The sequence below is a fragment of the Rhodococcus sp. P4_C10 genome (assembly GCF_056402135.1).
On the sequence record NZ_JBFUHZ010000008.1, the window covers coordinates 55972 to 111596 of the forward strand.

Below are 55625 nucleotides of genomic sequence, written 5' to 3' on the forward strand. Positions count from 1 at the left end.
GCGACGAGCCGCTGCTGAGCCTGGACCTGGCCAACCAGCACCGGGTGTCCGACCTGATCAACCAGCGCCGACTCGAGCACGACACCGCCGTGCTCTTCGTGACCCACGAGATCAACCCGATCCTGCCCCTCGTCGACCGGGTGCTGTACCTGGTGGACGGCCGGTTCCGGATCGGCACCGCCGCCGAGGTGATGACCTCCGAGGTGCTCTCGGAGCTGTACCAGACCGACGTCGAGGTGCTGCACGTGCGCGGGCGACTGGTCGTCGTCGGCACGGGCGACGCCATCGACGCGCTCGGCAGTGCGGGCGGCGAGGGCATCCACCACGAGGACCACGAATGAACGAGAAGCTCTCCGAGGCCCTGTCGATGATGTTCGACTGGCAGGCCACCCTCGACCTGCTGCACTACGACTTCGTGCAGCAGGCGTTGCTCGCCGCCGCGATCCTCGGGTTGCTCGCCGGCGCGATCGGCCCGCTGATCATCAGCCGGCAGATGTCGTTCGCGGTGCACGGCACCAGCGAGCTGTCGCTGACCGGTGCCTCCGCGGCGCTGCTGGCCGGCCTCAGCGTGGGTCTCGGCGCCATCGTCGGCTCGGTGGTCGCGGCCGTGCTGTTCGGCCTGCTCGGCGCCAAGGCCCGCGAACGCGACTCGGTGATCGGCGTCATCATGTCGTTCGGCCTCGGCCTGTCCGTGCTGTTCATGTGGCTCTACCCCGGCCGCACCGGCACCAGCTTCTCGCTGCTCGTCGGGCAGATCGTCGGCGTCGGGAACAGCGGCCTGCAACTGCTGCTGGTGTGCGCGGTCCTGGTGCTCGCGGTGCTGCTGGTGGTGTACCGGCCGCTGCTGTTCGCCAGCACCGACCCGGACGTCGCGCGGGCCCGTGGCGTGCCGATCCGGGCACTGTCCATCGTGTTCGCGGTGCTGGTCGGCGTGGCCGCCGCGCTCGGCGTGCAGATCGTCGGCGCGCTGCTGGTGCTCTCGCTGCTCATCACCCCCGCGGCCGCGGCCGCGCGGATCACCTCGAACCCGCTGCGGACCACGCTGCTGTCCATCCTGTTCGCCGAGCTCGCGGCCGTCGGTGGCATCCTGCTCTCGCTGGCGCCCGGCGTCCCGGTGTCCACCTTCGTCACCACCATCTCGTTCGTGATCTACCTGATCTGCCGCGTGGTGGGCGCGCGGCAGGGCCGGGCCGTGAGGCGGGTCACGGTCGCTGCATAGGATTGGCCTCCGATCGTTCGCGATGGGAGAGCCATGACTGCTGCGCGTTGGGAATTCTGGATCGACCGTGGGGGCACGTTCACCGACATAGTCGGACGCCGACCCGACGGCAGCCTGGTCACGCACAAGCTGCTGTCGGAGAACCCAGCACGGTACTCCGACGCCGCCGTCGCCGGCATCCGCGCGCTGCTCGGGTCGAGTGCGGAAGGGGCCGTCACGGCGGATCGGGTGGAGCAGGTCCGGATGGGCACCACGGTGGCGACCAACGCTCTGCTCGAGCGCACCGGGGCACGCACGGCCCTCGTCATCACGAAGGGCTTCGGTGACGCGCTGCGGATCGGCTACCAGAACCGACCGCGAATCTTCGACCGGCACATCGAGCTGCCGGAGCTGTTGTACGAGCGCGTGATCGAGGTCGACGAACGCGTCATGGCCGATGGAACCGTGCTGCGCACCCCGGATCTCGACCAACTGGCCGGCGAGCTCCGGCGAGCGCAGGACGACGGGATCGGCGCGGTGGCGGTGGTGTGCATGCACAGTCACCTGTACCCCGAGCACGAGGCGGCGATCGGCGAGCTCGCGGCGGAGATCGGGTTCGCCCAGATCTCGCTGTCCAGCGTGGCCAGTCCACTGATGAAGCTGGTGCCACGCGGGGACACCGCAGTCGTCGATGCCTACCTCTCGCCGGTGCTGCGCCGCTACGTCGACCTGGTGACCGGGCAACTGCCCGGCGTGCGACTGATGTTCATGCAGTCCAACGGCGGGCTCGCCGAGGCGGGCCACTTCCGGGGCAAGGATGCGATCCTCTCGGGTCCGGCGGGCGGCATCGTCGGCATGGTGCGGATGTCGCAGTTGGCCGGCTTCGACAAGGTGATCGGGTTCGACATGGGTGGCACCTCGACAGACGTGTCGCATTTTGCAGGCGAGTACGAGCGCGTGTTCGACACCCAGGTCGCCGGGGTCCGCCTGCGGGCACCGATGCTGGACATCCACACCGTCGCCGCCGGCGGTGGCTCGATCCTGCACTTCGACGGCAGCCGGTACCGCGTCGGTCCGGACTCGGCGGGCGCCGACCCCGGGCCCTCCTGCTACCGCGGCGGCGGACCGCTGACCGTCACCGACGCCAACGTGATGCTCGGCCGTATCCAACCCGAGCACTTCCCCAGGGTGTTCGGCCCCGGGGGCGACCAGACACTGGACGGCGACATCGTCCGCAGCCGGTTCGCCGAGCTGGCCGCCGACATTCGTGCGCGCACCGGCGACGACCGCTCCCCCGAACAGGTCGCCGAGGGATTCCTGCGCATCGCGGTCGCGAACATGGCCAACGCGGTCAAGCACATCTCCGTGCAGAAGGGGCACGACGTCACCGAGTACGCGCTGACCACCTTCGGCGGTGCCGGTGGCCAGCACGCGTGCGCGGTGGCCGACTCGCTGGGTATCCACACCGTGCTGGTCCCACCCATGGCCGGCGTGCTGTCGGCGCTGGGCATGGGCCTGGCCGACACCACGGTCATGCGGGAGCAGTCGGTGGTCACACCGCTGGGGCCGGACTCCCTGCCGCGGATACTCGACGTCGCCGAAGCCCTGGAATCGGCGGCCGCCGCCGAACTCCTGGACGAGGGGATGTCGCCGGATCGGATCCGGCTGACCCGGCGGGCCCACCTGCGCTACGACGGCACGGACACCACCGTGCCCGTCGACCTGACCGAGCCCGAGACCATGACCGCGGAGTTCGAGAGGGTGCACCTGCGGACGTACTCGTTCCTGATGGACCGCCCGCTCATCGTCGACGCGGTGGCCGTCGAGGCGACCGGGCTGACCGACCAACCGGACCTGTCCGACGTGGCGGCGGCGACCGCTCCCGCCGCGGACGAGGCCGCCGACACCGTTCGTATGTACGCCGCCGGAACCTGGCACGCGGCGCCACTGCACGAGCGGGCACGGATGCGGCCCGGGGACGCGGTCACCGGACCGGCGATAATCGCCGAGACGAACTCGACCACCGTGGTGGACCCCGGCTGGCGCGGCACGCTCACCGAGGCCGGGCACCTGCTGCTCGAGCGGGTGGTCGCGCCCACCGAGGCAGCGATCGGCACGCAGGCCGATCCGGTGATGCTGGAGATCTTCAACAACCTGTTCATGTCGATCGCCGAACAGATGGGCACTGCCCTGGAGTCGACGGCGCAGTCGGTGAACATCAAGGAACGGCTGGACTTCTCGTGCGCGCTGTTCGATCCGGACGGCAACCTCATCGCCAACGCCCCGCACATCCCGGTCCACCTCGGATCGATGGGCAGTAGCGTCAAGGAGGTCATCGCGCGACGCCGGGACCGGATGCGGCGCGGCGACGTCTACGCCGTCAACGACCCGTACCACGGCGGCACCCACCTCCCCGACATCACCGTCATCACCCCGGTTTTCGACGAGTCGGGCGCAGAGATCCTGTTCTACGTCGCCTCCCGCGGGCACCACGCCGAGATCGGCGGGATCTCCCCGGGGTCGATGCCGGCCACCAGCCACGAGATCGACGAGGAAGGGGTGCTGTTCGACAACTGGCTGCTCGCCCGCGACGGCCGCCTCCGGGAAGCCGAGACGCTGGAGCTGCTGACCGGCGCGCGGTACCCGTCTCGGAATCCCGACACCAACCTCGCCGACCTTCGCGCCCAGATCGCCGCGAATGCAAAGGGAGTCGAGGAGGTCGCGAGAATGATCGACCACTTCGGCCTCGATGTGGTGGAGGCCTACATGCGCCACGTGCAGGACAACGCCGAGGAAGCGGTGCGCCTGGTCGTGGACACCCTCGCCGAGGGCTCCTATCGGTACGAGACGGATGCCGGCGCGGTGATCGCGGTACGGGTGAGCGTGGATCGGCAGAGCCGCTCGGCGACCATCGATTTCACCGGTAGCTCGCCACAACTCGAGTCGAACTTCAACGCGCCGTCGTCGGTCGCGACGGCCGCCGTGCTCTACGTGTTCCGCACTCTCGTCGCCGACGAGATCCCGCTCAACGACGGCTGCCTGAGGCCCCTGCACATCGTCATCCCCGAGGGGTCCATGCTCGCGCCGAGCCATCCGGCTGCCGTGGTCGCCGGCAACGTGGAGACCTCGCAGGCCGTGACCGGTGCACTGTACGGCGCGCTCGGAGTGCAGGCAGAGGGTTCCGGGACGATGAACAACGTCACCTTCGGCAACGACCGGCACCAGTACTACGAGACCCTCGGCTCCGGGTCCGGTGCGGGCGACGGATTCGACGGGGCGTCGGTGGTGCAGACCCACATGACGAACTCCCGACTGACCGACCCCGAGGTGCTCGAGTGGCGGCTTCCGGTGATCCTGGAGGACTTCGCGATTCGGCGCGGCAGCGGTGGGGACGGGCGCTGGCGCGGCGGCGACGGCGCGGTCCGCCGACTCCGATTCCTGGAGCCGATGCTGGTGAGCACGCTGTCGGGGCATCGCCGAGTGCCGCCGTACGGCATGGCCGGGGGCTCGCCCGGCGGGCTGGGCAGCAACCGGGTCGAACGCGCCGACGGCACCGTGGTCCCGATGGCCGCCTGCGACTCGGTCGATGTCGAGCCGGGCGACGTCCTGGTCGTCGAGACGCCGGGCGGCGGCGGGTACGGGGCGCGCCGGCACTGACCAGATCGCATCCGACGCGGCGTACGCGCCGATCACGACCAGCACCAGCAGCACGGCGACGACCGTCCACAGCAGGACCGCCCGGCCGCGGTCGAAGTTGTGCTGCTCACGCATCGACCGCGTGTTGACCGACCGGACGCGAATCGTCCGTTGGCTGACCGAAACCCGACCGGTCGCAGCCGCCCCGACGCGACAACCGCGCCGGTCCGGATCCCGGCCCGCTACGACGGCCCCGACCTCGCCGAGGTCGGTGAGCTGGCCGGGCTGGGCACCGGCGGCGGCGTGGCCGCGCACACCGGCCGCGACTGGACAGTCGCCTTCGCCGGGCTCGCTCCCGGATTTCGGCTACCCGCCGACGGCGACCCCGGCTGCGGGTCCGGCGTCGAGCGGTCCCCGGCATTGCGTTCCGGCCGCGGGCTACCGGAGCGACGCCGACCGCCACGCCGTCGGCGCCGCGACCGCGGCAACGGCGGCGAACGTCCCGAACAACAGCTGCGCCGACCCCGCCGACCCGCCGCCGAGGTTCACCAGCAGCCCGGCCAGTGCGGCCCCGAATGCGTTGGCCACCAACTGGACCGTGTTGATCGCCGCGGCCGCCTTGCCGCCCTCACCCGGGTCGTCGACGCTGCCCATCACGAAGGTCGCCAGGTGCGGCCAGGCGGCGCCGATGCCGGCCCCCGCCAGCACCAGTGCCGCGACCCACGTCGCGATCACCGTCCCGGACGCGTCCTCCCGCTGGGCAAGTGCCGCGACGAAGAAGCCGAGCGCCACCATCGCGGGCCCCGAGACGACCACCGCCCGGACCACCCGGGGCCGGGCCGCGCCGGCACTGGAGATCTCGCCGATCGTCCAGCCCACGGCCAGCGCCGCGCCCAGGAAGCCCGCGGCGACCGGCGTCAGCCCGCCGAGCCGCTGACCGAACAGCGGCACGAACGTCTCCGCCGTGGACGCGATCGCCAGCAGCGCGATGGTCAGGTAGGTCCACCGGAGCGGGTTGCCCGCGGCGAAGGTGACGGCGGGCAGCACCCTCGTCGACGACCTCCGCTCGCACAGCACGAAGACCGCCAGCAGCGCCAGTCCGGCCAGGACGCCGACGGCCGCGACGCCGGCCCGGGTGGCCAGGCTCGCCACGCTCACCACGAGCGCCGCGGTCGAGAGCAGCACCATCGACCGGACCGGCACCGCCTCCACCGCGGTGTCGGTGGGGCGGTCGCCGGGGATGTACCGGGGCACCACCGCGCCGAGCGCTGCCGCGAGCACGGCCAACGTCACGAACGCCAGACGCCACGCGCCGAACTGCGCGAACAGCCCGCCGATGGCCGGCCCGACGAAGGTCCCGATCCCCCACATCCCCGACACCAGCGCGGATGCGCGGGCCCACAGCCCGGCGGGCAGCACCGATCGGATCAGCGCGTAGGCGAGCCCGCTGAGCAGTCCGCCGCCGAAGCCCTGCAGGGCGCGCCCGGCCAGCAGCACGAACATGTCCGGCGCCGCCGCGCACACCAGCGTGCCCGCCGTGAACAGGCCGATGGCGCTCAGGTACGCCCCGCGCGAGCCCACCCCGGCCAGCAGCCGGCTCACCAAGACCGCGGAGACCACCGAGGCGACCAGGAAAATGGTTGTGGCCCACGCGAAGTACCGCTCGCCGCCGATCTCGTCGACCGCGGACGGCAGCAGGCTGGCGGTGAGATAGATGTTCACCGCGTACAGCGCGACGCCGCCGGCGAGCACCACCATCGGACCGAGATGGGCCGGGCCGAGCAGTTGCCGCCAGCCGCGGTCGGGAGGGGTGGACTGTGTCTCGGTCGGCTGCATGACCGCTACGCTAAAACCTCCAGTGCACTCGAGGTCAATTCGGAGGGTCCCGTGCCGACAGGAGGCCCAGTGCCCGCCGACGCCGGCTCGACGCCGGTTCCGGTTCCGCGACGCCCCGCTGCGACGGAACTGCTCGGGGTGGGCGAGATCGCCCGGCGCAGTGGACTGGCCGTGAGCGCGCTGCACTACTACGAGTCGGTGGGTCTGCTCTCCCCCGAACGCACCGCCGGGAACCAGCGCCGCTACCCGCGCAGCGTGCTGCGGCGGATCGCGTTCATCCGGATGGCGAACCGGGTCGGGATCCCGCTGGCCGACGTCGCGGCGGCGCTCGCCACCCTCCCGGACGGGCGGACCCCGACGAAGCGGGACTGGGAGCGGCTGTCGGGGCAGTGGCGCGCCGAGCTCGACGAACGGATCCACCGGCTCCAGCAGTTGCGCGACGACTTCACAGGCTGCATCGGCTGCGGCTGCCTCTCGCTCAACTCCTGCTGGATGCTCAACCCCGGCGACCGGCTCGGCGAGCAGGGTCCGGGGCCGCAACGCCTCTGACGCCCGCTCAGCCGCCGAGGGCGAACGCGACAAGGAACCCGACCGCGGTGGACAGGCCGACCCACCAGCCGCCCTCCCGGTACGCCTCCGGCATCAGCGAGTCCGCGAGCACGGCGATGGTCGCGCCGCCGGCGAAGGCCTGGATCACCGCGATTTGACGGCTGCCGATGTTGTCCGCGGCGGCGTTCGCGGCGATCACCACCAGCACCAGCACCACGGCGGTCACCGCCCACAGCAGCAGCGTCCGGCGCGGGTCGAACCGCGGTTGGGTGCGCATCGACGCGGCGCCGGCGACCGCCTCCGGGACGTTGCCCACCGCGACCGCCACCAGCAGCACCATCCCGCCGCCGCCGCTCAGCGAGACGCCGAGGGCGGTGTTCTCCGGGATGCCGTCGAGCAGGGTGCCGAGCATCAGCGCCCAGCCCAGGGCCGCCGGACCCAACTTGTTCTCGATCAGGTGGTCGGCCACCACGTAGACCAGCGCGCCACCGAGCAGTGCGGTCCCGGCCACCAGCACGCCCTCGGAGTCGAACGCCGGCTGGAACAGTTCGGTGGAGACCGCAGCGACCATCGTCCCGGCGCCGAACGCCATCAGTGCGGCGAGCAGCGGCCGCGGCAGGTCGTACCGCAGACCGATCAGGGCACCGAGGAACAGCGGCACGGCCGTGCCGAGCCCGTACAACGCGGCGGTCAGCATCCGCCGATCGTAGTGGGGCTCGCGGCGCCGGTGAGGGAGACTCTCAGGTGTGGCATGGCTCGAGGTGATCCGGACCGGGGCGCTCGCCACGGCAGCCGCGCCACCGACACCCTCGCCGGGCTCGGGCCGCCGCCGGTGCGGGTCGGCGACCGACTGCCCGTCGGCGACGCCGCCGCGGACTGGCCGGCCGAGGAGATCATCCCGCCGCCGCCCGTCCGTTCGGGGCCGACCCTGCTGCGGTTGCGCCTCGGGCCACGGTCGGACTGGTTCGCCGAGTCCGCTGTCGACACGCTGCTCGGACAGACCTGGGCGGTGTCCCCCGAGACCAACCGGGTGGGCGCGCGACTGCGCGGTGCGGCGCCGCTGCCGCGCCTCGGCGACACGGAACTGCCGAGCGAGGGCATGGTGCGTGGAGCTCTGCGGGTTCCGGCCGGCGGGCAGCCGGTGCTGTTCCTGGCGGACCACCCGGTGACCGGGGGCTATCCGGTGATCGCGGTGGTGGTGGACGCGGACCTCGGTGCGGCCGGGCAGCTGGTCCGGCGACGTGGTGCGCTTCGCCCTCTGACGGGCGGCTGCCCTGGTCGACCACAGCGAGCCCTTTCGGCCCAGCGGGACCGAAAGGACTCACAGATGCGTCAGCGCCTCCGCTGGCGGGCGATGTCGGAGAGCACCACGCCCGCGGCGACGGACGCGTTGAGCGACTCCACCGGTCCGGCCATCGGGATGCTCAGGATCGTGTCGCAGGTCTCGCGGACCAGGCGCGAGAGGCCCTTGCCCTCCGAGCCGACCACGATCACGACCGGGCCGGTGCCGTCGTACTCGTCGAGGGTGGTGTCGCCGCCCGCGTCGAGCCCGACCACCTGCACGCCCTTGGCCGCCCAGTCCTTGAGGGTCCGGGTGAGGTTGGTCGCCTGCGCGATCGGCAGCCGCGCCGCGGCACCGGCACTGGTCCGCCACGCGACCGCGGTGACGCTGGCGCTGCGGCGCTGCGGGATCACCACGCCGTGCCCACCGAACGCCGCCACCGAACGCACCACGGCGCCGAGGTTGCGCGGGTCGGTGATGTTGTCCAGCGCGACCAGCAGAGGGCGCTCCTGGTGCTTGCGTGCCTCGGCGATCAGGTCGTCGGGGTGCGCGTAGCGGTACGGCGGCACCTGCAGGGCGACGCCCTGGTGCAGCCCGTTGGCGCTCATCCGGTCCAGGTCGCCCCGGGGGACCTCGAGGATGGAGATGCCGGCCTCGGCCGCCAACTGCACGGACTCCTTGAGCCGGTCGTCGCTGTCGGTGCCGACCGCGACGTACAGGGCGGTCGCCGGGACACCCGCCCGCAGGCACTCGACGACGGGGTTGCGGCCCAGCACGTTCTCGGGACCGGCGTCGCCCTTGCGGGGCGAGCCGCCGCGACCGCGGGGTGCGCTGCCGCCGGTGCGGCCCGCGTCGGCGGCCTTGGCCGCGGCCCGGGCCCGCTTGGCAGCGGGATGCTTGGTGCGCTCGACCGCCGGCGGGGTAGCCCCGCGGCCGGCGAGGCCGCGACGGCCGCCTCCACCGGAGCCGACTACCTGGCCCTTCTTGGTGCCGGACTTGCGGACTGCGCCGCGCCTGCTCGAATTGCCAGCCATCACTGCCCTGCTTCGTTGTGGTTCGTCTTCACGGCCCACTCGGGGCCGTTCGGTGTGTCGGTGACCTCTACGCCCGCCATGGCGAGCCGGTCCCGGATCTCGTCAGCCGCTGCCCAGTCCTTGTCGGCCTTGGCCCGCTGACGCGCCTCGAGATTCGCGCGGACCAGAACGTCCAGCGCGTCGTGCAGGGCGGAGCCGTCGGCCGTCTCCGAGACCCAGTGCGGGTCGAGCGGGTCCACCCCGAGTATGCCCATCATGGCGCGTACCTGCCCGGCGATCGCGACCGCCGCGTCCAGGTCGCCCGCTGCCAGCGCACGGTTGCCCTCGCGCTGGCGGCCGTGGATCTCGGCGAGCGCCTTGGGCACCCCGAGGTCGTCGTCGAGCGCGGCCGCGAACTCCGCGGTCCACTTGCCGACCGGGATCTCGCCGGCCCGCTCCTGCGTCTTGAGCACGAACGCCTCGATGCCGCGGTAGGTCTCCGCAGCGACGTCGAGCGCATGATCCGAGTACTCGAGCATCGAGCGGTAGTGCGCCCCGCCGAGGTAGAACCGCAGCTCCTGCGGCCGGACCCGTTTGAGGACGTTGGGCACGGACAGCACGTTGCCGAGGGACTTCGACATCTTCTCGCCGCCCATGGTCACCCAGCCGTTGTGCAGCCAGTACCGCGCGAAGCCGTCGCCCACGGCCCGGCTCTGCGCGAGCTCGTTCTCGTGGTGCGGGAACACCAGGTCCAGGCCGCCGCAGTGGATGTCGAACTCCGCGCCCAGGTAGGCCTCCGCCATCGCCGAGCACTCCAGGTGCCAGCCCGGACGGCCGCGGCCCCACGGGGTGGGCCACGACGGCTCGCCCGGCTTCTCGGCCTTCCACAGCGTGAAGTCGCGCGGGTCGCGCTTGCCCTCGGCGGCGCTCTCGCCCTGGTGCACGTCGTCGAGCTTGTGCCCGGACAGCGCGCCGTAGGCGGGGTAGCTCCGCACGTCGAAGTAGACGTCGCCGGCGGCGGCGTAGGCGTGCCCGGCGTCGATCAGCCGTGCCATCAGCTCGACCATCTGCGTGACGTGGCCGGTCGCGCGGGGCTCCGCCGACGGGGCCATCACCCCGAGCTGCTCGTACGCCCGGTCGAAGGAGCGCTCGTAGGTGGCGGCCCACTCCCACCAGGGTCGACCCGCCTCGGCGGCCTTGTTCAGGATCTTGTCGTCGATGTCGGTGACGTTCCGGACGAACGCGACGTCGTAGTCGTGCGCGAGCAGCCAGCGCCGCAGCACGTCGAACGCCACACCACTGCGCACGTGACCGATGTGCGGGTCACCCTGGACCGTCGCGCCGCACAGATAGATCGACGCGTGTCCGGGGGCCAGCGGCGTGAACTCACGCAGGGCCCGCGCTTCGGTGTCGAATAGGCGCAGAGTCACGACGTGCGATCTTACCGGTCCGGGGCCACGTCACGTACCAGCGCGGTCGCGACCGCCGCGATGCCCTCCCCGCGCCCGGTCAGGCCCAGCCCGTCGGTGGTGGTCGCGGAGACCGAGACCGGCGCCCCGAGCACCCCGGAGAGCACCGCCTGCGCCTCCGCGCGACGGGGACCGATCTTGGGCCGGTTGCCGATCACCTGCACCGCGGCATTGCCGACGACCAGACCCTGCGCCTCGAGCAGTTGCCGCACCTCACCGAGCAGCAGCACACCGCTCGCGCCGTCCCACTCGGGGCGCCCGGTGCCGAACACCGAGCCCAGGTCGCCGAGTCCGGAGGCGGACAACAGGGCATCGCACAGCGCGTGCGCGGCGACGTCGCCGTCCGAGTGCCCGGCGCAGCCGTCCTCGTCCTCGAAGAGCAGTCCCGCCACCCAGCAGGGCCTGCCCTTTTCGATCGGATGGACATCCGTACCGATTCCAACTCGCACGCGCCACGCTCCCTGTCGGTCGAGGTTCCAGTCGGTCCAAGCTTCTAGCAGGACCCCAGCTTCTGGTGGGAGCCACGCTGGCGGATCGCAGGCTCCTCGCTCAGCGCCCTGGCCAGGGCCAGGTCCAGGGCGGTGGTGATCTTGAAGGCCAGCGGGTCGCCCGCGACGGTGTGGACTGGGCCGCCGATGCGTTCGACCAGGCCGGCGTCGTCGGTGGCGACGGACTCGGCGGCGGCGTAGGCGCGGCGCAGCAGGTCCGCCGAGAAGCCCTGCGGTGTCTGCACCGCCCGCAACTCGGACCGTTCCGGGGTGCCGGTGACCACGCCGAGCGGGTCCACCGTCTTGACGGTGTCCGCCACCGGGACCACCGGGACGACCGCCGAGCGGCCGGCCCGCAACGCCGCGACGACCCGGGCGATCAGTTCGGGCGGGGTCAACGCGCGCGCCGCGTCGTGCACCAACAGCAGGTCGGCGTCGGGCGCCGCGGCGATGCCCGCGCGCACCGAGTCGGTGCGCTCGGCGCCGCCCGCGACCACGTCGACACCGTCGGGCAGTTCACCGCGGACCTCGGGGACCCGGTCCGCGGGCACGATCACCACGACCCGGTCCACGACGCCGGACGCCAGCAGGCCGTCCACGGCCAGCCGGAGCAGCGTCTCGCCACCCAGCGTCACGAACGCCTTGGGCATTCCCGCGCCGAGCCGAACACCCTGTCCGGCCGCCGGAACCAACGCAACAACCCGGTCGACGTTGTTCACGTCAACCGGGTTGGTCACGATACTCACTGTGTGCGACGTCGCTGTCAGGACGCCGCTGCAAGAACCTCGTCGAGAATGATGTCGGCCTTCTCCTCGTCCGTACCCTCGGCGAGCGCGAGCTCACCGACAAGGATCTGACGGGCCTTGGCGAGCATTCGCTTCTCACCTGCGGAGAGGCCGCGGTCCTGCTCGCGACGCCACAGGTCGCGCACCACCTCGGCGACCTTGTTCACGTCACCGGACGCGAGCTTCTCCAGGTTGGCCTTGTAACGGCGCGACCAGTTGGTCGGCTCCTCGGTGTGCGGCGCCCGGAGCACCTGAAACACCTTGTCCAGACCCTCCTGCCCCACAACATCACGAACGCCGACGTACTCGGCGTTGTCTGCTGGGACCCGAACGGTGAGGTCGCCCTGAGCGACCTTCAGAACGAGATACTCCTTCTGTTCACCCTTGATGGTGCGAGTTTCGATCGCCTCGATCAGCGCCGCTCCGTGGTGGGGGTATACGACGGTTTCTCCGACCTTAAAAATCATCTGTCCCGTGCCCCTTTCGATCTTCCCAGTTTATCACGGGTTGTCTCGGCAACGATTCCAACTGCGCTGGTCAGGGGCACAGTCCGCCTTCCGGAGGGGTTGACAGGGTGGCCCGGACGTGCAGCAAGAAGCCCTAAACCGACCAATTGGCCTCGGCTTTCGCCTCGTCGCGACGCGCCGGAAACCACCAAACCGACACCCCGCGGCGATAGCTCGCGATCTGACTACTACTCTGCCTAGTGGAGTTACGACCCGACGCCGTGGAGGACAACCCGTGACAGCCCTGAATGCGTCGACTCGCCGAGTCGCCACCGCAGTTGCCCTTGCCGCAGCCGCAGCCATCTCGCTGTCCGCCTGCAGCGCCGGCCAGATCACCCAGACCGCAACGCAGGTCGCCGCCGTGAACGGCAACTACGCGAACCAGGGCGACATCGCCCTGCGCAACGTGCACGTCCTGTTCCCGGACAGCGAGGAGTACAGCCTCGAGCCGGGCGGCACCGCAGCCCTGGCGTTCATCGCGGTGAACGAGAGCGAGTCCGAGCCGGAGCGACTCACCCGGATCAGCACCGACTACGCCAAGTCGGTCACCATCGCCGGCGAGGTCGGCGGCCGCGTGATCGACCCGCAGACCTCGCTCGGCGCCGGCGTCCGTGCCGCCACGGTCCTCGACAACCCGGAAGACCCGACGCAGCTGATCCTGGTGACGCTCGACGACCTCAGCGAGGGCGTGCGTCCCGGCCTGACCATCCCGGTCACCTTCACCTTCGCGAAGGCCGGCGACATCACCGTCCAAGTTCCGGTCGACGCCGGCCCGCGCACCGAGCGGCACGAGTCCGAGAAGTCCGGCAACGAAGGCGCCGCGCACCTGGACAGCGGCGGACACTGATCGCCCCCGCGGTCCGCTGACCTGCACTTCGAGAACGGCCCCCGACGTCTTCACGTCGGGGGCCGTTCTCGTCGCACCGGCTGTCGGACCCGCCACCTAGGCTGCCCTCGTGGCCAAACCCAAATCGAGTTTCCGGTGCTCGTCCTGTCAGCACACGATGCCCAAGTGGGTCGGTCGCTGCCCGGACTGCGGCGCCTGGGGATCCGTCGAGGAGGCCCCCGCCCTCGCGGCCGCCGTGACCGGCCGGCCCGGCGCCACCTCGGCCCGTGGCGGCGCCGCGCTGGTCCCCAGCTCCCCCGCGATGCCCATCTCCGAGATCAGCGGCACCTCCAGCCTGGCCAAGCCGACCGGCGTGTCGGAGCTCGACCGGGTGCTCGGCGGCGGCCTGGTGCCCGGCTCCGTGGTGCTGCTCGCCGGCGAACCCGGCGTCGGCAAGTCGACGCTGCTGCTCGAGGTGGTGCACCGCTGGGCCCGACGCGACCCGCAGGACCGCGCGCTGTACGTGACCGGCGAGGAGTCGGCCGGCCAGGTGCGGCTGCGGGCCGACCGCACCGGCGCCGTGCACGAGCGGGTCTTCCTGGCCGCGGAATCCGACCTGGCAACGGTGTTCGGGCACGTCGAGCAGGTGCGTCCCACACTGCTGATCGTCGACTCCGTGCAGACCATGCTGGCCGCCGACGTCGAGGGCGTCACCGGCGGCGTCACCCAGGTCCGCGCCATCACCAGCGCCCTGACCTCACTCGCCAAGACCACCGGCATCCCGGTGCTGCTGATCGGCCACGTCACCAAGGACGGCGCGGTCGCCGGGCCCCGATCCCTCGAACACCTGGTGGACGTGGTGCTGCACTTCGAGGGCGACAAGCACTCCACGCTGCGGATGGTGCGCGGGGTCAAGAACCGTTTCGGCGCCGCGGACGAGGTGGGCTGCTTCGAACTGCGCGAGGACGGCATCGAGTGCGTCAGCGACCCGTCCGGCCTGTTCCTGCACCACCGCGACGACGCCGTGGCGGGCACCGCGGTCACCGTCACGATGGACGGCAAACGCCCGTTGCTGGGCGAGGTCCAGGCCCTCGTCGCGCACACCACAAACCCGTCGCCGCGCCGCGCGGTCAGCGGCATGGACTCCGCTCGGGTCGCGATGGTGCTCGCGGTCCTCGAACGACGGTTCGGGATCAAGGTGTCCGACAAGGAGGTGTACGCGGCCACCGTCGGCGGGATGCGGGTGACCGAACCGTCCGCGGACCTGGCCCTGGCACTCTCCGTGGCGTCGGCCTTCCGGGACGTGGCGCTGCCGGCGGGGCTGGTGGTGCTCGGAGAGGTCGGGCTGGCGGGCGAGGTGCGGCGGGTGACCGGCGTCGGCCGGCGGCTCGCCGAGGCGAAGCGGCTCGGCTTCACCCACGCGGTGGTGCCCCTCGACTCCGGCGACGCGCCGCCCGGGTTCCGGTCGGTCGAGGTGGGGAACCTCGGCGAGGCCCTGCGGGTGCTGGACGGTCTCCCGCCCGCCGCACCGGCCCGGGTCAAGCGGTCGCTGCGGCCGGTCCCCTGAACCCGGTCTCCCACACGGAGTTCCAGGCCCAGGGGCCGGCGGGCTCCCTACAGCGAGGAGGTGCCGAACGGCGAGACGGGCACGCCGTCGACGAAGTCCGCCATCGGCGCGAAGTGCTCGGGCTTGATCGTCAGGAACAGCCCGCGGGAGGTCGCCACCACGGTGTCGCCCGCGGTGGGGCCCTCCACGATGCGGGCCTCCGCGCTGGTGTAGACCTTGCGCCGGACCATGCCGTCGATCCGGGCCCGGAACTCGAGCACCGAGCCCAACGGGATCGGGCGGGCGAAGTCGATCTCGAGGTGCCCGGTCACCACCGGTCCGCCGAGGACCATGCAGGCCATGCCCTGCACCTCGTCGAAGGCCACCGACAGGATGCCGCCGTGGATGACGCCGGGTCCGCCCTGGTATCGCTGCGCCACCGTCAGCCGCCCGCTGACCTCGAGGCCTTCGCCGGCGGTGAAGGTCATCGCCATCCCGGCGGGCTGGTCGTCACCGCAGCCGAAGCACTTCGACCAGTGCTGCGGCAGCGCCCCACCGGGCGCGGGAAAGAAGTCGGGACGGGGCGGAAGCGTCAGATCATCAGGCAAGGTCCAGGTACTGCTCATAGATAGGTAATCTAATCGCGGGAAATGCGTGGGGGGCTACCGGCCTCCTGCGATTCAGCACGGTGCCATGAGGTATCGCGAGGCGAAGGGGGACGGCGATGGAGGACACCGCGCCCACGGCCGCGCTCCGCGAGACGATCTCCCGGCTGGCGCCGGGAACCGAACTCCGAGACGGCCTCGAACGCATTCTGCGCGGCCGCACCGGCGCCCTCATCGTGCTCGGCTACGACGACGAGATCGAGGACCTCTGCGACGGCGGGTTCGAGCTCGACGTCGAGTTCGCCCCGACCAGGCTGCGGGAACTGTCCAAGATGGACGGCGCCGTCGTGCTCTCCTCCGACGGGACCCGGATCGTCCGGGCGAACGTGCAGCTGGTTCCCGATCCCAAGATTCCCACCGTCGAGTCCGGCACCCGGCACCGCGCCGCGGAGCGGACCGCCATCCAGACCGGCTGCCCGGTGGTCTCGGTCAGCCAGTCGATGAGCATCGTCAGCGTCTACGTCGACGGCATCCGGCACGTCCTGGACGGCTCGGCGACCATCCTCTCTCGCGCCAACCAGGCGGTCGCCACGCTCGAGCGGTACAAGTCGCGGCTGACGGAGGTCACCAACGCCCTCTCCGTGGTCGAGATCGAGGACTTCGTCACCCTGCGCGACGCGCTGACCGTCGTGCAGCGGCTGGAGATGGTCCGCCGGGTGTCGGTGGAGATCGAGCGCGACGTCCTCGAACTCGGCACCGACGGACGCCAGCTGGCGCTGCAGCTCGAGGAACTGGTCGGCGACAACGACGTGGCGCGTCAGCTGGTGGTCCGGGACTACGTCGCCGGGCCGGGGCAGGCGCCGACCGATGCCGTCGAACGCGTCCTGACGTCGCTGGACAAGCTCACGGACGCGGACCTGCTGGACCTGACCACCCTGGCCCGCGCCTTCGGCTACCCGGCGACCATCGAGTCGCTGGATGCGCCGATGAGCCCGCGCGGGTACCGGGTGCTGGCCCGGGTGCCCCGGCTGCAGTTCCACCAGGTGCACCGGCTGGTCGGCGCGTTCGGCACGCTCCAGGGCCTGCTCGCCGCGACCGCGGCCGACCTGCAGGCGGTGGAGGGCATCGGCGGCCTGTGGGCCCGGCACATCCGGGAGGGCCTCTCCAGGCTCGCCGAGACGTCGATCGCCGGGCCGTTCGACTAGGTGATGTTGAACGGCTCCGGGGTGCTGCGCAGCGCGCCGAGCTGACCGACCACCGTGTAGGCGCCGGGACCGACGGGGTTGCGGGCCGCCGCGCAGCCCGGCTCCGAGGTGGCGCCGGACCACTTGATGGTGAACGCGGCCTGCTCGCCGGGCTTGAGGGTGCGCACGTCCGGAGTGTTGTTGGGGAAGCAGTCGGTGTTCGACCACAGCCGGTGCTGGCCGTCGAGGCTGTAGACCATCACCTGCTGCATGCCGGCGCCCAGGTCGCGTTCGCACGACTCGTTGCCGATGTTGGTGATGACGATCCCGAACGCCGGGTCCTGACCCGCCGGGTAGTTCGCCTCGTCCGAGCTGGCCTTGATCGCCAGCGACTTGTCCGCGCACTGACCGGGCGGCAGAGCTCCGGCGACCGCGGCCGCGGAGGCCGCAGCCGACCCGGAGACCGCCGATCCCGACGCCTGACCACCCGAGTCGGCGTCGGCGGCGTCGGGCTCGGTCGTGGAGCTGGACGCCGCGGCGGACGCCGACGACGAGGCGGCCAGGGCCGAACTCGACGCCACGGCTTCCGCGGACGGGTCCTCGTCCCCGCCGCTCACGGCGGAGATGATCCACACCAACAGCAGCAGCACGACCACCGAAACACCGATCGCAAGCATGCGGCGGCGCCAGTAGATCTCAGGGGGCAGCGGCCCGGACGGTTCCAACACAGACACCAAGGTATTCGCCCGGGCCCCGGAGGTGGTCGAGCAGGGTCGGCGTGTCGCTCGCCGCCGCCCCTTCGGTCGGTCAGGCGGGGGTGACGTTCTCCCCGATCTCACCCACCACGCCACGCACCTTCACGCCGCCGTTGGCCAGTGTGTAGGTGACACCGACGATGGCGCAGGTGCCCTTCTCGACCTTCTCGGCGATGATCCGGGATCGCTGCATGAGCAGGTCACCGGTCTCCACCACGTGCCGGCCCTCGAGCTCGTCGACCGTGCTCAGGCCCTCGTTGCGGCCCATCAGGATGGACGGCGCGACCCGCTCGATGATGCTGCGGATGAAGCCGGCGGGCACCGCGCCGCGGTCCAGTGCGTCGATGGTCGCCGAGACGGCGCCGCAGTTGTCGTGGCCGAGGACCACGATCAGCGGGACGTCGAGGATCTCGACCGCGTACTCGATGGACCCGAGCACCGAGCTGTCGATGACATGACCCGCGGTGCGGACGACGAACATGTCGCCGAGCCCCTGGTCGAAGATGATCTCCGCGGCCACGCGGGAATCACCGCATCCGAAGAGCACGGCGGTGGGGTGCTGTCCGGAGACGAGTTTGGCCCTGTCGGCGACGCCCTGGCTGGGGTGCAGCGAGGTGCCTTCCACGAAGCGGTCGTTACCCTGCTTCAGTGCCTTCCAGGCGGAAATGGGGTTCGAATTGGGCATGGATGCATTGTGCACCCGGTGCCTGTGGCCGCTTTCGCCCGACCTGGTACAACCGCGAACGAGGGACATGACAATCCGGTGAATTCATCCGCACTGATCAGCTGGTTCGAACGCGAGGCGCGCGATCTGCCCTGGCGACGCGAGGGCGTCACGGCGTGGCAGATCCTGATGAGCGAGATCATGCTGCAGCAGACGCCGGTGGTCCGGGTGGCTCCGGTGTGGGAGCAGTGGGTGGCCCGCTGGCCGGTGCCGTCGGCGATGGCCGCGTCCAGCCAGGGTGAGGTGCTGCGGGCCTGGGGCAAGCTCGGCTACCCGCGCCGCGCGCTACGACTGCACGAGTGCGCCCGCGTGCTCGCGACCGAACACGGCGACGCGGTCCCGACCGACGTCGACGTGCTGCTCGGACTGCCGGGTATCGGCGCGTACACCGCCCGGGCCGTGGCCTGCTTCGCCTACGGACAGCGAGTTCCGGTGGTGGACACCAACGTTCGGCGCGTCATCGCGAGATCGGTACACGGACAGGCGGAGCAGGGAAACCCGTCCACCACCCGCGACCTCGCCGATGCGGCGCAACTGCTGCCGCGCACCAGGACTCGGGCCACGGTCTTCTCGGCCGCGCTGATGGAGCTCGGCGCCACGATCTGCACGGCCCGGACCCCGGACTGCGCGCGCTGCCCCCTCGACGACTGCGCCTGGGTGCTGGCGGGCCGGCCCGAACACACCGGGCCGCCACGCAAGGTGCAGAAGTTCGTGGGCACCGATCGTCAGGTGCGCGGGCGCCTGATGGACGTGCTGCGCGAGAGCCACGGACCGGTGGAACGCGCACGGCTGGACCTGGCCTGGCTCACCGATACCGGCCAGCGCGACCGGGCACTGCACTCCCTGCTCGTGGACGGACTCGTCGAGCAGACCGAGGACGGGCTGTTCGCGCTGGCCGGCGAGGGCTGACGCACACGGCATCTCGCCGCGCCCGGCCGCCGTAACTAGTCGTCGAGGCCGAGCTCGACGGCCCGAGTGAGAGCGGCGCCGAGGACGTCGGCGTCGAGTACCAGGGTCCGCAGGGCCGTCGCGGCGACGAGCAGGGCGTCGAGATCGTCGCCGTAGACGCTGACCATGCCGGCCTCCGGGTCGAACCCGACCGCGTCGAGCGCCGACGGGGCCTGGTCGGTGAGCACGGCGCGAAGCGCGCCGGTGAAGTCGTATCCGGAACCCTCGATCCCGTGAGCCTCCAGCGCCGACCGGTGCTGGTGGTACTCCGGGCCCCCGGGCGAATAGATGATGCTGGAACTGCGGCCGCCGGTCACGAGGCGAATCGGTTCGAGGGCGTCGAAGTCGTCAGAGGTTGCCATGCCGAGACCGTACCGAGGTCGACCGACATGGCCGCGTTCTAGTCGCGAAGTTCGGCGAGGAACTTCTCGACCGCCGCCCGGTACTCCGCCGGGCGGTCGTCGTGGACGAGGTGACCCGCACCCTCGATCAGCTCATAGCTGGTTTCGGACCGCCTCGCCGTGGCGGCCATCTCGCGCATCTGCCCGGCGGGGGTGATGGTGAACTCGCCCTCCAACAGCAGCGCGGGCGCGCGGACCGAGGCCCACTGCGTCCAGAAGTCGCGGGTGCCCCACTCCTCGGAGATCTCCCGCCAGACCGGGACCTCGCCGTGCAGGTACCAGCCGTCGCTGCGCTGCTCGAACGAGTCCATGAAGTACTGCGCCGCAACGGGTCCGAAGAAGTCGACCATGTGCTCGGCGTCCCGGAACGGCTGCGGCCAGGAGCCGATCAGTGCGGCCCAGTCGTCCGCGGTGCGGCCCTGGAAGTCGGGCGCCATGTCCTCGACCACCAGCGCCCGCACCCGCTCCGGGTACGCGGCCGCGAAGCACCAGCCGTGCAACCCACCCATCGAGTGCCCGATCACGACCATGGGTTCGGCGATCGACGCCGTCGCCTCGGCCAGGTCCGCCACGAAGGCCTCGGTGCTCAGCGTGGCGGGCGCGGGCCGCCCGTGACCGGCCGCGCCGAAGGTGTGGACGTGCCCGAACTCGCGCAACCACGGCACCTGCCGGCGCCAGGTGCGGGCGCTGCCCATCAGCCCGTGGAGCAACAGGATTGGCACACCGGATCCACCCTCGTCATGAAGCACGGGTCCCAAGGTATCGGAGTACGCTCGCCGCCATGTCTGTGGTGAAGATCAATGCAATCGAGGTCCCCGAGGGCGCCGGCCCCGAGCTGGAGAAGCGCTTCGCGGGCCGCGCCCACGCGGTGGAGAACTCCCCCGGATTCCTCGGCTTCCAACTGCTGCGCCCCGTCAAGGGCGACGACCGCTACTTCGTGGTCACCCAGTGGGACTCCGAGGAGTCGTTCCAGGCCTGGGCGCAGGGTCCCGCGCGGGCCGCGCATGCCGGCGAGCGCGCCAAGCCGGTCGCGACGGGCGCCTCACTGCTCGAGTTCGAGGTGGTCCTCGACGTGGCCGCCAAGGGCGTCTGACCGTCCGGAGCGGGCCTGCCGGGCGCCCGACCTGCACGGGCGCCGCGCCATCCCCGATTCCGATACCCTCGGCCGCAAGGGTTTACCAACCGTTGACACAAGCTTGAGGAGTTTCGTGGGATTCTGGGATCAGCTCAAGTCGAAGACGCAGGAACTGAACGGGCAGTTGCAGACGAAGACCGCCCAGTTCAAGAACAAGGAGTTCGCGAACGGTTCGATGGCGATGTGCGCGCTGATCGCGGCCGCCGACGGCCGCATCGATCCGGCCGAGCGCCAGAAGACCGCCGCGTTGATCATGGGCAACGAGTCGCTCAAGGTGTTCACGCCTGACGAGCTGCGCGAGAAGTTCGACTGGTACTGCGACAAGCTGCAGGGCGACTTCGACTTCGGCAAGGTCGAGGCGACCGCGACGATCGGCAAGCTCAAGCCGAAGCCGGAGCAGGCCCGCGCGGTCATCCAGATCGGCATCATCATCGGCGGCGCGGACGGCAACTTCGACGAGCACGAGAAGGCCACCGTCAAGGAAGCGTGCTTCGCGGTGGGCATCGACCCCGCCGAGTTCGACCTCTAGATTCCGCCCGTCGACAACGGAGGCGGCGTCGAGGTCGGCCTGACTTCCGCTGATGTACTGGACCAGACGGTTGACCGTGACGTCCCGGCCCGTGCTCTCCAGCATCGCGATGGCGCAGATCCGGGCACCGTCGACGGCCGAGTCCAGCCGAACCTCCACCTCGGGACCGCTGGTCGGGTACATGGTCACGACGCCGTCCACCGCCGCCCAGTTCGCGGCGCCCTGGTAGATCATCGCGAAGATCAGGACGCGCTTGAACATCTCGGGGCGGTCGAGGTTGACGTGCATGTTCTCGCCGCCACTGACCGAACCGGTCCGGTCGTCCCCGTCGAGCTGGACGAAGGGGGCCGTGTTCAGCGCGCCGAAGCTGTTCCCGAGCGCCTGGATGACGCCCTTCGAGCCGTCCGCCAGCTCGTACAGGCAGCCGAGGTCGAGGTCGATGCCGCCGGGGCCGGCGAGCTTCGCGAAGAAGCCCTTCTTCTTCGGCTGCTCCTGCGACCAGTTCAGGTTCACCCGCATGGCGCCCTGACGCTCGCCGGACTTGGTCAGGCTGACGCTCGGCGCGCTCTTGGTCAGGGTGATCTTGCTCAGGTTGACACCGCCACCCTGGACGGCGGCCGTGGGCTCGCCCGCCGGGGGCGTACCGGGGCGACGGGTGTAGTCGATTGCCATGTCGTGTCCTTTTCGAGTGGGTGTGACTATCCGACGGCGACGGTGCGGGGCTCCTCGACGAGCGCGTCGCCGTCGCCGTCGCCTGCCTTGCGGTTCCTGATGACGCTGGAGATGAACGCGGCACCGATCAGCGCGATGCCGACCAGGCCGGTGATCAGCTCGTTGACGTGCACACCGATCGAGACCAGCAGGATCACCGCGAGCGCGCCGATCGCCCAGTGCGCGCCGTGCTCGAGGTAGACGTAGTCCGAGAGCGTGCCCTTGCGGACCAGGAACACGGTGATCGACCGGACGAACATGGCGCCGACGAAGCCCAGGCCCAGCGCGATGATGATCGGGTCGGAGGTGATCGCGAAGGCGCCGATGACGCCGTCGAACGAGAACGACGCGTCCAGGACCTCGAGGTAGAGGAAGAGGAAGAAGCCGGCCTTGCCGGTGGCCTTCGCCAGGTTCGACGGGCCGCGGGACGGTTCCTCGCCCTCCTCCGGGAGGTTGAACAGCTCGCCGAGGCCGTTGACCGCGATGTAGAGGATCAGACCGCCGACGCCGGCCACCATCACGGTCGCGCGGTTCTCGTCGTCGGCGAGGAAGCCGGCGGTGACCAGCAGCAGGGCGCCCGCGACGATGACCTCGAGCTGATCGAGCTTGCCGATCTTGGCCAGCGGCCGTTCGATCCAGCCGAGCCAGGTGATCTCACGCTCTTCGAAGATGAAGTTCAGGAACAGCATCAGCAGGAACATGCCGCCGAACGCGGCGATCTGCGGATGCGCGTCGGTCAGGATGGTCTCGTAGCTGGGGCTGCCGTCGGGGAAGGCCGCGGCGCCGTCGGCGGGCGGGTTGAGCGCCAGGTTCATCGCCTCGACGGGGCCGAGGCCGGCCGCCACCCACACGATGACCAGCGGGAACACCAGCCGCATACCGAAGACGGCGATCACGATGCCGATGGTGAGGAAGATCTTCTGCCAGAACTCGCTCATCCGCTGCAGGACCGTCGCGTTGATCACGGCGTTGTCGAAGGAGAGCGAGATCTCGAGGATGGACAGGATCGCGACGAGGAAGACGGCCTCCGGGCCGCCGTAGATCGCCGCGATTATGAGTGCGAGCACGGTGACGAAGAACGAGACACCGAATATGCGCAGAACCACGAAGCGTGGCCTTTCTGTGAGGGCAGTGCAGGGTGGCTGCTGCAGCAGGCGGTTGCCACCGCGGTAGCGAACGACGGACCGGGAAGGGCATGCGGAACGCGCCCTCCCCGGCCCGAGGTTGTGGTGCTGCTGACTAGACGTTCACGCCGTAGTCGCGGGCGATGCCCGACAGTCCCGAGGCGTAGCCCTGGCCGACGGCCCGGAACTTCCACTCCGCGCCGTGGCGGTACAGCTCGCCGAAGACCATCGCGGTCTCGGTGGAGGCGTCCTCGGAGAGGTCGTAGCGGGCGAGCTCCGTGCCGTTCGCGCGATCGACGACGCGGATGAAGGCGTTGCGGACCTGGCCGAACGACTGCGCGCGGTTGTCCGCGTCGTAGATCGAGACGGGGAAGAAGATGCTCTCGATGTTCGCCGGGACGGCGGCGAGGTCGACGGCGATGACCTCGTCGTCCCCCTCGCCCGCGCCGGTGGTGTTGTCGCCGAGGTGCTCGATCGAGCCGTCCGGCGTCTTCATGTTGTTGAAGAACACGAAGTGCTGGTCGGAGACGACCTTCTTGTCGGCGCCGGCCGCGATTGCGCTGGCGTCGAGGTCGAACTCGGTACCGGTGGTGCTGCGGACGTCCCATCCGAGACCGATCGCGACCGCCGTGAGATTCGGCGCTTCCTTCGTGAGGGAGACGTTGCCGCCCTTGGTCAAGCTGACGCCCATGCGGAGCCCTTTCAATGTGGAGGTAGCCGGACCGCGGCCGGTGCCGAGGTCCGAAATGCCGTGATACCGCGGGTCCTGATCGCCAGGTCCAGCGCCGTTAACCAATGTACCTATCACCAATTCTTAAAATTTTGCCCAAGTACGATGGGTGCCGTGACGAGCCGATGGCCGCGATTCTTGGGGGGATCCGACGACGACGACGGGATCCGTCGCGCCCGGGAGTCGATGACCGCGGCCTTCCTGGCCATGGACGCCCGGCAGCGAACCGTCGAAACCGCAGTTGAGGCGTCCGCGGCGCTCTTCCCGGAGCGGGACATCCGGCGACCGTGGGCGCCGGTCCGTGACGCCTGCTACGCCGCCGCGAGCGCCTACGTCGCCCTGTCCGACATGACCGGCGTCACCTCGCCCGGCCCGGAATCGGTGTCGGTCGACCGGACTACGCGGCAACTGTCCGATGCGACACACGCCCTCGACGTGTTCTACGACACCCACCGCGCCCACCTCGACGACGCGACGGCGACCCTGCAGGCCGTGCCGCAGGTCGCGCGGCAGGCCCGAGCGGACGCGGACGCCGCCCGGGCGCGGTTACGCGGCCCCGACCAGGCGTACGCCGGCTACTCGTCGGTGCGCGCGGGGTCCGCCGACCTCGACGCCGCCACGCTGGCCCTCGACGCCGCCTCCGCCCTCCACGACGCCCGCGACATCCGTGCGGCAACGGCCCGCGTCCTGGCGGCGGTGGCCACCCTGCGGGAATCGCTGTCGGCCGCCCCGACCCGCGAGCGCGAGGCCCGTACCGCGCTGGCCTCGGTGCGCACCCGGGTCGACGCCGTGCGCACCCGGTCCGGCGGCCTGCGCGGGGCGTACTCCGCCATCCTCCGCGAGTTCAACATGGCCAGTTCGCAGGACCTGACGGGCAACGAGGAGGCGAGCCGCCGGCACATCGAGGCCGCCGCCGCCGGACTCGCCGACATCGAGCGGGCCCTTGCCGGCGGCGATCCCGACCTCGCGCTCGAACACACCGAGACGGTGCGAACCCACCTGACCGCGGCCGACCGCGCCGTCGACTCCGTCACCGAACGACTGCGGTTGCTCCGCGAGGTCCGGCAGGACCCCGCGGCGAAACTCGCCGCCGTGAGGTTCCGGCTCAAGGACGCCCAGCACCTCGCCGTCGACTCCGGGCACATCGCGGAATGGGGTTCGGTCCTGGACGCGCAGCTCGACCGGATCGACCGGATCAGCGGCGGCCTGCAGGGGACGCATCCGGACTACTGGGCATACATCACCGAACTCGACACCGTGTCGGAGTTCATCGCGGGCGTGGTGCAACGCATGAGAGGGCAGGCAGGCAAGCGATGAGTCTGGGCACCGTCACCGAGACGACCACGATCCGGCACTTCCAACATCTCGACCAGGAGACCCAGGACCGACTGTTCCTGCACCCCTCGCGTCCCTTCGACGACGCCACCGACCGCGAGGTCCTCGCGACCGCGCTCGGGGCGACGCTCTACATCCCCGCGACCCGCGACGACCTGGCCGCCACCGTCATTCGGCGGGCCGGCGAGGGAGTGTGCTCGATGGTCCTCGACCTCGAGGACGCCGTCGCCGACGACGAGGTGGAACAGGCGCTGGCGAATGCGGTCGCCACCCTCGACGAACTCGCCGGCACCGTCGCCGCCAACATGCTGCTCTTCGTGAGGGTGCGCACCGCGGACGGCATTCGCCGGATCGCCGAGTCCGTCACCACCGGCGTCGACGCCCTCAGCGGCTTCGTCGTCCCGAAGTTCACCAGCGCCAGCGGCGCCGGGTTCCTGCGGGAGGTGCGCGCCGCCTCCGAGTTGCTCGGCAAGCACCTGTACGCGATGCCGGTGCTCGAGTCGCCCGAACTGGTCCACCGGCAGAGCCGCGACACCGAACTGCACACGATTCGCGAACTACTGGCCCAGCACCGCGAGCACATCCTGGCGGTCCGGATCGGCGCGACCGACATGTGCAGCACCTTCGGCATCCGCCGGGACCGCGACCTGACCATCTACGACGTCCGGGTCGTCGTCGACGTGATCGCCGACGTGGTCAACTACCTCGGGCGCGCCGACGGGTCCGGATTCGTCATCACCGGCCCGGTCTGGGAGTACTTCGCCGACCACGAGCGGATGTTCCGGCCGATGCTGCGGGCCACCCCGTTCTTCGAGCACGACGCGGTGCTGTTCCGGCAGCAACTCGTCAGCCGCGACCTCGACGGACTGCTCCGGGAGATCGCGCTGGACCGGGCCAACGGAATCCAGGGCAAGACGGTCATCCACCCGTCGCACGTCGCCGCGGTGCACTCGCTGTCCGCCGTCACCCACGAGGAGTACCACGACGCCCTCGACATCCTCGACGGCGAGACAGTGGGCGGCGTCCAGGCGTCGGGCTACCGAAACAAGATGAACGAGGTTCGCCCACATCGGAACTGGGCCGTGCACACGATGCGCCGGGCGCAGGTCTTCGGGGTGACCAACAAGGGAGTGACATTCGTGGACCTGTTGACGGCGCTGGTGCAGCGGTGACCCGGGTCGGCCTCGAGCCGTGGGCGACCCGCGAGCTCGGCATCGAACTGCAACACAGCGACTCGGCCGCCGGCCACCTGGTGCCGGAGCTCGTCGAGCCGGGGCTGCGCCGGAACCCGCGCCGCGCCCACCTGCTGGTCTCGACCGTGCTGGGCAAGCACCTGCCCACCGAACCGTCGGTCGTGCTCGGCGCGGGGGACCGGCTGGGCGAGTTGGTGCTCGCGGCCCTTGGCATCGACACCACCACCCGGCAGCGCCCCGAGGTGGACGCGCTGGTGCTCGGGTTCGCCGAGACCGCAACGGGTCTCGGGCACTGCGTGGCCGCCCGGATCGGCGCGCGCTGCTACCTCCACTCCACCCGCCGGGACGTTCCCGGCGCCGGCACCTTCGCGGGCTTCGAGGAGGGGCACTCGCACGCCACCAGCCACCTGCTGCAGCCGACCACGGCGTCACTGTTCGCGGGCACCGCGCCCCTGGTGCTCGTGGACGACGAGATCTCCACCGGCGCAACCGCGGTCGACGCCATCCGGGCGCTGCACGCCCAGCACCCGCGGAGCCGGTACGTCGTGGCCTCGCTCGTCGACATGCGCACGGCGGACCACCGACTGACCTGTGACCGCGCCGCCGCCGAACTCGGCACCGAGATCGACTACGTCAGCCTCGCCACGGGGCGGGCCGTCCTGCCGGACGGCCTGATCGAACGGGTCATCGCCCTCCCGGACCCGGCACTGAACCCGGTGAGCACCGTTCGCGGCGCGGCCGCCAGGGTGGAGATCGCCTGGCCCGCGGCTGTTCCAGACGGGGGCCGGCACGGTTTCCTGCACTCCGACAGCCCGGCATTCGAGCGGGCCGTCGCTGCGGCCGCCGACGCACTGATGGAGCGGATCGATCCGGCCTCGCCGCTGATCGTGGTCGGCCACGAGGAGCTCATGTACCTGCCGCTGCGTCTGGCCGCGGCGCTCGCCGATCGCGGCGTCGCGACCCGATTCCAGACCACCACCCGGTCGCCGGCCTACGTGCTCGACGAGCCGGGGTACCCGTTGCGCCGCGGGTTCGCCTTCGTCGCACCGGAATCCGACGACAGCGCGGGCCGGTACCTGTACAACGCCCACTGGCCCGGCAGCCCGTCACCGGACGACAGTCCCGCCGACGCCCGACAACAGATTCTGCTGGTCGTGGACACACCGGCCGACACCGCGCGACTGCACGGCGAAGGTGGACTGCTCGACGTACTCACCGCGGCCGGCAGCGACGTCCTGCTCGCCGTCGTGCCCAGCACCGATCCCGTGCTGCTGCGTGAGAGCCGAGGGGTCCACCGGTGACCGCCCCGTTGACCGGGCCGGCCTTCGGTTCCTACGCCCCCGCCGACGTCCGATGGCTCCTCAAGGACCTGTCCGCGCTCGACCTCGAGGCCGACGTCGCCGAGCGTGAACGCCGAATCCAGTCGGGGCAGGCGCACTACGCGGAATCGCTGCCGATCGAGTTCCAGCCCGACGCCGCCTACCGCGAACTCTTCGACAAGGTGCTGACCGTCAGCGCGGAACGGTTGGCCCTCGCGGTCGGCACCGTCACCGAACTGGTGCTCGCCGAGCGGGGTCGCGAGGTCACCCTGGTGTCGCTGGCCCGCGCGGGCACCCCGGTCGGGGTGCTGATGCGGCGCTGGGCCCGCGACGTGCACGGCCTGGACCTGCCGCACTACGCGATGTCCATCGTCCGCGGCCGGGGCATCGATGTCGAGGCATTGAACTTCCTTGCCGCCCATCACGATCCGGAGAGGGTCGTCTTTGTCGACGGATGGACCGGCAAGGGTGCGATCACCCGCGAACTCAGCGCGGCACTCGCCGCCCACGCCGCCGCCGGCGGGCCGCGCTTCGACGACGACCTGGTGGTGCTCGCCGACCCGGGCGCGTGCGTGCGCACCTACGGCACCCGCGACGACTTCCTCATCGCGACGGCCTGCCTCAACTCCACCGTCTCGGGCCTGGTGTCCCGGACCGTCCTCAACGACACCGTGATCGGCCCCGGCGAGTTCCACGGCGCCAAGTTCTACCGCGGGCTCGCCGATGCCGACGTCTCGAACCACCTGCTCGACACCGTCGCCGCACGCTTCCCCGACATCCGCGCCGCCGTGCCCGCCGCCGTCGCCGCCATCGTGGGCAGCGACCGCTCCCCCACCTGGGCGGGGTGGGCATCGGTGGAGGAGATCCGTGCCCGGTACGGCATCTCGTCGGTGAACTTCGTCAAGCCGGGCGTCGGCGAGACCACCCGGGTCCTGCTCCGACGGGTGCCGTGGCGCGTCCTCGTGCGCGACCGGGACGCGCCGGAACACGCTCACATCCGAATGCTCGCCGCCGCCCGGGGGGTGGAGGTCGACGAGGTGCCCGACCTCGCGTACTCCTGCATGGGCCTGATCAAGGACGTCGCATGACCGTACTGATCGCCACCGATCTCGACCGCACGATGATCTACTCGCGCTCCGCGATGGGTCTCGGCGACGGCGTCGACGAGGCGGAACTTCGCTGCGTGGAGCACTACGACGGGGCGCCGCTGTCCTTCGTCACCGCGACGGCGGCGCAACTGCTGCGTGACCTGACTCGGGTGGCCGCGGTCGTGCCCACCACCACCCGCACCATCGCGCAGTTCCAGCGCATCACGCTGCCCGGGTCGCCGTGGCGCTACGCGATCACCAGCAACGGCGGCAACATCCTCGTCGACGGTGTGCCGGATCCGCTGTGGCGCAACCAGATCGAGGAGGAGTCCCGGTCCGGCGGCGCGACCCTCGACGAGATCATCGCCACGCTGCGTGCCCGGATCGACGCGAACTGGGTCCGCACCCTCCGGACCGCCGACGACCTGTTCTGCTACCTCGTCGTCGAACCGGACGCGGTACCGGCCGGGTTCCTCGCGGAGTGGGACCGGTGGTGCCGAGAACGCGGATGGGGAGCCTCCCAGCAGGGGCGCAAGATCTACACGATGCCCGCCGCGGTGTCGAAAGGTCGTGCGGTGGTGGAGGTTCGCGAGCGCCTACTCGCCGACGGGACGTTACCCCCGCAGGCGCGGATGCTCGCCGCCGGCGACGGCGCACTCGACGCCGACATGCTCGCCGTGGCCGATGCCGCGATCCGACCCAGACACGGCGAACTCGAACAGCTGGGCTGGCAGCGTCCGGGCCTGACGGTCACCGCGAACGCGGGAATCGCTGCGGGCGAGGAGATCCTGCGCTGGTTCGGGTGCCGCGTTCCGCCGACCTCCACCCCCGCCGAGGCACCCGCCGAGCCTTCTCCCCGCCCCTGAACAGACCGACCGCAGCCCGACGACCCGAAGGACGATCACCGTGCCAGAGCAGCTCACCAAGGGCCAGAACGCGACCCTGACCGTCGACGACGTCGTCGTCTCACTCGCGCTCACCGCCGCCGCCGACCTGTCCGCGCTGCTGGTCACCGCGCAGGGCAAGGTCCGCTCGGACCAGGACTTCGTCTTCTTCAACCAGCCGACCGGTCCGGGCGTGCGCCTGCAGGCGGGTGCGCCCGGTCAGTCCGCCGAGCTCGCGGTCTCGCTCGGCGCCGTGCCGGCGGACGTCGAGCAGGTGCGCGCGGTGATCACCCTCGACGACGCCACCAGCAGCTTCGGCCGGTTCGCCGCCCCGACGGCACGGGTCGCCGACACCGCGGGAAACCTGCTGTACGAGTACCGGATCGACGGCCTGGACAGCGAGTCGATCGTCATTGCGCTCGAGCTGTACCGCCGCCAGGGTGGTTGGAAGGTGCGGGCGGTGGGCCAGGGCTACGCCGGGGGCTTCGCGGCGCTGGTCACCGACCACGGGGTGTCTGTCGACGACGAGCCGGCACCCGCCCCCGCCGCACCGTCAGCACCGCCGGCTCCCCCAGCGCCGCCTGCGGAGGTCAGCCTGACCAAGAGCAGGCCCGTCAGCCTGACCAAGGGCCAGAAGGTCACCCTGAAGAAGGACGGCGGTGTCGCACTCACCCAGATCCGGATGGGCCTCGGCTGGGATCCGGTCGTCACCCGCGGCCGGTTCGGCGCACGCCAGGCGAACATCGACCTCGACGCCTCCGCGCTGCTGTTCGCCGGCACCGAGTTGGCCGAGATCGTCTACTTCGGGAAGCTGAAGTCCACCGACAACTCGATCGTCCACTCCGGCGACAACCTCACCGGCGACGGTGACGGTGACGACGAGGTGATCGCGGTGGACCTGACCGCGGTCTCCGCCCGGGTGACCACGATCGTCTTCGTCGTGACCTCGTTCCGGGGGCAGACGTTCGAGCAGGTCGACAACGCGTTCTGCCGGCTCGTCGACGCCACGATCCAGACCGAGCTCGCGCGGTTCACGCTGAAGGGCGGCATGCCGTTCACCGCCATGGTGATGGCCAAGGTTTACCGGCAGGCAGGTGGCTGGAAGCTGCAGGCCGTCGGGGAGGGCGTCGACGCGAAGACGCCGCAGAAGGCCGCCAAGCACCTCCACCCCTTCCTCGGCGACTGACCCTCGCCCTCCGGGGACCCGATTGACACGACTTCGCATCAGGTGCGAAAGTCTGCGGGTAATGCGATGGTGGACGGGAATCCGGTGCAAGTCCGGAGCGGTCGCGCCACTGTGATCGAGGTGTTCGTCAGCCTCGACAGCCAGACACCGTCACCATCGCCAGGATTTTACAGGGACGCGAAATCCCAGGAGGAACCATGGCCTACGTTCACACCCCCAGCAGGGCAACCGATTCCATCGGCATCGCGATGATCATCGCGGGCGTCGTACTGCTCGCGATGCTGACGCTGTACCTGGTCGGCTTCGACCAGGGCGCGATCTCACGCACCGGCATGTACATGCACGAGCTGATGCACGACGGTCGCCACCTGCTGGGCCTGCCGTGCCACTGACCGAGTCCTTCAAGAACCTCCTCATCCGCGGGCTGCTGGCCGGGCTCGTCGCCGGGCTGCTGGCCGGTGCCGTCGCGTTCGTGATCGGCGAGCCGCACGTGAACGCGGCCATCGCCATCGAGGAGTCGGCATCCTCGGCCGCCGAGGCCGMGCCGTCCGCGGCCGAGGCCCACGAACACGCCACTGCCGAGGCCCACGAGCACCCCGCCCCGGGCGCCGGGGCCACCGCGGCCGAGACCGACGCGGCCCACTCGCACGGCGAGGACGCACTGGTCAGCCGGGACGGGCAGCGGGCGGGCCTGTTCCTGGCCACCGCCCTCGCCGGCCTCGCCCTCGGTGCCATCTACGCCTCGGTGACCTACTACGCGCGACGCGCGAGCACCCTGTCCGCGCCCGTGCTCGCGTTGGCGCTGGCCGGGCTGGGGTGGCTCGCGATCGAGGCCGTGCCGTTCTTCAAGTACCCGGCGAACCCGCCCGCGGTGGGCGACCCGGACACCATCGACAAGCGGACGCTGCTGTGGCTGGCATCGGTGGTCCTCGGGCTGCTGGCCGTCGCCGTCGCCGCGTACGCCGCCAGGATCGTGGCGGCCAACGACTTCCTGACGGTCCGGATCGCGGCCCCGCTGCTCGCGTTCCTGGTGGTCGTCGGCGTCGGCTACCTGGCGCTGCCCGACGTCGACGAGGTGGGCAGCGACTTCCCGGCGTCCCTGCTCTGGGAGTTCCGGATCTCCTCGCTCACCGTCCAGGCCACGCTGTGGCTGACGCTCGGGCTGGGCTTCGCCTTCCTCACCGAACGCGCCGCCCGTACGCGCTCAGCGGTCGCCGTCGCCGGTCGCTGACCCCCACCGCGCAACGCAACACAGACCCGCAACACCGACCGAATGTCGCATTCGTTCAGCTGAAGTGAACGAATGCGACATTCGGTCAGGCGTAGGGGTGGCCGGTCAGACCGCGCAGGTGTCGTCGGTGCAGGCGCCACCGTCACCGTCGAGGGTGACGATCGCGCCGGACTGGGCGAACGCCTGCTCGAGCAGTTGGGTGAACACCTCGACGGGCTGCGCCCCCGAGACACCGATCGCCCGGTTCGCCGCGAAGAACGGCACGCCGTTGATCCCGAGCCGCTGGGCCTCCTCGGTCTCGGCCCGCACCTGATCGGCGGCGGTGTCGGTCTCCAGGGCCGCCCGGATCTCGTCGGCGTCCAGACCCACCTCGGCGGCGATGGCGACCAGTTCCTCGCGGTCGTCCACCACCCGGCCCTGTGTGAAGTGCGCCCGGAACAGCGCCTCCATCACCTCGTCGGTGCGGTCGCCGGCCAGGTGGACCAGCCGGTGCGCGTCGAAGGTGTTGGCGGAAATCGCGATGGCGAAGTCCATCACCAGGCCGTCCTCGGCTGCGGCGGCGGTGACGCGGGCCGCCAGCTGCTGCGCCTCGGCCGCGGACAGGCCCTTGCGCGCGGCGACCTCGTCGATGTTGCTGATCCGTGCGCCGACCGGACGGTCGGGCAGGAGCTGGTACGAGCGCCACTGCACCCGGACCTGGTCGCGGTGCTCGAACTTCTCGAGGGCGGCGGCAAAGCGGCGCTTGCCGATGTAGCACCACGGGCAGGCGATGTCGGACCACACCTCCACCACCACGGACGGCGCGACGGCGGGGGCGGTCTGCTGGTCACTGGTATCTGTGCTCACGAATTATTCTAAACATCCGCGACTCGACTTCTGTTCCGCCCCGCCGCCGGACGAAAGGCTCACTCCAGCGCGGCGTCCAGGGTGATCTCGACGCCGGTCAGGGCCTTGCTCACCGGGCAGGACTCCTTGGCGGCCTGGGCCACCTTTGCGAATCCGGCGGCGTCGAGCCCGTCGACCTCCCCGCGGACGACGAGCTTGATGCCCGTCAGCTTGAATCCGGGGTTGTCCGGCCCCAGGGTCACGGACGCGGTCACGTCCAGGCTCTGCGGGGTGCCGCCCGCCTCGCCGATCAGTGCGGAGAGCTGCATGGCGTAGCAGGACGAGTGTGCGGCGGCGATCAGTTCCTCGGGGCTGGTGGTGCCGCCGGCCTCCTCCGCGGCCCGCTTGGGGAACGACACCTCGAAGGTTCCTGTGCCGGAGCTGGTGAGCTCCACCTGGCCGGAACCGTCCTGCAGGGTGCCGTTCCACGCGGTGCGGGAGGTACGAGTGGGCATGGTGGGTCCTTCCGTCGAGGCTTTCGGTTCGCGCAGGCATACCTGCAGGGACAGTCTGTCCCGGATCGTGGTGCCGGGCCACCGGTATGGGGCCGACGTTGTCGCGCGGCGGGCGCCGTCCGGTTCGGGTGTCATTCCGCATTCACCCGTCGTCGCCGACGGACACCGCCACGTTGTCGACCCGGTGGTAGTGCGCCAGCAACTGCCGCTCCTCGTCGCGCTTGGGAAAGACGAAGAAGACCAAGGCCGCGCCGGCCAGCACGATCAGGACCGCCGCCACGTACGCCTTGGTGTCGCCGTCCAGGAAGGCCGTCCGCGCGGCGGCCAGGATCTGGTCCGCGTACTGCGGGTACCGCTCCGCGATGTCGGCCGCGCCCGAGAACGACTTCTCGAGCGTGGACTTCACCTGGTCACTGACCTCGTCGGACTGCGGCGAGGCGGCGATCGTCGCGGCGAACGAGGCGGTGTAGCCGGCGGTGAGCAGCGCGCCGAGCACCGACTGCATGATCGCGCCGCCGAGGTCGCGCTGCAGGTCTGCCGTTCCCGACGCCATTCCGGCGCGTCGAACCGGGACCGAGCCGGTGAGCGAGCGCGAGGCCGGGGTGCCCGCGAGGCCGACGCCCACGCCGAGGAGCATGTAGCCGAGCCCGATCTTCCAGTACTGCGCGTCCTCCTTCCACAGCAGCAGCGCGACCACCAGGCCCGACACGATGGCCGCGTAACCGAGCAGCAGCGTGACGCGGCAGCCGTGCGCCTCGATCAACCGTGCGGACTGCGGCGCCACCAGCACCATCACCGCCGCGGCGGGCAGGGCGGCCGAACCGGCGGCGAGCGTCGAGTAGCCCAGCACGTTCTGCATGAACTGCTGTCCGATGTACATGACGCCCATCAGGGTGCCGAACACGACGATCCCCGCGACCGCGGCCACCCAGAAGATCCGCCGGCGCGCGACCTCGAGGTCGAAGAGCGGATTCGGGGCGCGCTGCTGCCTGACCACGAACACCACACCGGCGGCCGACGCGATCGCCAGCAGCCCGAGCGCGGTCGCCCGCATCCCGTCCACCGGCGCGAAGTTGATGCCGAGCACCAGCGCTGCCACCAGCACCACGGACACCATCCCGCCCAGGTGGTCGACGGCCGCGGTGGACTCGTTGACATGCGCGGGTACGTACCTCAGTGCCATGCCGAGGGCGACCACGGCGAGCGGGAGCGTCACGTAGAACACCGCGCCCCAGTCGTAGCGTTCGAGCAGCAGGCCCGACACCAGCGGGCCGAGCGCGGAGATGCCGCCGCCGATCGCCGACCACAGCGCGATGGCCCGGGTGCGCGCCGCGCCCGACCACAGGGCCGTGATCAGCGCCAGGGTGGTGGGAAAGGCGAGCCCCGCGGCCAGTCCGCCGAGCAGCCGGGCAGCAAACAGCACCTCGAAGTTCGGTGCCGCGCCGGCGATCAGGCACGCCGGGATCGAGAGCACCGTGCCCAGCACCAGCAGTCGCTTGCGCCCGTAGCGGTCGCCGAGCGCGCCGAGGTACAGCACCGAGGCGGCCAGCCCGACCGAGTAGCCGACCGCGATCAGGTTCAGCTGCGTCTGGCTGGCGTCGAAGTCCCGGCCGATGTCCGGCAGGGCGACGTTCGCGACGGCCAAGTTCAGATTGGCAACCGCGGCAACGAGTATCAGCGACAGCAGCACGACACGGGCGCGCCCCGGCTGGTCGTCGAGGGGCGGCCGGCTGTCGACCGGGGTGGAGGACACGCCTATCAGTGGACACCAATTCGCTCCCCCACGCGCGCCCAAAGGCGAGATTCGCCTCCAGCGAGGGGTGTAACCTCAGGTTTGTTGTGACATCGTGATTGGGTCGCTGAATCACACGACGGCACACTCCACCGGCGCTCCGCGACGTGATCCCGACAGTCCGGGACCGCCGCCGAGAAGTATTGACGCCGAAGGTATTGACGCCGAAAGCACTGGGCCGATCGGACCGGACCGCCGCCGCGGATACTGGCGCCGCCACCAACCGGCGCCGCTGGAGGAATCATGACCACAGTCAACCTGCCGAGCCGCGCGGCGGAGTCCGCCGGTGCCCTTCTCGCAGTCGTGGGCGTCGCCGCGCTCGCGCTACTCACCCTGTACCTGGCCGGCTTCGACCAGGGCGCGATTTCCCGCTCGGGCATGTACCTGCACGAGCTCATGCACGACGGCCGTCACCTGCTGGGCCTGCCGTGCCACTGACGTCGTAGCGCGGCGACACCGGCCGGCGGTCCAGGTTCGTCCGATCCAGAACTCGCTGGTGGGCAACAGCTCTCACGAGCAAACGGAGACCTCGATGAGTTCACCGACAGATTTCGACAGCCTGCACAACCGGGTCGCGGGCATCGCACCCGTCAGCCGCCAACGGCTCGACTCACCGTACGAGATATCGAACGACCTGTACGCGGCGCTGCGGCACGTCCTCCACGACGGCGGCGGCCAGCCCGACCTCCCCACCCCGTACCTGGAGAAGGACGAGGAGGCGTGGGAGATGAACACCTACGTCACCTGCGAATGCCTCGGGTGGCGGGGGGGTGTGGACCTCCGAGGAGCGCAGGCGGGCCGAGAACGACCTCGGCGCCACCCTGTACTTCGGCGACCTGATACGTGCCCAGGCCCGTGGCCACCAGCGCGCCTCCGGCCGTGGCCATAATGTCGATGCACCCGGAGAGCGCGCCGCCGTGGACCATCTCGCGGACATGACCTCACCCTTGAATCAGAGTTTGACTACGTTTTCGGAACTGCACTACGGTTTCTGTCATGAGCCTGGACCCGCCGGCCGACCGCAGGCGCCACCGCACGCACACGGCGGTCCTGGATGCCGCGGATCTGCTGTTCGCCCGGAACGGCTACCGCGCCACGAGCGTGGATGCCCTCGCGAACGAGGCAGATGTCGCGCTCAGCTCCATCTACGCGAACTTCCCCGGCGGCAAGGCGGACGTGTACGCCGCGCTCGCCTGTCGCACCGCGACCGAGCACGCGCAGGGCATGAGCAGGGCACTGACCGGCGCCACCGCCGACGACCGCCTCCTGGTGGCCTTCGACGCATACGTCGCGTTCCATCGCGCCCGACCACTGGCCTTCCGGATCCTCGGCCTCACGGACGTCGACGACCGGGATTCCGAGGTCGTGGCGCAGGCCCGAACGCGCATCGACGCGACGCTGATCGGGATCACCCGCGAGCTGGTGGCGGCGATCGGTTCGACCCTCCCCGGCACCGAGGAGATCGTGCTGCTGGCGTGGGCGACCGTCAACGGCGTGCTCAGCCTCGAGCATCGCCGCACGATCTCCCGCGGCAGCGCGGATTCGCTCATCGAGATGGCCCGAGCGGACGGCGCCCGCAGACTGAAGGAGCTGGCACATGCTCAGGGGTGAACTGAGCCGGGCCGACCGGCTCCGGGTCATGCTGCAGGCGGCAGCCGTCCAGACCCGTGCGCTGCCAAGCCAATTGGCGGCGGTGCCGAATTCCAGCCCGGCGACCCCGTCGCTGGTCCCCCCGCCCGATTCCGCCCTGGCCAGGGACGCCCTCGAGCACGCTCGCGAGGTGCTCAGTCCCGGCATCCTCGCCCACAGCCTGCGATGTTGGCAGTGGGCCATGCGATTTCGCGCGGTGGACGGCAACGAACCCGACCCCGAGGCACTGTTCGTCGCGTGCGTCCTGCACGACACGGCACTGGGCACGCCTGCCGACGCGCACGTCGGCTGCTTCGCACTGCTGGGGGCCGAGGAGGCCAGGCGGTTCGTCGCGGACCGGGGCGCCCCCTCCGCTGCGGCGGAGACGGTGGCCACCGCAATCGCGCGCCACATGGACCCGCGCACACCCACCGGGCACGGAGCCGAGGCCGCCCTGCTGCACGACGCCGCTCACCTCGACGTCGTGGGGTACCGGATTCGGGACATGCCGCCGGACTTTCTTCGCGCCGTCGTCGCGGCGCTCCCCCACGACGGGCTGGGCGCGGAGTTCGCCGAGCTCGCGCGGCGCGAGAGCCGGGTCAGGCCCCGATCGACGGTCGCCGTGCTGTGGCGCACCGGGATGCGGATTCCCCTGCGCCTCAACCCTCTTGAACGGCTCGGAGATCACTGACCGCGGCGACGACGGCATGGCGTGCTGTTCATGACCACCGATGACGATCCGACCACCCTGGCGCTGACAGCCGGTGCGGCCCGGACCGTGGCGCTGGCGCGCGCCACCCACCGACGGCAGCGTAGGAGGCCCGGGCCGACCCTGGTCGGCATCGACGGTCCCGCGGGCGGCGGAAAATCGACCCTGGCCGATCGGGTCGCCGCAGCGCTGGACGACGCGCCGATCGTCCGGATGGACGACCTGTACCCCGGCTGGGACGGCCTCGCCGCGTCGGTTCCGCTCCTCGTCCGGTGGGTTCTCACTCCCGCCGAACACGGCCGGATCCCGCGCTGTCGGCGCTACGACTGGCATCGCGGCGGATACGCGGAGTGGCGCGCGGTCCGCCGCCACCGCTACCTGATCGTCGAGGGCGCCGGATCGACCTGTGGCCCCGCACGTGGGTATTTCGCGGTCCGGGTGTTCGTCGACGCCGCCCCGGACGAGAGGATGCGACGCGCCCTCCAGCGCGACGGGGACATGTTCCGGCCGCACTGGGACCGCTGGGCCCGTCAGGAGGCGGCACTGTTCGGGCCGGACCGGACTCGGCACGCCGCCCACGTCGCGGTGATGACGGGTTCGACCGGCCCCCGCACATGAGCAGCGGGTCAACCCGCCTCCGGAGCCGGACGGGCAGGCCTGTGCCGATCGGCCATGCCCGACGCCCGGAGTCTGATCCCTTCGCGCAGACTCTCGGGCCCGAGTAGTTCGGCATCGTCGCCGAGCATCCACAGCACACCCCCGGCGTGCGCTGCGTCGCCGAACTCGACATCGGCGGTGATCCAACCGTCCGCCCGAGTCTCCGACGCGGTGGAGAGCACCGAGCTGAGGAGGTCCTCCCGCCGCCCGGCCCGCACCCGAACGGTGGCCGTGACGGACTCGTGCAGCGCACGGAACTCGGACCGCCGCCGGTCCCAGATCCCGGCCAGGTCGACAACGGGGTCGCGCCGCGCCTGCTCGTCGAGCTCGCAGGCATCCTGGATGCGGGAGAGCCGGTACGTGCGCTCCGAACCGCGGTGCGTCGCCACCAGGTACCACCGGCCGCCGGCGTTGACCAGGCCGATCGGATCAACTGTGCGCCAGCGTGATTCGCTGCCGCGGGCCGTGTACCGGAGACGAAGCCGGCGTCCCGTGAACACCACCTGCTGAATCAGGCCGAGATGCTCCTCGTGTGACGGATCGGTGAGCCAACCGCCCTGCCGCACGAGCACCCGTTCCGCGACTCGCGTGGCGGCCGTGCGGTGCGTGTCGGGCATGGCGGCCAGCACCTTCCGCATAGCGGACGCGAATGCGGGCGCCATTCCCAGCGCCGCAGGGGTGGCAGCGGCGCCGGCCGCGAGCAGCGCCTTGGCCTCCTCCACCGTCAGACCGGTGAGATCGGTGGTGAACCCCGGCAGCAGGGCGAACCCGCCGTCGCGGCCGCGTTCCGCGTAGACGGGGATCCCGGCCGCCGACAAGGCCTCGACGTCACGCAGCACGGTGCGTGTGGACACCTCCAACTCCCGGGCGAGGGCTGTTGAGGACATCCGTCCCCGGTTCCGCAACAGCAATACGAGTGAGAGCAGGCGGTCGGCACGCATTGCCCCATTCTCTCAGGAATACATGACAGGAGATGTCGTGATTACGGACGAGAGTGGGCACGGTCCGCGCACGCGCACTCGATCGAAAGGCCCCTGATGACCGACATCACCGACCCCCGCCCCCTGTACCGCGAAGCCCTGGCCTGGGTGACCGCGTTGATGGCCGAGGTGCGGCCGGACCAGCTGACGGATCCGACGCCCTGCGACGAGTTCGACGTCGCGACCCTGATGGGCCACCTGGTTGCCACAGTCGACCGGGCGCGCGTCATCGGCGAGGGCGGTGACCCGGCCACCGTGCCGCTGGTCGCGACCGCCGCCGTCGACGACGAATGGTCCGCCGCGTACCGGATCGCCAGCGAGACGATGTGGGTGGTCTGGGGCGACGACGCGCTGCTCGACGCCACCGTCACCGCTCCCTGGGGCCGCGTACCCGGGCGCGCCGCGATCTGGGGATACCTGAACGAGACGCTGGTCCACGGCTGGGATCTGGCCACCGCGACCGGGCAGCCCGCCGAGACCGACCCCGCCCTCGCCGAATCGGCCCTCGCGGTGGCCCGTCGCGCGATCCCCGAGAGCCCCCGCGGCGGGCAGGTGCCATTCGGCGCGGTCGTCGAGTCGGCCGAGGGAGCCGGACCGACGGAACGCCTTGCCAATTGGTCCGGCCGAACCGGCATCGGCCGGACTGTGATGTCCGCCTGAGACACGGCCCCACACACGACAACGCCCCGCGAGCAAGTGCTCGCGGGGCGTTGTCGTGTGTCAACCTACTCGGTGGGACCGGTCTCGGTCGGCGCGTCGCCGGCCTTCGCCATGTCCACCGGCAGCGAGTCCGGAACCGCGACCGGCTTCGGGCTTCCGGTGAACGTGAACTTCGCGTCCTCGCCGGCACCCTCGCCGTCCCAGTTCTCGACGTCGACGAGCACGATCTGGCCGGGGCCCAGCTCGTTGAAGAGGATCTTCTCCGAGAGCTGGTCCTCGATCTCGCGCTGGATGGTGCGACGCAGCGGTCGCGCACCCAGGACCGGATCGAAGCCGCGCTTGGCGAGCAGCGACTTGGCCTGCTCGGTCAGCTCGATCTCCATGTCCTTGTTCTTCAGCTGCTTCTCGACGCGGCCGATCATGAGGTCCACCATCTGGATGATCTGATCCTTGGTCAGCTGGTGGAAGACGATGATGTCGTCGATGCGGTTGAGGAACTCGGGCCGGAAGTGCTTCTTGAGCTCGTCGTGAACCTTGAGCTTCATCCGCTCGTAGTTCGACTCGTTGCCCGTTCCCGAGGTGAAGCCCAGTCCGACTGCCTTCGAGATGTCGGAGGTGCCCAGGTTCGAGGTGAAGATCAGCACGGTGTTCTTGAAGTCGACCGTGCGTCCCTGACCGTCGGTGAGACGGCCGTCCTCGAGCACCTGCAGGAGGGTGTTGTAGATCTCCTGGTGTGCCTTCTCGATCTCGTCGAACAGCACCACGCTGAACGGCTTGCGACGGACCTTCTCCGTCAGCTGGCCGCCCTCTTCGTAGCCCACGTAGCCGGGAGGCGCACCGAACAGCCGCGACGCGGTGAAGCGGTCGTGGAACTCGCCCATGTCGATCTGGATGAGCGCGTCGTCGTCGCCGAACAGGAAGTTCGCGAGCGTCTTCGCCAGCTCGGTCTTACCGACGCCGGACGGGCCGGCGAAGATGAACGAACCGGAGGGACGCTTCGGGTCCTTCAGGCCGGCGCGGGTGCGGCGGATCGCCTTGGAGACCGCCTTGACAGCGTCCTCCTGGCCGATGATCCGCTTGTGCAGCTCGTCCTCCATGCGGAGCAGACGGGTGGTCTCCTCCTCCGTGAGCTTGAAGACCGGGATGCCGGTCCAGTTGCCCAGGACCTCGGCGATCTGCTCGTCGTCGACCTCGGCGATGACGTCCAGGTCACCGGAGCGCCACTGCTTCTCCCGCTCGGCCCGCTGCGCGACAAGGGTCTTCTCCTTGTCCCGCAGGTTCGCGGCCTTCTCGAAGTCCTGCGCGTCGATCGCGGACTCCTTCTCCCGACGCGCGTCGGCGATCTTGTCGTCGAACTCGCGCAGGTCCGGCGGCGCGGTCATCCGGCGGATGCGCATCCGGGCGCCCGCCTCGTCGATCAGGTCGATCGCCTTGTCCGGCAGGAACCGGTCGTTGATGTACCGGTCGGCCAGCGTGGCCGCGGCAACCAACGCGCCGTCGGTGATCGAGACGCGGTGATGCGCCTCGTAGCGGTCGCGCAGACCCTTGAGGATCTCGATGGTGTGCTCGACCGTCGGCTCGCCGACCTGCACCGGCTGGAAACGGCGCTCGAGGGCGGCGTCCTTCTCGATGTACTTGCGGTACTCGTCGAGGGTGGTCGCACCGATGGTCTGCAGCTCGCCACGGGCCAGCTTCGGCTTGAGGATCGAGGCCGCGTCGATGGCGCCCTCGGCCGCGCCGGCACCGACCAGGGTGTGCAGCTCGTCGATGAACAGGATGATGTCGCCGCGGGTGTTGATCTCCTTGAGCACCTTCTTCAGGCGCTCCTCGAAGTCACCGCGGTAGCGGCTGCCCGCGACCAGGGAACCCAGGTCGAGGGTGTAGAGCTGCTTGTCCTTGAGCGTCTCGGGGACCTCGCCGTTGACGATGGCCTGCGCGAGGCCCTCGGCGACGGCGGTCTTGCCGACGCCGGGCTCGCCGATGAGCACCGGGTTGTTCTTGGTGCGGCGGCTGAGCACCTGCATGACCCGCTCGATTTCTTTCGAACGGCCGATGACCGGGTCGAGCTTGCCCTCGAGCGCGGCCTGGGTCAGGTTGCGGCCGAACTGGTCGAGCACCAACGAGGTGGACGGGGTACCCGCCTCACCGCGGCTGGTGCCGGCCTCGGACGGCTCCTTGCCCTGGTAGCCGGACAGCAGCTGGATGACCTGCTGGCGGACCCGGTTCAGGTCGGCGCCGAGCTTCACGAGAACCTGGGCTGCGACGCCCTCGCCCTCGCGGATCAGGCCGAGCAGGATGTGCTCGGTGCCGATGTAGTTGTGGCCGAGCTGCAGCGCCTCGCGCAAGCTCAGCTCCAGCACCTTCTTGGCGCGCGGGGTGAAGGGGATGTGACCGGACGGGGCCTGCTGGCCCTGACCGATGATCTCTTCCACCTGGCTGCGCACGCCCTCGAGGGAGATGCCCAACGACTCGAGCGACTTCGCCGCCACGCCCTCGCCCTCGTGGATGAGGCCGAGCAGGATGTGCTCGGTGCCGATGTAGTTGTGGTTGAGCATCCGGGCCTCTTCTTGGGCCAGGACAACAACGCGCCGCGCGCGGTCGGTGAACCTCTCGAACATCGCTCTCCCTCACGTTCCTTATGGGTAGATCCCTCAGCGGGATCCACGAGCCGCACCCCTACTCTAATGGCCCAGTGGCACGGCCTGCGCAGCTCCGTCCCATCACTGACGGGTCTGCAAGCATGCTTACCGGTCTCAACGTCGCAGCCAGGCGATTCGTTTCCTTAGGACGCTACGCCCGCAGCGAACAACGTGGCGACTCCCCGGATCGGCCACGGAGATCACCCGACGAGCGGCAGTACCGCCTCGCACGGCACCGGTCGCGGGTTCGCCGGATCGAGGGCGCCCACGGACACCGCACCGTAGGTCAACGCGAACACGCAGTGGCCCACGTTGGCGAGCAACGGCGAGACCGTGGTCAGTTGTTCAACCTGCTGGCCCCGAGCCCGTGCACCAGCACCACGGGCTCGGGATGCACGGCCGTCGGCCGGCACGAGAAGTCGTTGGACCCGGCGGCGGATCCCTCGCGGCCGTCTTCGACGAACAGGTGGTACGGCACCGGGTACGGCGTCACCGGTGCGGCCGCCGTGGGTCTGGCGCAGATCAGCGCCGCAACCGCCGACGCCGCGACCAGCGCTGCGAACCGCACGTCAGCCGACAATCGGCGGCACGAACACGCACGGCACCGGGCGCGGGTTCGCCGGGTCGTTGAGCACCAACGTGGCCGCGACCGGGTCACCGGCGATCGACAGGTGTTCGCCGAAGTCCTGAGCGCAGTGGTCCTGGACGAAGATGTTCGTCGTGTCCAGGTCAAATGCCATCTCGCCGCGCCAGAGCGGTGCGAGCGAGACGTACTTGTCGACCTTGTCCGCGCCGCCGAGGTTCTTCAGCCAGTAGGTGGGCATCAGCGTGCCCTGGGAATGGCCGACCAGGTTCACCTTCTTCGCGCCCGTGGACGCCAGCACCCGGTCCACGAAGTCCGCGAGCTGCTGCGCGCTCTCGTCCATCGGCCGGAATGCACCGAGTGCACTCAACGGCCAGGGCAGGTCGTCGTACGCGCCGTAGGTCAGTGCGTAGACGCAGTACCCCTCGTTCGCGAGCAATGGCGCATAAGTGGCCCAGTTGGTCTGCTTGTTGCCGCCGGTGCCGTGCACCAGCACCACCGGTTCGGGGTGCGCGGCGGTGGGCCGGCACGACCAGTCATTGGATCCGGGAGTGGAGCCGCCGGGATTACCGAGTTCGAGCGGGACACCCGCCAAGAACTGGTAGGGCACCGGCAATGGCGCCGCACCGGCAGTTCCTGTGCCGAGTAATAAAACTGTCGCGAAAATCCATGTCGCGATCACAGTTACCCAGCGCGCCGCGACCCTGTTCCTCGTCGTTTCGCCGCCCGCGAGGCCAACAGCCGATAAACCTCGGGACGGGCGAAACGACGGGTGAAATCCGGTGGGGCGTCAGTTTGCTTTGTTGTATGCGTCGATGATTTCCGCCGAGATGCGTCCGCGTGCGGACACCGGGCGTCCATTGCGCCGAGCCCAGTCGCGGATCGCAGCGCTCTGCTCCCGGTCGACGGCCACTCGGGACTTTCCGGCAGGCGCCGAAGACTTCACGCGACGACGCCCTGTCGACTTGCGCGCATGGGAAACCCAGACATCGAACTGCTCGCGCAACTTCGACGCATTCTCCGACGACAGGTCGATCTCGTACATGACGCCGTCGAGCGCGAACTCGACTGTTTCATCGGCGGCCGCTTCCTGATCAACATCGTCGATCAGGGTGACGGTGACCTTCTTCGCCATGGGTCGAGTTCCCTTCCATTAAATGTGCTATTCCTCGCCGCGATCGCGACTTTCGCCGAGTGTACTCCTGTTTCGGCCGCGTTCATGACCGAGGAATAACCGGGGAATAGAAATTAAAGGGATCAGCGCGAGGTCGGCCGGACAATTGGGAACAAGATTGTTTCCCTGATTCCCAGCCCGGTGAGCGCCATGAGCAGGCGGTCGATACCCATTCCGGTTCCGGTGGTCGGCGGCATGCCCTGCTCCATTGCGGCCAGGAACTCCTCGTCGAGGGCCATCGCCTCGTCGTCGCCCTCCGACGCCAGCCGCGCCTGGTCGACGAAACGCTCCCGCTGGATGACCGGGTCCACCAGCTCCGAGTAGCCGGTGGCGAGCTCGAAGCCACGGATGTACAGGTCCCACTTCTCCGTCACGCCGGGCTCGCTGCGGTGCTGGCGGGTCAGCGGCGAGGTCTCGACCGGGAAGTTCCGAACGAAGGTGGGCTCATGCAGCTGGTCGCCGCACTGGTGCTCCCACAGCTCCTCGACGAGCTTGCCGTGGCCGTAGCCCTTGTCCTTGGGCACCTCGAGACCGACCTTCGCGGCCAGCGCGAGCAGCTCGTCGACGGTGGTCGCCGGGGTGACCTCGACGCCGATCGCGGCGGACAGCGACGGGTACATCTCCATCGTCTTCCACTCGCCGCTGAGGTCGTACTCCTCACCGTTGTGGAGGGTGACCACCTGGGTGCCGAAGGCCGCCTGCGCGACCTCCTGGATCAGTTCCCGGGTCATCTTCGCCGAGTCGTCGTAGGTGCCGTACGCCTCGTAGGTCTCGAGCATGGCGAACTCCGGCGAGTGCGTCGAGTCGATGCCCTCGTTGCGGAAGTTCCGGTTGATCTCGAACACCTTCTCGATGCCACCGACGACGCAGCGCTTGAGGAACAGCTCCGGCGCGATCCGCAGGTACAGGTCGATGTCGAGGGCGTTCGAATGAGTGACGAACGGCCGGGCCGCGGCGCCGCCTGCCACCGTCTGCAGCATCGGGGTCTCGACCTCGAGGAAGCCGCGACGCTCGAGCGCATTGCGCAGCTCGCGGACCACGGCAACACGCTTGCGCGCCATGTCGCGGGCCTCGGGGCGCACGATCAGGTCCGCGTAGCGCTGGCGGACCCGGGACTCCTCGTTCATCTCCTTGTGGGCGACCGGCAGCGGGCGCAGCGACTTCGACGCGATCTGCCAGACGTCGGCCATCACGCTGAGCTCACCGCGGCGCGAACTGATGACCTCGCCGTGCACGAACACGAAGTCACCGAGGTCCACGTCGGACTTCCACGCGGCGAGCGCGTCCTCGCCGACGCCGGCAAGGCTGATCATGGCCTGCAGCTGGGTGCCGTCGCCCTCCTGCAGGGTGGCGAAGCAGAGCTTGCCGGTGTTGCGGAGGAAGATCACGCGGCCGACCACGCCGACCTCGACGCCGGTGGCGGTGTCGGGCTCGAGGTCCGGGTGCTGCGCGCGGACCTCGGCAAGGCTGTGCGTGCGCGGAACCGAGACGGGGTACGCCTGCTGCCCCTGCGCGAGGATCCGGTCCCGCTTCTCGCGGCGGATCCGCAGCTGCTCGGGGGTGTCGTCGGCGGGCTCGGTCATAACATCACTCACGGATGACCAGACTAGTGCCCCTCAGTGCGCGACGACCGCCTCGCCCTCACGAACGACGTGCCGGGCCCGCATCAGGGCGCCGAGCAGACCCGCCGAGCGCATCGCCTGGTAGCCGCCGACCAGGTCCGTCGCGCGGCGCAGACCGAGCTCCTGCAGTGCCGCCGCGGCCAGGCTGGAGGTGTACCCCTCCGAGCACACCACGATCCACTCCACGTCGTGGTCGACGGCGGCGGCGAGACGCGCGTCGCTGGTCGGGTCGAGCCGCCACTCGAGGACGTTCCGCTCGATGGCGAGCGCGCCGGGCAGGGTGCCCTCGCGCTGCCGCTGCGCCTGCGGGCGGATGTCCACCACGATCGCCCCGCGGGCGACCGCCGCCTCGAGTTCGAACACCGTCAGCCGCCGGTAGGTGTTGCGGGCCGTCTCGAGCATCTCGTCGATGGTCATGCCGTCAGTCCTTCCGGGAGGTCGGTGAGCTCGGTGCGGGTGCGACGGAGGCTGCCGTGATCGGTCACCTCGTAGAAGGACATCGCCGACAGCGGCGGCGAGTAGGCGTGCACGCTGAGCGTCGGCTGGTCCGGGCCCGAGACCGTTCCCGGCGCCTGCACCACGTCGTGCACCCACCCCAGCGGGAAGGACGCCTGGTCTCCCGCTTCGAGGGTCCGGAACTTCAGTTCGGTTCCGCCCCAGCGATATTCGGCGAGGGCCCCACTGAGCACGGTGAGCGCGCCCAGCGAGCCCGCATGGTCGTGGAGTTCGGTGGCACTGCCGGGCACCCAGCTGATCAGCCACACGTCGACGTCGTCGTCCGCGTGCAGTCGGGTGGACCAGCGCTCGGCAGTGGGCCAGCCGCCGGGGAGCAGGTGCGCGAAGCGGCCGTCGAGCACGTCCTGCGCACCCTGGTCGCTGATGCGCAGCAGGTCGGCGGGCAGGAGTCGGCTGGGCGAGACGGAGCGGTCAGCCGACAGGGCGACCGGGTTCCGCGAGGACCGGGGGCTCGAAGAAAATGGGTTCAGAGAAGAGACCACAGATGTGGAAGGCATGGCAGAGACTCCAGGAATGAGGAATTGATCGGGGCTGCGTTCAGCCTCGACAACACTCCTGGGTGACCATGCGGTAATTCACGCCGACCAGTGTGGCACAGAATCCCCGATCCCGGAACCCCTGCACTCCGGAACCCCTGTACTCCGGGACCTCAGCGCTCAGGCGACCGGCGGCCGCCGGGCCGCGTTGCGAGCCTGGTTGCGCTCGTAGACGATTCGGAGCCCCTCCAGGGCGAGGTCGCGTTCGAGGTGTGCGATCGTCTCCGACTCCGGCATCACCAACGGCGCACTGTCCCCGGTCGCAATGACCGTGACGTCGTCACCCGCGAAGGCCGGCAGTTCGGCCCGCACCCGGCGCACCAACCCGTCGACCAGGCCGGCGAACCCGAAGATCGCCCCGGACTGCATGCACTCGACGGTGTTCTTGCCGACCACCGACCGTGGACGCACCAGTTCCACCTTGCGCAGCGCCGCCGACTGCGAGGCCAGCGCGTCCGTGGAGACCTCGAGTCCCGGCGCGATGACACCGCCGAGGAACTCGCCCTTTGCCGACACCACGTCCACGCAGGTGGACACGCCGAAGTCCACGACGATGCACGGACCACCGTAGAGATGGTGCACGGCAAGGCTGTTCACGATCCGGTCGGCGCCGACCTCCTTCGGGTTGTCGACCAGCAGCGGCACCCCGGTGCGCACCCCCGGCTCGACCACCACGTGCGGGACGTGCGCCCAGTAGCGGGTCAGCATCACCCGCAACTCGCGCAGCACCGACGGCACCGTCGACAGCGCGGACACGCCGGTGACCTGCTCGACGTGGGCGCCGAGGAGCCCCCGCAGCATCCAGGCCAGCTCGTCCGCGGTGACCCGCGGATCGGTACGCATCCGCCAGTCCTGCAACAACTTCGAGTGCTCACCGCTGCCCGTGAACAACCCGAGCGCGATGTTGGTGTTGCGGACGTCGACGGTCAGCAGCACGGCTACACCAGCGCCGGGTTGTTCTCGAGCGTGGACAGCATCCGGGGGGTGATCAGTCCGGATCCCTCGGGGGCGTGTGCCGGGTCGCTGCCGAGCTCGACCTGCCGGTTGTCGGCGTCGACGAAGACCACCCGCGGCGCGTAGTCACGGCATTCCTGCTCGTTCATCACGCCGTAGGCAATCAGGATGACCAGGTCGCCAGGCTTGACCAGATGCGCTGCGGCACCGTTGATCCCGATCACGCCGGTGCCGCGCTCGCCGGCGATGACGTAGGTCTCGAGCCGGGCGCCGTTGTCGATGTCGACGATGCACACCTGCTCGCCCTCGAGCAGGTCCGCGGCGTCCATCAGGTCCTGGTCCACGGTGACGGACCCGACGTAGTGCAGGTCCGCGTGGGTGACGGTGGCGCGGTGGATCTTCGACTTCATCATGGTGCGAAACATGTGCTGTCCTCCCGGTCTAGCTGGAAATCAGGTCGGTGGGCGAGGTGGTGCGGGTGTCCACGTCCCGCTCCAGGAATCCGGTGCCGACGGCGACGCCGACATTGTCGATCAGGCGCGTGTTGCCGAGTCGGGCCGCGACGAGCAGCCTGCCGTCGCCACGTTCCGGCGCCGGCCCGAGGTCCACACCGCGAACCTCCAGGTAGTCGACCTCGAGTTCCGGGGTCGCCTCGAGCACGCCGCGTGCGGTGGCCAGGATGGCCTCCGCACCGCCGGCCGCCGCATGTGCGCCGGCCACCAGCGCGGCCGACAGCGCGGTCGCCACGGCCCGCTGGCCGGAGTCGAGGTACCGGTTGCGCGAGGACAGGGCGAGACCGTCCTGCTCCCGGACGGTCGGCACACCGTAGATCTCGACGTCGAAGTTCAGGTCGCGGACCATCTGCCGGATCAGGGTGAGCTGCTGGTAGTCCTTCTCGCCGAAGTACGCCGTGTTGGGCACGGCGATCTGCAGCAGCTTGGCGACCACGGTCAGCATCCCCGCGAAGTGCGTCGGCCGGCTGGCACCCTCGAGTTCGACGCCGAGCGGACCGGGGTGGATCACGGTGCGCGGGCCGGCCGGGTACATGTCGGCGGCGGACGGCGCGAACACCAGTTCAACGCCCTCGGCGCGCAGCAGTTCGATGTCACGGTCCAGGGTGCGCGGGTACGCGTCCAGGTCCTCGCCCGCACCGAACTGCAGCGGGTTGACGAAGATCGAGACGATCACCACCGCGCCGCGCAGCTTGGCCTGCCGGACGATCTCGAGGTGCCCGGCGTGCAGTGCACCCATGGTGGGCACGAGCGCGACCTGCCGCCCGACGCCACGCAGCGCCTTCGACACCTTGGTCAGTGCGGCCGGGTCGTGATGCACAGTCAGTTCACCGCGCGCGTAGCCGTTCACGAATTGTCCTCCAGGATCTCGATGAGTTCAGGCTTGGCGCCGGCGAGCTGCGCCGAGCGCAGCGACATGGCGCGGTACCCCTCCGCCAGCTGCGGGTCCACCTCGCGAAGCACCCGCAGGTGAGTGGTCACCGCGTCGACGTCGCCGCGCGCCACCGGGCCGGTCAGCGCGGACGGGCCGCGGCGCAGCGCGTTGTCGAGGGCGGCGGACAGCAGCGGCGCGAGCACCCGCTCGGCCACGCCGTTGGGGTCGTCGTCCACCAGCTGCTGGCCGAGCAGCTCGCCGCCGGCGAGGGCGACGCGGAGCGCGGCCACCGCGTCCGAGACGAGCGTGACCAGGTGATTACTGCCGTGCGCGAGGGCCGCGTGGTAGAGCGGCCGGACCTCGTCGCGGACCCGCACCGGCTCCCCGCCGATCTCCAGGACCAGTGACTGCGCGATCGCGTAGCCGATCTCGTCGGCCGCGGTGATGCCGAAACACGCCGACGACATCCGGGCGACGTCCTCGTCGTGTCCGGTGAAGGTCATCGCGGGATGGATCGCCAGCGGTACCGCACCGATCGCGGTGAGCGGCGCGAGTACGCCGATGCCGTTGGCCCCGGAGGTGTGCGCGACCAGGGTTCCGCGGCGGACCGATCCGGTGGCGGCCAGGCCGGCCACCAGGTCCGCGAGCTGATCGTCCGGCACGGCCAGGATCAGGAGTTCGCAGCGGCCGGCGACGTCGGTCGCGGGCAGGATTTCGGAGTCGGGCAGGCTGCGACGGGCACGGCGGACCGATGCGTCCGACACGGCGGTGCAGGCAGCCACCACGTGGCCGACTCGCTCGAGTGCGGCACCGATCGCGGTTCCCACGCGTCCCGCCGAGACGATTCCTACCGTCAGTCGTGCGGGCGCCGGATCGCGAAAAGACCCATCTCGAGTGATCTCGAATGAGGTCACCGTTGTTCCTCTCGTTCGTTCCAGTCCCGCAGGGCGGGTACCGGACGTTCACAGCGAGGATAGCCGCCGGTCGGTGACGGACGCCACGGTGCGGGGCAGTGATATAGGTCGCTTCGCGGGCTCCGCTCCCGGGATACAGGTCGCTTCGCGGGCTCAGTCGCGGCGGCGACGACCCGGGCGCGGCTCGTCGGCGGCGTCCGCAGTCTTCATGTTCGCCATGATCTCGGCGACGGTGAGCCCACCCGTGGAGTGCGCGCCGGGCTCGGTCTCGGGCTCGGGCTCTGCCCGCCGACGCGACCGGCGGCCGGCGACCGCCGACGGCTCGAGCTCGGGCTCCGGCTCCCGCTCCGGCGTCGGATCAGCCGGCTCGGGCACCGGCTTCGCCACTGGGGTCGGCGCGGGCGTCACGACCGGCTCGGGCTTCGCGGCGGCGGTGGGCGCGGCCGGGCGCGGCTGCTCGGGCGGGGCCGGCTGCTCCTCCGGCACCAACGCCACCTCGGCGGTGACCGGCTCGTCGAACGGCGTGGCGAAGGTCTGGGCCCGGCCGGATCCGGCATACGCCGGGTCGGGAGTGAAGGTCGGGGTGACGGTGGTCCCGGGGTACTCCGGATCGGGCTCGAGGGTCCGGCGGTAGCCCGTCGCCTGCTGCGGCTGCTGGTGGGGCTGGGACACCGCGGGGGTGCCAACACCACTGCCCAGCTCACGCATCCGGCGAGCCTCGGCGGTGAGCGCAGTGCGGTCGGCGGGCATCTTCCCCTCGAAGAGGATCTCGAGATTGCCGCGCAGCGCCGCCAGTTCCGCGCGCAACGCCGCGATCTCCGAGGTGTCCAGGACCGCCTCGCCGCGCACCCGCGCCTCGACACCCAGCTCGTACTCACGCCGGGCGCTGATCTCGCGCTCGAGCTGCAACTCGTAGACCTTCTGCAGATCCCGGACCTTCGCCTTGTCCGCGGCCGACTCCCGGCGGTACTTCGTCATCGCGATCGCACCGAGCGTCGCGGCCCAAAGCGCGATGACCAGGCCAACTCTCAGCAACTGCACGCTGTTGCTGAAGATCAGGAACAGACTGGCAACCACCGCCAGCGCCACCAGAGCGGCCACGATCATCTGGCTCGTGCTGCGTTTGTTCCGCCGGAGCGACGTCGCGCGACCAGTAACCGTCATGCAGCCGAGGATAGCCGCCCCGGCCGACGCTCTCACATCGTGAGAGTCGACCGCCCTCGGCGGCCCGGTCAGACGGCCGGCTCGTCCGGCGGTTCGTCCGGGGTCCGACAGCAGTGCTCGAGCCACAGCGCGGCCGCCACCAGGACCGCTCCGGCCACCAGACCCACCACGACCCCCGTCGTGTCGCTCGCCGCGGCGTCCACAGTGGAGCGCTGCGGCAACAGGTACAGCAACAGTCCCAGCCACACGCCGGCGCTGCCCGCACCCACCAGCGCGGACGCCTTCGCCAGCGCGACCGCACGGGCGGCGGTGATCGGGTGCAACTGACGCGGCCCCGGGCCGACGCGGTGGTTGTTGACGCGGGACCGGATCACCAACGCCAGCACCACCTCGATCGCCGCGACCGGGTACAGCGAGGCACCCGCGAAGACCGGAACCGGGGGCAACGAACCGTAGAACGCACCGGCCAGCAACCAGGTGGCAATCGCGGCGAACAGGGCCAGCGCCAGCAGGTCCCGAACTCGGGTGGCGCTCGTCATCTCGGCGCCAACCGGAGGTCGGTCCGGCGTACGCCGTCGCGCTCGGCCGGGTCCAGCCGCTCCAGCAGCGCCTGCGCCGACGTCACGACGCCGTCCACCACCAGCGCCGCATCGGGATCCACCTCGAGCCACGGGGCCAGCACGAATGCCCGCTCGTGGGCACGCGGGTGCGGCAGGGTCAGCTCCGGGTCCGAACTGACCACGCCGTCGCAGTCCACGACGTCCACGTCCAGGCTGCGCGGTCCCCAGCGCTGCTCGCGCACGCGGTCCGCCTCCGCCTCCAGGCGACGGCCCAGTCGCAGCCAGCCCCAGCAGTCCAGCTCGGGGTCCTGGGCGATCACCGTCGCATTGAGGAAGTCCTGCTGCTCGACCCCACCCCACGGCGCGGTCGCGTAGACGCTCGACACCGCGACCGCCCGCTCGCCGAGGGCATCGACCACCGACTGCAGGTGCGCCAACGGGTCTCCCATGTTGGACCCGATCGACAGCACCGCCCGGCTCATCCCTGCAGCCCCCCTCGACCGCCCGCGCCCTTGCGGGATCGTCGGGCGACCACGGCCACATCCGCGAAGGTCAGCGGGATCGGCGCCGACGGCTTGTGCACGGTGACCTCGACCGCGCTCACCCGGTCGTCGCGCAGCACCGCCTCGGCAATCTCGGCCGCGACCGTCTCGATGAGGTCGCGCGGCGGTCCCGCGACGACCGCGGCGGCGGTCTCCGCCAACTCGCCGTAGTTCAGGGTGTCGGCGAGATCGTCCGAAGCTGCGGCCGGCGCCAGGTCCAGCCACACCGTGATGTCGATGTAGAAGTCCTGCCCGTCCCGCTTCTCGTGCTCGAAAACCCCATGATTGCCGCGAATCTTCAACCCGCGCAGTTCGATTCGATCAGACATCGGACACCCCCTCCGCCGCGGCCCAGGCCTGGGCCACCGCAATCGCGTCGCGGGAACCCCGCACGTCGTGCACCCGCACGCCCCAGGCGCCGCCGCGCGCCGCCAGCGCCGAGACCACCGCCGTGGCCACCTCCCGGCCGGCCGGTGGACGGTCGCCTTCGGCGTCCGCGAGCAGCGAGCCGAGGAACCGCTTGCGCGAGGCGCCGATCAGCACCGGGAAACCGAGCGCGTTGAGCCGCGGCAGCGCCCCGAGCAGCGCCCAGTTGTGCTCGGCGGTCTTGGCGAAACCGAGTCCGGGGTCGAGGAGCAGCCGGGACGGGTCCACTCCGGCGCGCACCGCGGCGTCGACCGCGACAAGCAGTTCCGTGGCGACCTCCTCGACCACGTCGCCGTAGTGCTCGACACCGCCTGCGTGGACGTACTCCCCCGCCGACCGCCAGTGCATGAGAATCCACGGCAGCCCGGCGTCCGCCACCACCGAGGCCATCGCCGGGTCCGCGCGTCCACCGGAGACGTCGTTGACCACGCCGGCGCCCGCCTCGATGGCGGCGTGGGCGACCGAGGCGCGCATCGTGTCGACGCTGACCGGGATGCCCTCCGCGGCGAGTGCCGCGATCACCGGCGCGACACGCTCCGCCTCTACCGCCGCGTCGACCCGCTGTGCGCCGGGCCGTGTCGACTCGCCGCCGACGTCGACGATGTCCACGCCGAGACGGCGCAGTTCCAGACCGTGCTCGACGGCCGCGTCGAGGTCCAGGTACCGGCCGCCGTCCGAGAAGGAGTCCCGGGTGACGTTCAGCACGCCCATCACCACGCAGCGGCCCGGTGTCGGCAGCACGGTCACTTGCGCAGGATCAGGTCCAAGGCCTCGGAGCGCGAGGCGGCACTGGACTGGAGCAGGCCGCGCACGGCCGAGGTGGTGGTGCTGGCGCCGGGCTTGCGGATGCCGCGCATCGCCATGCACAGGTGCTCGGCCTCGACCACGACGATGACGCCGCGCGGATCGAGCTTGCGCATCATCGCGTCCGCGATCTGACTTGTCAGCCGCTCCTGCACCTGCGGACGCTTCGCGTACAGGTCCACGAGGCGGGCCAGCTTCGACAGGCCCGTCACGCGGCCGGTGGTGCCGGGGATGTAGCCGACGTGCGCGACTCCGTGGAACGAGACCAGGTGGTGCTCGCACGTGGAGTACATCGGGATGTCACGGACCAGCACCAGTTCCTGGTGACCCTCGTCGAAGGTGGTGTTGAGCACCGAGTCGGGATCCGTGTACAGGCCGGCGAAGACCTCCCGGTACGCCCGCGCCACCCGTGACGGGGTGTCGAGCAGCCCCGGCCGATCGGGGTCCTCACCGACCGCCAGGAGCAGCTCTCGCACCGCCGCCTCTGCACGCGGCTGGTCGAACACCCGCCCCGACGCCAACGCCGTCAGCTCGTGCGACTCGTTGCTTCCCCCATGGGAATTCGCACCACCGAGTTGATTGACCGACACCCGACCGCACCTCCACCTCTCGGACCGATGTCCACCGTTAGCGTCCCTGAGACACAGACCAGTGGAACAGCCTAGTGCTCCCGGACCTACTGCTGCCCGTTCGGGCCTTCCCAGCGCTCGGTCGCCGTGTCCTTGCTGCCGGACTTGGGTTGCGGCTCCGGGCGCGGCTGGGTCTCCAGCGGCGGCTGCGGCGGCGGGTTCCACTGCGGGTATCCCTGCTGGGGATACTGCCCCTGGGGGTACTCGCCCTGCGTGTAGCCGCCCTGCGGGTACTCACCCTGCGGCGGGTACTGCTGGGCCTGACCGCCCTGCGGGTACTGGCCGTACGGGTACTCCGCCGGACGCGCGTGCTGCCCCTCGTTCGGGTCACGCGGCGGCCAGCCGGGCGCCGACCAGCCGGCGGGCGCGCCGTAGTCCGGCACCGAACCCTGCGGCTGCTGCCGGTTCGGATCCCCGAACGCCTGGAAGCCGCCGTTGTTCGTGGCCGGCACCGGGTATCCGTTCTGCGGCGCAGGCGCGGCCGCCGGAACCGCGGCCGGAGCCGAGGTCCGCTTGCTGAACGTGGGCTGACGCGCGGACTCGTCCGGCAACGGCTCGCCGCGCTCGATCGCCAGCTCTCGCGGCGTCTTCACCGGCGGCTTGTCCGACGGGGTCCGGCCACCGAAGTCGTTGAACGCGGTGATCCGGGGACGCTTCTCGACGCTGGTGAAGATCTGCTCGAGATCCTTGCGCGTCAGGGTCTCTCGCTCGAGCAGTTCGGTCGCGAGGATGTCGAGCACGTCGCGGTACTCGTTCAGGATCGACCACGCCTCGGTGTGCGCAGCCTCGATGAGGTTGCGCACCTCCTCGTCGATCTCGCGGGCCACCTCGTGTGAGTACTCCGAGCTCACGCCCATCGAGCGGCCGAGGAACGGGTCGCCCTGCTCCTGCCCGTAGCGGACCGCGCCGAGCTTGGCGCTCATGCCGTACTCGGTCACCATCGCCCGGGCGATCTTGGTGGCCTGGTCGATGTCCGAGGAGGCGCCGGTGGTCGGCTCGTGGAACACGAGTTCCTCCGCGGCGCGCCCGCCCATCGCCATCACCAGTCGGGCGATCATCTCCGAGCGGGTCATCAGACCCTTGTCGTCCTCGGGGACGGTCATCGCATGGCCACCGGTACGACCGCGGGCCAGGATCGTGACCTTGTAGATCGGCTCGATGTCCGGCATCGCCCACGCGGCCAGGGTGTGCCC

The 55625-nt window shown here is 70.4% G+C and carries 60 protein-coding genes, 4 pseudogenes and 1 riboswitch (2 of these 65 only partly in view); of the genes and pseudogenes, 26 read left to right on the forward strand and 38 right to left on the reverse strand.

Annotated elements, in window-relative coordinates; translation table 11 throughout:
* The 4 genes and pseudogenes from AC1DWC_RS06815 to AC1DWC_RS06830 form a co-directional block, all read left to right on the forward strand.
* On the forward strand, positions 1-341 hold the final stretch of the coding sequence (locus tag AC1DWC_RS06815) for a metal ABC transporter ATP-binding protein (RefSeq protein WP_083577053.1). The gene continues 487 nt to the left of window position 1, outside the view; only the last 341 of its 828 coding nucleotides appear in the window; its start codon lies beyond the left edge, outside the window; the stop codon is at positions 339-341.
* Positions 338-1219 carry a metal ABC transporter permease gene (locus tag AC1DWC_RS06820; RefSeq protein ID WP_477906728.1) on the forward strand — a complete coding sequence of 294 codons (882 nt, stop codon included), beginning with the start codon at positions 338-340 and terminating at the stop codon, positions 1217-1219. Before AC1DWC_RS06815 ends, AC1DWC_RS06820 begins: the two co-directional genes overlap by 4 nt.
* A gap of 33 nt (positions 1220-1252) precedes the next feature.
* Complete coding sequence (locus tag AC1DWC_RS06825) at positions 1253-4855, forward strand: hydantoinase B/oxoprolinase family protein (protein WP_477906729.1); 3603 nt, start codon at positions 1253-1255, stop codon at positions 4853-4855.
* 99 nt (positions 4856-4954) lie between these two features.
* Positions 4955-5140, forward strand: a pseudogene (locus AC1DWC_RS06830) (allophanate hydrolase); the annotation flags it as partial.
* Between the two features lie 132 nt (positions 5141-5272).
* Here AC1DWC_RS06830 and AC1DWC_RS06835 read toward each other — a convergent pair.
* Positions 5273-6670 (reverse strand): MFS transporter, encoded by a 1398-nt coding sequence (locus AC1DWC_RS06835; RefSeq protein ID WP_477906730.1) that lies wholly within the window; start codon positions 6668-6670, stop codon positions 5273-5275.
* A 129-nt stretch (positions 6671-6799) separates the two neighbouring features.
* Here AC1DWC_RS06835 and soxR point away from each other — a divergent pair, with 129 nt between their 5' ends.
* Entirely contained in the window at positions 6800-7219 is a 420-nt protein-coding gene (gene soxR, locus AC1DWC_RS06840; protein ID WP_477837717.1) for a redox-sensitive transcriptional activator SoxR, read from the forward strand.
* Between the two features lie 7 nt (positions 7220-7226).
* On the opposite strand, the gene AC1DWC_RS06845 is transcribed toward soxR, so the two are convergent.
* Positions 7227-7916, reverse strand: coding sequence for a ZIP family metal transporter (locus AC1DWC_RS06845; protein WP_477906731.1), 690 nt, complete (start codon positions 7914-7916; stop codon positions 7227-7229).
* A 54-nt stretch (positions 7917-7970) separates the two neighbouring features.
* Between AC1DWC_RS06845 and AC1DWC_RS06850 the strand changes: the two are divergent.
* Positions 7971-8438 (forward strand): annotated as a pseudogene (locus tag AC1DWC_RS06850) (5-oxoprolinase subunit C family protein); the annotation flags it as partial.
* Positions 8439-8551: 113 nt separating this feature from the next.
* On the opposite strand, the gene rlmB reads toward AC1DWC_RS06850, so the two are convergent.
* Genes rlmB through AC1DWC_RS06875 form a run of 5 tightly spaced genes read right to left on the reverse strand, consistent with a single transcriptional unit; the run spans position 8552 to position 12723 of the window.
* A complete protein-coding gene (gene rlmB, locus AC1DWC_RS06855; RefSeq protein WP_092775776.1) occupies positions 8552-9535 on the reverse strand; it encodes a 23S rRNA (guanosine(2251)-2'-O)-methyltransferase RlmB in 984 nt (327 codons plus the stop codon).
* On the reverse strand, positions 9535-10944 hold the full coding sequence (gene cysS, locus AC1DWC_RS06860) for a cysteine--tRNA ligase (RefSeq protein ID WP_477906732.1): 1410 nt from the start codon (positions 10942-10944) through the stop codon (positions 9535-9537). The genes rlmB and cysS overlap by 1 nt, the downstream gene beginning before the upstream one ends.
* 11 nt (positions 10945-10955) lie before the next feature.
* The gene (ispF, locus tag AC1DWC_RS06865; RefSeq protein WP_477906733.1) at positions 10956-11432 is read right to left on the reverse strand and encodes a 2-C-methyl-D-erythritol 2,4-cyclodiphosphate synthase; all 477 of its coding nucleotides are present in this window, start codon (positions 11430-11432) and stop codon (positions 10956-10958) included.
* Positions 11433-11476: 44 nt separating this feature from the next.
* Positions 11477-12190, reverse strand: a complete 714-nt coding sequence (gene ispD / locus AC1DWC_RS06870) for a 2-C-methyl-D-erythritol 4-phosphate cytidylyltransferase (protein ID WP_072845536.1) — start codon at positions 12188-12190, stop codon at positions 11477-11479.
* Between the two features lie 44 nt (positions 12191-12234).
* Positions 12235-12723: a CarD family transcriptional regulator gene (locus AC1DWC_RS06875; RefSeq protein ID WP_072845535.1), complete on the reverse strand. Its 489-nt coding sequence runs from the start codon at positions 12721-12723 to the stop codon at positions 12235-12237.
* Between the two features lie 274 nt (positions 12724-12997).
* On the opposite strand from AC1DWC_RS06875, the gene AC1DWC_RS06880 reads away from it, so the two are divergent.
* Together AC1DWC_RS06880 and radA are read left to right on the forward strand one after the other, a co-directional pair.
* Positions 12998-13609 (forward strand): copper chaperone PCu(A)C domain-containing protein, encoded by a 612-nt coding sequence (locus AC1DWC_RS06880; RefSeq protein WP_477906734.1) that lies wholly within the window; start codon positions 12998-13000, stop codon positions 13607-13609.
* A 109-nt stretch (positions 13610-13718) separates the two neighbouring features.
* Entirely contained in the window at positions 13719-15155 is a 1437-nt protein-coding gene (gene radA / locus AC1DWC_RS06885; protein ID WP_477906735.1) for a DNA repair protein RadA, read from the forward strand.
* A gap of 47 nt (positions 15156-15202) precedes the next feature.
* On the opposite strand, the gene AC1DWC_RS06890 is transcribed toward radA, so the two are convergent.
* On the reverse strand, positions 15203-15760 hold the full coding sequence (locus AC1DWC_RS06890; protein WP_072845532.1) for a PaaI family thioesterase: 558 nt from the start codon (positions 15758-15760) through the stop codon (positions 15203-15205).
* A 98-nt stretch (positions 15761-15858) separates the two neighbouring features.
* On the opposite strand from AC1DWC_RS06890, the gene disA reads away from it, so the two are divergent.
* A complete protein-coding gene (disA, locus tag AC1DWC_RS06895; RefSeq protein ID WP_072845531.1) occupies positions 15859-16944 on the forward strand; it encodes a DNA integrity scanning diadenylate cyclase DisA in 1086 nt (361 codons plus the stop codon).
* On the opposite strand, the gene AC1DWC_RS06900 is transcribed toward disA, so the two are convergent.
* On the reverse strand, positions 16941-17651 hold the full coding sequence (locus AC1DWC_RS06900) for a hypothetical protein (protein ID WP_477906736.1): 711 nt from the start codon (positions 17649-17651) through the stop codon (positions 16941-16943). The genes disA and AC1DWC_RS06900 overlap by 4 nt on opposite strands.
* A gap of 79 nt (positions 17652-17730) precedes the next feature.
* Positions 17731-18363: a carbonic anhydrase gene (locus AC1DWC_RS06905; RefSeq protein WP_477906737.1), complete on the reverse strand. Its 633-nt coding sequence runs from the start codon at positions 18361-18363 to the stop codon at positions 17731-17733.
* Positions 18364-18441: 78 nt separating this feature from the next.
* On the opposite strand from AC1DWC_RS06905, the gene AC1DWC_RS06910 reads away from it, so the two are divergent.
* Entirely contained in the window at positions 18442-19311 is an 870-nt protein-coding gene (locus AC1DWC_RS06910; RefSeq protein WP_477906738.1) for an HhH-GPD family protein, read from the forward strand.
* A 35-nt stretch (positions 19312-19346) separates the two neighbouring features.
* On the opposite strand, the gene AC1DWC_RS06915 is transcribed toward AC1DWC_RS06910, so the two are convergent.
* A complete protein-coding gene (locus AC1DWC_RS06915) occupies positions 19347-19712 on the reverse strand; it encodes an Imm51 family immunity protein (RefSeq protein WP_477906739.1) in 366 nt (121 codons plus the stop codon).
* 38 nt (positions 19713-19750) lie between these two features.
* Positions 19751-20500 (reverse strand): alpha/beta fold hydrolase, encoded by a 750-nt coding sequence (locus AC1DWC_RS06920; RefSeq protein ID WP_477906740.1) that lies wholly within the window; start codon positions 20498-20500, stop codon positions 19751-19753.
* 32 nt (positions 20501-20532) lie between these two features.
* Between AC1DWC_RS06920 and mhuD the strand changes: the two genes are divergently transcribed.
* Complete coding sequence (gene mhuD / locus AC1DWC_RS06925; protein WP_477837665.1) at positions 20533-20844, forward strand: mycobilin-forming heme oxygenase MhuD; 312 nt, start codon at positions 20533-20535, stop codon at positions 20842-20844.
* A gap of 223 nt (positions 20845-21067) precedes the next feature.
* Positions 21068-21415 (forward strand): tellurite resistance TerB family protein, encoded by a 348-nt coding sequence (locus AC1DWC_RS06930; RefSeq protein WP_477906783.1) that lies wholly within the window; start codon positions 21068-21070, stop codon positions 21413-21415.
* A 27-nt stretch (positions 21416-21442) separates the two neighbouring features.
* Here the strand turns inward: AC1DWC_RS06930 and AC1DWC_RS06935 are convergent.
* The 3 genes and pseudogenes from AC1DWC_RS06935 to AC1DWC_RS06945 form a co-directional block, all read right to left on the reverse strand.
* Positions 21443-22087, reverse strand: a pseudogene (locus AC1DWC_RS06935) (TerD family protein); the annotation flags it as partial.
* A gap of 26 nt (positions 22088-22113) precedes the next feature.
* Positions 22114-23232, reverse strand: coding sequence for a DUF475 domain-containing protein (locus AC1DWC_RS06940; RefSeq protein WP_477906741.1), 1119 nt, complete (start codon positions 23230-23232; stop codon positions 22114-22116).
* A 133-nt stretch (positions 23233-23365) separates the two neighbouring features.
* Positions 23366-23941, reverse strand: a complete 576-nt coding sequence (locus AC1DWC_RS06945; protein ID WP_477837661.1) for a TerD family protein — start codon at positions 23939-23941, stop codon at positions 23366-23368.
* Between the two features lie 144 nt (positions 23942-24085).
* On the opposite strand from AC1DWC_RS06945, the gene AC1DWC_RS06950 reads away from it, so the two are divergent.
* The 8 genes from AC1DWC_RS06950 to AC1DWC_RS06985 all read left to right on the forward strand — a co-directional run bounded on the left by AC1DWC_RS06950 (position 24086) and on the right by AC1DWC_RS06985 (position 32216).
* Positions 24086-25297, forward strand: a complete 1212-nt coding sequence (locus AC1DWC_RS06950) for a hypothetical protein (RefSeq protein ID WP_477906742.1) — start codon at positions 24086-24088, stop codon at positions 25295-25297.
* Positions 25294-26487 (forward strand): HpcH/HpaI aldolase/citrate lyase family protein, encoded by a 1194-nt coding sequence (locus AC1DWC_RS06955; RefSeq protein ID WP_477906743.1) that lies wholly within the window; start codon positions 25294-25296, stop codon positions 26485-26487. Before AC1DWC_RS06950 ends, AC1DWC_RS06955 begins: the two co-directional genes overlap by 4 nt.
* Positions 26484-27809: a phosphoribosyltransferase domain-containing protein gene (locus AC1DWC_RS06960; protein ID WP_477906744.1), complete on the forward strand. Its 1326-nt coding sequence runs from the start codon at positions 26484-26486 to the stop codon at positions 27807-27809. The genes AC1DWC_RS06955 and AC1DWC_RS06960 overlap by 4 nt, the downstream gene beginning before the upstream one ends.
* Positions 27806-28915: a cysteine protease StiP family protein gene (locus AC1DWC_RS06965; RefSeq protein ID WP_477906745.1), complete on the forward strand. Its 1110-nt coding sequence runs from the start codon at positions 27806-27808 to the stop codon at positions 28913-28915. Before AC1DWC_RS06960 ends, AC1DWC_RS06965 begins: the two co-directional genes overlap by 4 nt.
* Positions 28912-29781: an HAD family hydrolase gene (locus AC1DWC_RS06970; protein WP_477906746.1), complete on the forward strand. Its 870-nt coding sequence runs from the start codon at positions 28912-28914 to the stop codon at positions 29779-29781. The genes AC1DWC_RS06965 and AC1DWC_RS06970 overlap by 4 nt, the downstream gene beginning before the upstream one ends.
* Positions 29782-29821: 40 nt before the next feature.
* The gene (locus AC1DWC_RS06975) at positions 29822-30985 is read left to right on the forward strand and encodes a TerD family protein (protein ID WP_477906747.1); all 1164 of its coding nucleotides are present in this window, start codon (positions 29822-29824) and stop codon (positions 30983-30985) included.
* A 44-nt stretch (positions 30986-31029) separates the two neighbouring features.
* Positions 31030-31155, forward strand: a riboswitch (cobalamin riboswitch).
* A 27-nt stretch (positions 31156-31182) separates the two neighbouring features.
* Positions 31183-31377: a CbtB domain-containing protein gene (locus AC1DWC_RS06980; RefSeq protein WP_072845515.1), complete on the forward strand. Its 195-nt coding sequence runs from the start codon at positions 31183-31185 to the stop codon at positions 31375-31377.
* A complete protein-coding gene (locus AC1DWC_RS06985) occupies positions 31368-32216 on the forward strand; it encodes a CbtA family protein (protein ID WP_477906748.1) in 849 nt (282 codons plus the stop codon). Before AC1DWC_RS06980 ends, AC1DWC_RS06985 begins: the two co-directional genes overlap by 10 nt.
* Before the next feature lie 105 nt (positions 32217-32321).
* Here the strand turns inward: AC1DWC_RS06985 and AC1DWC_RS06990 are convergent, their stop codons facing one another.
* From AC1DWC_RS06990 to AC1DWC_RS07000, 3 genes are all read right to left on the reverse strand, one after another.
* Positions 32322-33062 carry a DsbA family oxidoreductase gene (locus tag AC1DWC_RS06990; protein WP_477906749.1) on the reverse strand — a complete coding sequence of 247 codons (741 nt, stop codon included), beginning with the start codon at positions 33060-33062 and terminating at the stop codon, positions 32322-32324.
* 59 nt (positions 33063-33121) lie between these two features.
* Entirely contained in the window at positions 33122-33556 is a 435-nt protein-coding gene (locus AC1DWC_RS06995) for an OsmC family protein (protein ID WP_072845512.1), read from the reverse strand.
* A 142-nt stretch (positions 33557-33698) separates the two neighbouring features.
* Positions 33699-35309 carry an MFS transporter gene (locus tag AC1DWC_RS07000; RefSeq protein ID WP_477906750.1) on the reverse strand — a complete coding sequence of 537 codons (1611 nt, stop codon included), beginning with the start codon at positions 35307-35309 and terminating at the stop codon, positions 33699-33701.
* Positions 35310-35591: 282 nt separating this feature from the next.
* Between AC1DWC_RS07000 and AC1DWC_RS07005 the strand changes: the two genes are divergently transcribed.
* The 5 genes and pseudogenes from AC1DWC_RS07005 to AC1DWC_RS07025 all read left to right on the forward strand — a co-directional run bounded on the left by AC1DWC_RS07005 (position 35592) and on the right by AC1DWC_RS07025 (position 38304).
* Positions 35592-35786 carry a CbtB domain-containing protein gene (locus AC1DWC_RS07005; RefSeq protein ID WP_477906751.1) on the forward strand — a complete coding sequence of 65 codons (195 nt, stop codon included), beginning with the start codon at positions 35592-35594 and terminating at the stop codon, positions 35784-35786.
* Between the two features lie 94 nt (positions 35787-35880).
* A pseudogene (locus AC1DWC_RS07010) lies at positions 35881-36181 on the forward strand (hypothetical protein); the annotation flags it as partial.
* 163 nt (positions 36182-36344) lie between these two features.
* Positions 36345-36959, forward strand: coding sequence for a TetR/AcrR family transcriptional regulator (locus AC1DWC_RS07015; protein WP_477906752.1), 615 nt, complete (start codon positions 36345-36347; stop codon positions 36957-36959).
* The gene (locus tag AC1DWC_RS07020) at positions 36946-37668 is read left to right on the forward strand and encodes an HD domain-containing protein (protein ID WP_477906753.1); all 723 of its coding nucleotides are present in this window, start codon (positions 36946-36948) and stop codon (positions 37666-37668) included. Before AC1DWC_RS07015 ends, AC1DWC_RS07020 begins: the two co-directional genes overlap by 14 nt.
* 30 nt (positions 37669-37698) lie before the next feature.
* Positions 37699-38304 (forward strand): nucleoside/nucleotide kinase family protein, encoded by a 606-nt coding sequence (locus AC1DWC_RS07025; protein ID WP_477906754.1) that lies wholly within the window; start codon positions 37699-37701, stop codon positions 38302-38304.
* Between the two features lie 8 nt (positions 38305-38312).
* Here AC1DWC_RS07025 and AC1DWC_RS07030 read toward each other — a convergent pair whose 3' ends face one another.
* On the reverse strand, positions 38313-39284 hold the full coding sequence (locus AC1DWC_RS07030; RefSeq protein WP_477906755.1) for a helix-turn-helix transcriptional regulator: 972 nt from the start codon (positions 39282-39284) through the stop codon (positions 38313-38315).
* A 96-nt stretch (positions 39285-39380) separates the two neighbouring features.
* Between AC1DWC_RS07030 and AC1DWC_RS07035 the strand changes: the two genes are divergently transcribed.
* On the forward strand, positions 39381-39983 hold the full coding sequence (locus tag AC1DWC_RS07035; RefSeq protein ID WP_477906756.1) for a TIGR03086 family metal-binding protein: 603 nt from the start codon (positions 39381-39383) through the stop codon (positions 39981-39983).
* Between the two features lie 65 nt (positions 39984-40048).
* Here AC1DWC_RS07035 and AC1DWC_RS07040 read toward each other — a convergent pair whose 3' ends face one another.
* The 19 genes from AC1DWC_RS07040 to ftsH all read right to left on the reverse strand — a co-directional run.
* A complete protein-coding gene (locus tag AC1DWC_RS07040; protein ID WP_477837641.1) occupies positions 40049-42601 on the reverse strand; it encodes an ATP-dependent Clp protease ATP-binding subunit in 2553 nt (850 codons plus the stop codon).
* A 221-nt stretch (positions 42602-42822) separates the two neighbouring features.
* Positions 42823-42945, reverse strand: coding sequence for a hypothetical protein (locus tag AC1DWC_RS07045; RefSeq protein ID WP_477906757.1), 123 nt, complete (start codon positions 42943-42945; stop codon positions 42823-42825).
* Between the two features lie 14 nt (positions 42946-42959).
* Positions 42960-43190: a hypothetical protein gene (locus AC1DWC_RS07050; protein WP_477906758.1), complete on the reverse strand. Its 231-nt coding sequence runs from the start codon at positions 43188-43190 to the stop codon at positions 42960-42962.
* A gap of 1 nt (position 43191) precedes the next feature.
* A complete protein-coding gene (locus AC1DWC_RS07055; RefSeq protein ID WP_477906759.1) occupies positions 43192-43887 on the reverse strand; it encodes an esterase/lipase family protein in 696 nt (231 codons plus the stop codon).
* 108 nt (positions 43888-43995) lie between these two features.
* A complete protein-coding gene (locus AC1DWC_RS07060) occupies positions 43996-44340 on the reverse strand; it encodes a histone-like nucleoid-structuring protein Lsr2 (RefSeq protein WP_072845504.1) in 345 nt (114 codons plus the stop codon).
* Positions 44341-44462: 122 nt separating this feature from the next.
* Positions 44463-45962 (reverse strand): lysine--tRNA ligase, encoded by a 1500-nt coding sequence (gene lysS, locus AC1DWC_RS07065; RefSeq protein ID WP_371851170.1) that lies wholly within the window; start codon positions 45960-45962, stop codon positions 44463-44465.
* 33 nt (positions 45963-45995) lie between these two features.
* Positions 45996-46418 carry a rhodanese-like domain-containing protein gene (locus tag AC1DWC_RS07070; protein WP_477837640.1) on the reverse strand — a complete coding sequence of 141 codons (423 nt, stop codon included), beginning with the start codon at positions 46416-46418 and terminating at the stop codon, positions 45996-45998.
* Positions 46415-47014: a cysteine dioxygenase gene (locus AC1DWC_RS07075; protein WP_477906760.1), complete on the reverse strand. Its 600-nt coding sequence runs from the start codon at positions 47012-47014 to the stop codon at positions 46415-46417. Before AC1DWC_RS07075 ends, AC1DWC_RS07070 begins: the two co-directional genes overlap by 4 nt.
* A 159-nt stretch (positions 47015-47173) precedes the next feature.
* Positions 47174-47989, reverse strand: a complete 816-nt coding sequence (locus tag AC1DWC_RS07080; protein ID WP_072845501.1) for a type III pantothenate kinase — start codon at positions 47987-47989, stop codon at positions 47174-47176.
* Between the two features lie 2 nt (positions 47990-47991).
* Positions 47992-48432, reverse strand: coding sequence for an aspartate 1-decarboxylase (gene panD / locus AC1DWC_RS07085; protein ID WP_072845500.1), 441 nt, complete (start codon positions 48430-48432; stop codon positions 47992-47994).
* A 16-nt stretch (positions 48433-48448) separates the two neighbouring features.
* Positions 48449-49369 carry a pantoate--beta-alanine ligase gene (gene panC, locus AC1DWC_RS07090; RefSeq protein ID WP_477906761.1) on the reverse strand — a complete coding sequence of 307 codons (921 nt, stop codon included), beginning with the start codon at positions 49367-49369 and terminating at the stop codon, positions 48449-48451.
* Positions 49366-50307 carry a Rossmann-like and DUF2520 domain-containing protein gene (locus AC1DWC_RS07095; RefSeq protein ID WP_477906762.1) on the reverse strand — a complete coding sequence of 314 codons (942 nt, stop codon included), beginning with the start codon at positions 50305-50307 and terminating at the stop codon, positions 49366-49368. The genes panC and AC1DWC_RS07095 overlap by 4 nt, the downstream gene beginning before the upstream one ends.
* Before the next feature lie 153 nt (positions 50308-50460).
* Positions 50461-51471, reverse strand: a complete 1011-nt coding sequence (locus tag AC1DWC_RS07100; protein WP_477906763.1) for a DUF6779 domain-containing protein — start codon at positions 51469-51471, stop codon at positions 50461-50463.
* 68 nt (positions 51472-51539) lie between these two features.
* The gene (locus AC1DWC_RS07105; protein WP_477906764.1) at positions 51540-52010 is read right to left on the reverse strand and encodes a DUF3180 domain-containing protein; all 471 of its coding nucleotides are present in this window, start codon (positions 52008-52010) and stop codon (positions 51540-51542) included.
* On the reverse strand, positions 52007-52513 hold the full coding sequence (gene folK, locus AC1DWC_RS07110) for a 2-amino-4-hydroxy-6-hydroxymethyldihydropteridine diphosphokinase (protein ID WP_477641369.1): 507 nt from the start codon (positions 52511-52513) through the stop codon (positions 52007-52009). The genes AC1DWC_RS07105 and folK overlap by 4 nt, the downstream gene beginning before the upstream one ends.
* Positions 52510-52902 (reverse strand): dihydroneopterin aldolase, encoded by a 393-nt coding sequence (gene folB, locus AC1DWC_RS07115; RefSeq protein ID WP_477906765.1) that lies wholly within the window; start codon positions 52900-52902, stop codon positions 52510-52512. The genes folK and folB overlap by 4 nt, the downstream gene beginning before the upstream one ends.
* A complete protein-coding gene (gene folP, locus AC1DWC_RS07120) occupies positions 52895-53746 on the reverse strand; it encodes a dihydropteroate synthase (RefSeq protein ID WP_477906766.1) in 852 nt (283 codons plus the stop codon). The genes folB and folP overlap by 8 nt, the downstream gene beginning before the upstream one ends.
* Entirely contained in the window at positions 53743-54393 is a 651-nt protein-coding gene (folE, locus tag AC1DWC_RS07125; RefSeq protein WP_083577387.1) for a GTP cyclohydrolase I FolE, read from the reverse strand. The genes folP and folE overlap by 4 nt, the downstream gene beginning before the upstream one ends.
* A gap of 86 nt (positions 54394-54479) precedes the next feature.
* Positions 54480-55625, reverse strand: partial view of an ATP-dependent zinc metalloprotease FtsH gene (ftsH, locus tag AC1DWC_RS07130; protein WP_477906767.1) — the 3' portion only. 1290 nt of this gene lie beyond the right edge of the window; the window shows 1146 of its 2436 coding nt (coding positions 1291-2436); its start codon lies off the right edge, out of view — the gene reads right to left on this strand; the stop codon is at positions 54480-54482.

Bases quoted from the DNA above. Each gene is read 5' to 3' on its own strand.
- AC1DWC_RS06890 (WP_072845532.1), bottom strand. From the start codon at position 15,760: ATGAGCAGTACCTGGACCTTGCCTGATGATCTGACGCTTCCGCCCCGT.
- AC1DWC_RS07060 (WP_072845504.1), bottom strand. From the start codon at position 44,340: ATGGCGAAGAAGGTCACCGTCACCCTGATCGACGATGTTGATCAGGAA.
- AC1DWC_RS06995 (WP_072845512.1), bottom strand. From the start codon at position 33,556: ATGCCCACTCGTACCTCCCGCACCGCGTGGAACGGCACCCTGCAGGAC.
- AC1DWC_RS07075 (WP_477906760.1), bottom strand. From the start codon at position 47,014: ATGCCTTCCACATCTGTGGTCTCTTCTCTGAACCCATTTTCTTCGAGC.
- AC1DWC_RS07015 (WP_477906752.1), top strand. From the start codon at position 36,345: ATGAGCCTGGACCCGCCGGCCGACCGCAGGCGCCACCGCACGCACACG.
- AC1DWC_RS06970 (WP_477906746.1), top strand. From the start codon at position 28,912: ATGACCGTACTGATCGCCACCGATCTCGACCGCACGATGATCTACTCG.
- AC1DWC_RS07030 (WP_477906755.1), bottom strand. From the start codon at position 39,284: ATGCGTGCCGACCGCCTGCTCTCACTCGTATTGCTGTTGCGGAACCGG.
- AC1DWC_RS06820 (WP_477906728.1), top strand. From the start codon at position 338: ATGAACGAGAAGCTCTCCGAGGCCCTGTCGATGATGTTCGACTGGCAG.
- AC1DWC_RS06825 (WP_477906729.1), top strand. From the start codon at position 1,253: ATGACTGCTGCGCGTTGGGAATTCTGGATCGACCGTGGGGGCACGTTC.
- AC1DWC_RS06875 (WP_072845535.1), bottom strand. From the start codon at position 12,723: ATGATTTTTAAGGTCGGAGAAACCGTCGTATACCCCCACCACGGAGCG.
- AC1DWC_RS07020 (WP_477906753.1), top strand. From the start codon at position 36,946: ATGCTCAGGGGTGAACTGAGCCGGGCCGACCGGCTCCGGGTCATGCTG.
- AC1DWC_RS07070 (WP_477837640.1), bottom strand. From the start codon at position 46,418: ATGACCATCGACGAGATGCTCGAGACGGCCCGCAACACCTACCGGCGG.
- rlmB (WP_092775776.1), bottom strand. From the start codon at position 9,535: ATGGCTGGCAATTCGAGCAGGCGCGGCGCAGTCCGCAAGTCCGGCACC.
- AC1DWC_RS06980 (WP_072845515.1), top strand. From the start codon at position 31,183: ATGGCCTACGTTCACACCCCCAGCAGGGCAACCGATTCCATCGGCATC.
- AC1DWC_RS07035 (WP_477906756.1), top strand. From the start codon at position 39,381: ATGACCGACATCACCGACCCCCGCCCCCTGTACCGCGAAGCCCTGGCC.
- mhuD (WP_477837665.1), top strand. From the start codon at position 20,533: ATGTCTGTGGTGAAGATCAATGCAATCGAGGTCCCCGAGGGCGCCGGC.
- AC1DWC_RS06835 (WP_477906730.1), bottom strand. From the start codon at position 6,670: ATGCAGCCGACCGAGACACAGTCCACCCCTCCCGACCGCGGCTGGCGG.
- AC1DWC_RS07005 (WP_477906751.1), top strand. From the start codon at position 35,592: ATGACCACAGTCAACCTGCCGAGCCGCGCGGCGGAGTCCGCCGGTGCC.
- AC1DWC_RS06845 (WP_477906731.1), bottom strand. From the start codon at position 7,916: ATGCTGACCGCCGCGTTGTACGGGCTCGGCACGGCCGTGCCGCTGTTC.
- lysS (WP_371851170.1), bottom strand. From the start codon at position 45,962: ATGACCGAGCCCGCCGACGACACCCCCGAGCAGCTGCGGATCCGCCGC.
- AC1DWC_RS06945 (WP_477837661.1), bottom strand. From the start codon at position 23,941: ATGGGCGTCAGCTTGACCAAGGGCGGCAACGTCTCCCTCACGAAGGAA.
- AC1DWC_RS06955 (WP_477906743.1), top strand. From the start codon at position 25,294: ATGAGTCTGGGCACCGTCACCGAGACGACCACGATCCGGCACTTCCAA.
- AC1DWC_RS06930 (WP_477906783.1), top strand. From the start codon at position 21,068: ATGTGCGCGCTGATCGCGGCCGCCGACGGCCGCATCGATCCGGCCGAG.
- panD (WP_072845500.1), bottom strand. From the start codon at position 48,432: ATGTTTCGCACCATGATGAAGTCGAAGATCCACCGCGCCACCGTCACC.
- AC1DWC_RS07100 (WP_477906763.1), bottom strand. From the start codon at position 51,471: ATGACGGTTACTGGTCGCGCGACGTCGCTCCGGCGGAACAAACGCAGC.
- AC1DWC_RS07105 (WP_477906764.1), bottom strand. From the start codon at position 52,010: ATGACGAGCGCCACCCGAGTTCGGGACCTGCTGGCGCTGGCCCTGTTC.
- AC1DWC_RS06950 (WP_477906742.1), top strand. From the start codon at position 24,086: ATGGGTGCCGTGACGAGCCGATGGCCGCGATTCTTGGGGGGATCCGAC.
- AC1DWC_RS06905 (WP_477906737.1), bottom strand. From the start codon at position 18,363: ATGCCCAATTCGAACCCCATTTCCGCCTGGAAGGCACTGAAGCAGGGT.
- folK (WP_477641369.1), bottom strand. From the start codon at position 52,513: ATGAGCCGGGCGGTGCTGTCGATCGGGTCCAACATGGGAGACCCGTTG.
- AC1DWC_RS07025 (WP_477906754.1), top strand. From the start codon at position 37,699: ATGACCACCGATGACGATCCGACCACCCTGGCGCTGACAGCCGGTGCG.
- AC1DWC_RS06915 (WP_477906739.1), bottom strand. From the start codon at position 19,712: ATGGCAACCTCTGACGACTTCGACGCCCTCGAACCGATTCGCCTCGTG.
- AC1DWC_RS07040 (WP_477837641.1), bottom strand. From the start codon at position 42,601: ATGTTCGAGAGGTTCACCGACCGCGCGCGGCGCGTTGTTGTCCTGGCC.
- disA (WP_072845531.1), top strand. From the start codon at position 15,859: ATGGAGGACACCGCGCCCACGGCCGCGCTCCGCGAGACGATCTCCCGG.
- folB (WP_477906765.1), bottom strand. From the start codon at position 52,902: ATGTCTGATCGAATCGAACTGCGCGGGTTGAAGATTCGCGGCAATCAT.